Genomic DNA, 57,671 nt, shown 5'->3' with positions numbered 1-57,671 from the left:
TTAAAAATAATGAATAAAATAAAATATTAACTTGAAATTTTATGTAGGAATCCAAATTAAAACTTTAAGTTATTCATGTTTAAGTTGAGAATCTAATTAATTTAATTGAAAATTGAAACTGAATGTAAAAATTGGATTTCCAATTTTAAAGAATGATTTTCTATTAGATTTACAAAGCAAATTATTTAAACACAATATAAAACGTAGTTTTTATGTATTTCTATTTTAAATATTAGGAATGAAATGAGTAATATTAACCATAACTGTCAATTGTCAATTTTCAATTGTCAACTGGTTCCAAATATAAATATAGAAATAAATCGTAAGATTAGTAGTATCATTTGAGGAAGCTATTATTTTAAATTTTAGCTTGGAACCCTATAATATTGGGGGAAAAGTTAAAATAATTTATAATTTGGGATTTATAGGATATACTATATACTTAAGGTTACATATTATACAATAAATTCAAATAAGTTATTAACTATAAAATGCAATTAAAAAAAATCTATGAAGTTATTATTTTAGATAGATATTAAACGGATATGGGAATAGAGGTGTTATTATGGAAAGCAATATGAGGATAAAAGGTCTTACCACTGAAGAAGTAAAAATTAGAGTGTGTAAGGGTAATGTAAATACAATACCTAAGCCACCTTCTCGTACATTAGGACAAATTCTTAGAGCCAATATATTTACTAGTTATAATATGATTAATTTAAGTCTTGCAGTAGTAGTGCTTTTAGCAGGATCATTTAAAAATGCTTTTTTTGCAATAATAGTAATTGCAAATATAATAGTTGGAGCATTTCAAGAGTTAAAAGCAAAAAAAATACTTGAAAAATTATCAGTTATAAGTGAAAAAAGGGTTGAAGCATTAAGAAATGATAGTTTAAATGATATAAATGTACAAGAGATAGTTTTAGATGATATTTTAAGATTACGAGCAGGGGAACAAATATTAGTAGACTGTGAAATGGTTAAAGATAATGAAATAGAAGTAGATGAATCTATGATTACTGGTGAAACAGATCCAATACTGAAAACAAAAGGTGACAAATTGTTATCAGGAAGTTTTGTAACATCAGGAATGACATATGCAAAAGTTATAGCAATTGGTCAAAACACATATGCAGCAAAACTTGCTAATGAAGCTAAAAAGTTTAAAGTTATAAATTCAAAGTTACAAAAAGATATAAATAAGATATTTAAAACTATTATGTGGATTGTGTTTCCAATTGCAATATTACTAATTGGAAGTCAGTTATTAAATGGAAGAGGAAGTTTAGAAGATTCTATAATGGGTGCGGTTTCAGGTGTAATTGGTATGATTCCAGAAGGACTTGTACTATTAACAAGCACAACATTTATGCTTGCAGTTATGAGACTTGCAAAGTGGAAAACTTTAGTTCAAGAATTGCCAGCAACAGAGGTATTAGCAAGGGTAGATGTTTTATGTTTAGATAAAACAGGAACTATAACTAAAGGTGATTTAAAGGTAAGTGAAATTTTAACTATAGGAAAAGAAAAAAAAGAAAAAATAGAAGAGATAATTGCAGCAATTTCACATAGTTTTAATACATCTAATCAAACAGATAAAGCAATTTTAGAGAGATTTAATGATAATCCTCATCTTAAGATAAAAAACAAGATAGCATTTTCATCTAAAAGAAAGTGGAAAGCAATAGAAGTTGAAAATGATGGTGTATGGGTTTTAGGTGCACCTGAAATGATACTTAAAGATAGGTATAGTGAGATAGCAGAAAGTGTTGAAAATGAAGCTAAAAAAGGTAATAGAGTAATTCTTTTAGCTAAGGTTAATGGGGTACTAAGTGATAACTTAGAAGGAGAAGTAACAAAAGAAGCATTAATAGTTATTGAGGATATAATAAGGGAAAATGCAGAGGAAGCTATAAAATATTTCAAGAAACAAGATGTTGGAATAAAGATAATATCAGGAGATAATCCAGTAACAGTATCAGCTATAGCTAAAAAGGTTGGAATTGAAAATGCTGAAAGTTATGTAGATGCAAAAGACTTGCCAGAAGACGAAGAAGAATTTAATAAGATGGTGGAGAAAACTTGTGTTTTTGGAAGAGTAACACCACATCAGAAGAAAAGAATAGTTCTTGGATTAAAGGCTAATAAACACACTGTTGCAATGACAGGTGATGGTGTTAATGATGTTTTAGCATTAAAAGAATCAGATTGTGGAATTGCTATGGCTGAGGGGGCAGATGCAACTAAGTCAGTAGCACAACTTGTTCTTATGAATTCAGATTTTACAGCGCTTCCACATGTAGTTTCAGAAGGAAGACAACTTATAAATAATTTAGAAAAAGTATCAGAATTGTTCTTAACTAAGACAGTATATTTTATAATATTAGCAGTGGTATTTGCTCTTATTAGATTGCCATACCCAATGATACCTATACAAATGACACTTTTAGGTAGTTTAACTATTGGTATACCATCATTCTTTTTATCAATGTCACCAAATAAAGATATGATAAAAGAAGGGTTCTTAAAAAGGGTAATGAAAGTTGCAATTCCAAATGGAGCATTAATAGGAATAAGTACAATAATTATGTTTATTATAGGACATTATACTGGAGCATCACTAGAAGAATGTAGAACACTTGCAGTAGCAACATTTGGTACATTAAGTATGGTTGTTTTATTAAAAGTAGCTACACCACTAAATTTATATAGATTAATTATAGTTGCTTCAATGAGTATATTATTTGCTATATCTTTTATGATACCTTTTGTAAGAAAGTTTTTTGTAATAGATACAATTCAAAGCCGTTATATGTTAATCATTTTTGGAATAGCATCAATCACAACAATAGTAATGATATTAATATCAAAATTTGCAAAAACTACAGTAAGGGAAAAGACAATTTCAAATTGCATAAAAAATAAAAAAGAATTAACAAGAGAAATGTAAGATAGAATAAAGCACATAATTATTTGATGTGCTTTATTTTTTATGTAAAATCCACAAGATTTCAACAACACCTTCTGTGGTAGGGATTTCAACAATACCTTTTGTAGGCGAGGTTTCAACCTTGTAAAACATTATTGTAATTTTAAAATTTTAAAATTATTATATAATTGTAGATAAGTGAGGTGTTTTATGTGGATAAAAAAATTTTAATTGTTGATGATAATGAAGATATTTGCATAACAGTAAAGGAATATTTAGAGCTATATGGTTACTCAGTAGAAACTGCTGAAAGTGCTGTAAAAGCATTAAGTATTATAAACAATCCCTTTGATTTAATTATATTAGATATAATGATGGAAGGGATGGATGGATTAGAACTTTGTAATATAATAAGAGAAAAAATAGCATGTCCAATTATATTTGTTAGTGCAAAAACATTAGAAGAAGATAAAATAGAAGCACTTTCAGTTGGGGGAGATGATTATATTACAAAACCATTTAGCTTAAAAGAATTAAAGGCTAGAGTTGAGTGTCATATAAGAAGAGAAGAACGAATAAGAAATAAGGAAACTTATATATTAAGTTCTGGCAATGTAGTTATAGATATAAATGCGAAGGAAGTTTTATGTAATAGTGAAAAACTACAATTAACCAAAAATGAATATAAAATAGTAAAACTTTTAATTACTAATAAAAATTTAGTATTTTCAAAGGAAAAGATATTTGAAAATGTTTGGGGATTAGACTCAGAGAGTTATCTAGACACTGTTACAGAAAGCATAAAAAATATAAGAAAAAAGATAAAAGCTATAGATAAAGATATGTCATACATTACAACTGTTTATGGCTTAGGTTATAAATGGGAGATAAAAAATGAGAAAAAATAAAACACTAAAAAGGCAATTTTATATTCTAGTACTTAAAGTATGTATGTTTACAGCTGTAGCATCTATTGCAACATATATAGCATTATTTTCATGGATAGCTATTGATAGTAAAGGTAAATATGCAGATTATTATGTAAGCATTTTAGATGATATAGAAGGCAGTATAAAGAATAATGAAAGTGCTATATTAGATGGTAATATAATAGATTTAAATAAATACAATAAAGATATAAGTGGAGAAGTTGTTGATATAAATGGAAAACATTTATACGGAGAAAATAAAGTTTTAAGAAGTGATACCATAGTTATTAATAATATAAATCAAGAAGAAGTAGTTGATAATTATGTTTATAGATATGTACCAATTAGAAGCAACAATTCAATAAAAGGTGTATATGTATTAAAAGCTCCTTTTGGATATGTAATTAATAATTTTAGTGATAGACCAGTAACAACAATTGTATATATGGTTATGTTATTTACTCCATTAATTTATTTTGCACTATTTTTAGTGCTATTTACATCAAAATTGTACAAATATATGGCTAACAATATAAATGTTTTATTAAATGGAGCAGAAAGTGTTTCAAATGGAAACTTCAATTTTGAAATGAGTGGAATAAAAGGCTTTGAATTCAGTAAAATTCAAGATGCTTTTAATGTGATGATAAATACCATAAAAGAAAATATAGATAATTTAACAAAACTTGATAATGAGAGAAGAATGATGGTTTCATCTATAGCACATGATATAAGAACTCCAATAACAGTTATAAAAACACAGCTTGAACTTGTGGATGATTTAAAAGATAGAAAAGATTTTAACATGGATAAGCATAGTAAAATTATAAATAAAAATTGTGATAGGATGACTATGTTAACTGATAATCTTTCATTATTATATAAAGTTGAAAATACAGATTTTTTATTGAAAAATGAAAATATAGATTTGAAAAAATTACTTTATGAAAAAATAACAGAAGTAAAATATGAAGCTAATAAAAATAATATAGAAGTCAATTTAGAAACAAATCTTGAAAAGGACAATTATATGTTAGATGAATCTATGATAATTAGAGTACTTAATAATATTATTTATAATAGTTTAAGATTTACAAAACAAGGAGAAATAAATATTTCTGTATATAGTGAAGATGATAAAATAAATTTTAAATGCAGCGATACAGGAAGTGGATTTAAACAAAAAGATACTGAAAAATTATTTACTGCATTTTATCAAGATGAGGATTATAAAAATCATTTTGGATTAGGCCTTTATATAGCAAAAAAGATTGTTAATAACTATAATGGAGAAATAAAGGCATATAATAATTTGAATGGTGGAGCAACCGTTGAATTTTATATAAAAGAATTAAATAACATTAAGGTTTAATAGAGGAGAAATTTTTCTTCTCTATTTTTTTTATGAATCTAAAGATATCCTTATAAAATCCTTAGATTTGTTTGTTAGTCTAGATATAGAAAGAAACGAAGGGGAGAATTACAATGAATGAATATTTTTTAGAAACTAAAAATTTAAAAAAACAATTTAAAAAGCAGGTAGCTGTTGATGATATTAATTTAAAAATAAAGGAAGGTACAATTTATGGTTTTTTAGGACCGAATGGTGCAGGAAAATCAACTACACTAAAAATGCTTACAGGACTTTTGTATCCTACATCTGGAGAAATAATTTTTGATGGACATCCATGGAATAGAAAAGATCTTAGAGATATTGGAGCACTTATAGAATCTCCAGCATTTTATGGAAATTTAACAGCAAGAGAAAATTTAAGAGTTCATACAAAACTTTTAAAACTTCCAGAAAGCAGAATAGATGAGGTTTTAGAAATTGTTGATTTAAAAGATACAGGAAAGAAAAAATCATCAGAGTTTTCATTAGGTATGAAACAAAGGCTAGGAATTGCAATAGCACTTTTAAATAATCCAAAACTTCTTATATTAGATGAACCAACTAATGGACTAGATCCTTTAGGTATACAGGATTTAAGAACTCTAATTAAGTCGTTAAAGGAAAGTGGAATAACAATTATATTATCTAGTCACATCTTATCAGAAGTAGAGCAAATAGCAGAATATATAGGAATTATATATAAAGGTAAATTAAAGTACCAAAATAAAATAAATAGAGATGAAGACTTAGAAAAATTATTTATGGAAGTTATATCTGAGTAATATTCATTGAAAGTTGAAAATTAATGTGGATTTTAAAACCTAGATTTGGAGGAGAAATATGATAAGAATGATAGAAGCGGAGTTTTTAAAGTATAAAAATACATTTGCAAAAAAACTTGTATTTATAGCACCTATGTATGTTTTAATTTATTCAATATGGATGAATATGTATTTTTATCAGAATGTTATAAATTGGTGGAGCCTTGCTATAATGCCATTTACAATAGCAATTTTATGTGCACTTTCAGTAATTAGAGAAAAGAAAGCAGGTCAGTATAGAACATTAAAGTCTAAAGATATAAATATTAAAAATATGTGGATTTCCAAAGTAATAGCAATTGGAAGCTATACATTTTTATCTTCGTTAATGTTTATAGCAAATATATTAATAGTGAGATTAATATTTTCGGGATTAAAGTTAGATATGATAAGTGTAATTTCAGGCGTTTTAGTTATATGGATTACAACACTTTTATTAATACCAATATGTTTATTTGTGGCAGAAAAGTTCGGAACATTTTTTGCTATTGCAATAAGTGGATTAGGCGTAATTGTAGAGGTAATTGTCACAATAGGTGATAAGTGGTTTTTATGGCCATGGAGTTTAAGTATGAGGCTTATGTGTCCAATAGTTAAAATACATCCTAATGGTTGTTTATTGGAAAATGGTGATAAACTTTTAAATCCATCAGTAATACCAGTAGGGATTATAGTAGGACTTTTAGGATTTTTAGTTTTAACAATATTAACTTCAATTTGGTTTGCGAAAAAGGAGGAAAAATAAAATGCTTCAAGCAGAATGGATGAAGACTAAAAGAACAGTATTTAGATATATAGTTCTTATAACACCAATAATTTTTCCAATATTTATTTTAATGTATATATCAAGTTATAAAATGGATTACTCATGGCAAATAAGAATATATGATATATATTTTCAAACATTAGGGGTGGCACTTCCAATGATGGCATCAATATTAACAGGACTCAATATCATGGTAGAAGAAAGTGCAGGCAACTTTAGAGGTTTAATAACAGAGCCTATGGCAAGACATAAAATATATCTTAGTAAACTAACTATGCTTGTTATTATAACTATAGTGGACATGTTTATATCCACAGGTATATTACTTTTAGGAATGAAGTTTATATATAATGGAACAAATATTAGTTATGGAATTTTTTTATATGGAACATTATTTACCATTATAGGTACATTATTTTTGTATGGTTTCTACTTAATAGTAAGCATTGCATTTGGAATAGGACCAACCATTGCAATTGGTGTAGGGGGTGGTGTTTGGGGTACATTACTTCAAACAGGACTTGGTGATAGAATATGGCAATTTATACCTTGGGCATGGTCTGGAAGATTTGAGTCCATTCCTTATGTGAAATTTGAAGACTTTATAAAGTTTAAAGGACTAGAAAACACAGAAAATATAAAAATTAGTATGAGTAAATTAGCTACAATTGAATTTAATAAAGGAATGCCTATAGCATTAATAAGCTTTGTAATAATAACAATACTTGGTGTTTTATGGTTTGAAAAGTGGGAAGGCAGAAAAACTCATGATTAGTGCTAAGTTAGAATGTATGCAAATAAATAATTTTAATAATATAGGGAAACAAGTTTTATGTGCTGCTATTTTTAGATATTAGGAACAAAGAGAGTAATAACTACCATAGCTTTTCACTTTTCACTCTTACTTTTTACTTGGTTCCTAACATGATAATAGAATAAACAAATAAGATTAGTAGTATCATTTGATAAAAAGATTACTTTGAATTTGAACTTGGAACCCTATATAAGGAGTGTTTAGAAGTTGAAAAAAATAGTTGGAATTATATTAGTTATGATAATTAGCATGTCATTTATTGGATGTGGCATTGTTGATAAATATATAGATTATAGTAAAAAAGGAAAAGTTATTTGTACAATAAATAATGAAGATGGAACACAATTTATTTATAATGGAACAAAGTATACAGTGCTTAATGAAATTATAGATAATGAAAATATAGGTGAATGGGTGGGCTATATTCAAAAATATGTTGTTATGGACTCAAATTATAAAGTCTTAAAAGAAAAAGAGATAACATCAAAAGTCATTAAAGATTTAAAAGAAATAGCTGAGGGTGTAGAAAATGAAGCAAAATACATTGTACCATATAACAATGTGTACACTATAAAGGGAAATCAGAATTATAATGAGTTAATTGTAATTGCAAATGGAAAGCTTCACAAGGCTATACCAAGTGGAAATGTGACAGACAATAGTTTAATTATTAAATTTGAAACAATAGATAATGAAGGAAGTAATGCTAATGATAATTTTACTATAAATCTTAATAATTGCACTCAAATTTTAAGTGGGGAAAAAACTTATCAAATAACTAACAAAACAATTGATAGTGGGAAATTAGGAGAATACTTAGGAATCATACCTAAAAGTATTACATTTGATAATAATACAAAAAAAGAAATACCTAAAAGTGAATTAATGAAAGTTGAGTTAGAGCCTAAAGAGTTATCAAAACAGCAAAGAATAACTTGGAATTATGGAAAAATATACAGCATTAAAGAAAATAACAATACAATTGCAGTAGAAATAAATAATAAATATTATTTAGCACAAATAAGTTAAAGTAAAAAATCCAGTAGATATTCTGGATTTTTTATTGTATATAAGATTTAGCAATAGCTAAAACAGTATCTAAATAATTACGATATTTAAGTATATGATTTACTAAATACTCAGAACTAAGTTCTTTGTATATGTGAAAAATAGAGTCTTTAATAAACAAATTTTATGTATAGGATATAGGTGAACTTATAACAAATTTAGAAAAAGTTATAGAATAGGTCTAAAACATTTAAATTTGAATATACTATTAAAGTATAAATTAATATTTTCCATAGAGATAATTTCAAGTGTTAGAAAGTATTACAATGGTGATATGTGTTGACAATACCTAATTAAAAGATTAAAATAGTAATACAATTGAATATGCAATTTGCGTTTAGACCTAATTACAACATGGGGGCGTTTTGGCTTCGACGGGGGTAAGATGGGTCTGGGAAGCGAGTCGAGGGAAGCATGTGGCCTCGTTAATAAAATATGCACTAAATGTAAACGCAGAAGATAATTTTGCATTAGCAGCTTAGTAGCTGCTCGTTCTACCTAGGAGTCCCACGACTTAGGATAGGGCGTCGATTAGTGGGGAACCGAACTTAGCAAAGCTTTGAGCTATGGACGGAATTAATGAAGCTACTGAAAAGTAAAGCCTGTCTGTAGGCGTTACTTGGAGGGAATGTTAAATTGCAGACTGCACTCGGAGATGCCCAGATTGGTCTGCTTTCGGACAGGGGTTCGATTCGTGAAAGAGTCGCCTTTGAAAGTGATTTCAAAGTGATAACTTGGCTTTATCGGTGAAGCCTTAGCACGTGACGGTGAAGGTAATACCGAGAGGTATGTGAGGAAACTCAACAGCCTTGTATCGACTTATAGGTTCCTAAAGTAATAAAATTACTAAGGAATACTAGGATAGAGGATATAAACTATACTAAGCCTCTATAATACGCCAAGAAACTTAACTAACGACAAGTTTAAGATATAGTCAGGGCACATAGAAATATGTGAATAACCGACCCCTCGCCTCCACCATAGAAGATTAAACACATCAGAAATTTACTGATGTGTTTTTTTATTTTGTATTAATAAACTTATTATAAAATTCAATTTTATTTTTCAGCATTTCTTCAGTATATCTGCCATTTCTAGGGGTTAATTTTTTATAATTATCAATTATAAGTTTTGCACGTTTTCTTTTTGTATTTATTATAAGATATGGGTAAATTTCGTTTAGAAGGTTTATGGCGTCATTATATCTTAAAATATATGTATAACAATTCTTATGAACATCTATTTTATAGTTCTTCTTAGATTTTATTGAGCCTTTACCTAATACCGTTTTTACATATTCAAGTAATTCTAGGGTAGATGAAGTTATTGAAATACAAGGAGAGGGTATTTAGTAAGAATAAAAGTAGGTGTGATTACTAAAACTCAATATATTAGTTAATTTATTAACTTTCAATAAACATTAGATTTGATAAAATATAAAGATTAAAATGTAATATTAAGAGTAAGGAGTATTTAATATGCGATTATTGATTATAGAAGATAATATAGAATTAGCTAGTTCAATGAAAAAAGGGTTAGAAAATATGAATTTTAAGATAGATATATCCAATACAGGAATTGAAGGAGAAGAAAAAGCGAGTGTAAACGAATATGATGTAATACTTTTAGATTTAAATCTTCCGGATATTGATGGAATAAAAGTATTGAAATATTTACGTGAAAAATTAGTGAATACACCAATAATAATAATAACAGCAAGAGATGAAGTTTCAGATCTTGCTATAGGCCTAGATAATGGTGCGGATGATTATATTACAAAGCCATTTAAGCTGTTAGAAGTTAGAGCAAGAATTCATGCAGTAATAAGAAGGTTTCATGGACGTACAAATCCAGTTATAAGTATTGGAAAACTACAACTTAATCCAATTAATAGAACTGTGTATATAAATGAAAATGAATTAACTCTTGCAATTAAAGAGTTTGATATTTTAGAGTATATATGCTATAAATACCCAGCTATTGTATCAAGCGAGGAAATTGTTGAACATATATATGATGAAAATTTTGATCCATTTTCATCGGTATTAAGAGTGCATATATCTAGATTGAAAAACAAAGTAAATAGTGCTTATGGGAAAGAGGTTTTAATTAATGTTAGAGGGAAAGGATACTTGTTATGCGTAGAGTAAATTTTAAAAGTGGAATTGTTATAATAGTATACTCATTAATATTATCATTAGTTATAGGCATTGGAATGTATAGTATAAAACACTCATTTAAAAATATAGAAAACAAAGCATCATCAAATAATATTAGAGCCATTATAATTGAGGATAATGTTAAAAATCAACGTGAAGTTGTTAATGAATATTTAAATCAACAAAATTATTTTGAAAATAAGATTATTAAAAATGAAGTACTAGAAACTAAATTAATAGCTATAGATGATATTGGAAAGATTTATCTAAGAAGTGGATTTGAAGATATTGTAATAATGGTAATTATATTTTTTTGTATTCTTATAATTGCATCTTTTTTGTTATGGATGTTCTTAAATAAAATTCACAACAAAGAACTTGAAAATATTGTTAATAAATTAAATACATTTGATGATGAATTTGATCCATATTTAGTAAGTAAATCTTTTGGAATCGCCTATTATAATATGGAGGAAAAGTTTAAACAAAATTTATATGAATATAAAAAATTAAATTCCTATATATCTCATGAACAGAAAAATGCAATAGCAGTATTAAGAACTAAATTAGAAATAGATGAACATAAAAAATATATTAAGTTTTTAGACAATATTACTGACAGTATAGATGATATATTAACTTTAAGCTATTTAAAATCTGACGAAGAGATGAACATAATAGATGTTGCATTAGTTTGTGCAAATGTTTGTGATACATATAGAAAAACTTATAAAGATATAAAATTTGATTTTGAATGCAATAACACAAATATTTTAGCTAAAGAAAAGTGGATATATCGTGCGGTAAGCAATTTAGTTGATAATGCAATAAAATATGGTGAAAATAAACCTATAAAAGTGACAGTAAAAAATAAGTATAAAAGTGTAATTATTAAAGTTGAGGATAATGGTATTGGTATGGATAAAAATTTAATAGAAAAAATATTCAACAATAAGTATAGAATTAATGATTTAAATAAAGATGGATATGGCATTGGCTTAAGTTTGGTGTCTCATGTATGTGATTTATGCAATGGAGTAATATTAGTTGATAGTGAAATAGACAAAGGCGCTTGTTTCTATTTATCCTTTTCAGAATATATAAATTAATAAAATTTAGTATTATGGTTAACATTGAGTTAACACTTAATTTATTATAATTCACTTGTAATAAATTTTAGAAAGGATGAGTTATATATGTATATATTCAAAAATGCATTAAAAAACTTAGCAAGAAACAAGGGAAGAAATAGTTTGCTTGGAATTATAATGATAGCAATACTTTCATGCACAGCTATATCAATTATAATTAATACTACAGCTAAGGGAATAATAGAGGATTATAAAAATAAATTTGGTTCAGAAGTATTTATTCAAGCAAACCAAGAAAAACAAAATGAGAAAATAGCAAATGGTACTTATAATCCAAAAGATTTTAATATATCAAATCAGGTATATGAAGAATTATCAAAATCAGAATATGTTAAAGAAGCAATAATGAGTTCAAGTTATAGGGGTTATAGCGATAACATTAAATCTTTAGATCAAAAGGAAATACAAGAACCTAATATGGGAAATGTATCTGTAATTGGACCTAATGGAGGAAATATATCTTCAAACATGAAAATCCCTAATTTAAATATTTTAGGTGGACTTAATCCAATGGGAACTAAAGAATTTGAAAGTGGTGCAAGAAAAATTATAGATGGTAAGTCTCCCAAAAATGATGGTGAAGCAATAATAAGTGAAGATTTCGCTAAATTAAATAACTTAAAAGTTGGAAGTGTTCTTAAAGCTCAAAATCCAAAAGACCAAAGTGATTCAAAAACTTTAGTACTAACTATTTCAGGAATATACTTTGACGGGGTAAAGGGAGAAGATTTGGGAATTAAACATCCTATGATTAATAGAAAAAATGAGATTATTACAACTTATAATACTTTAAAAGAATATGATAAAAAAGTACAAGATGATTCAGTTGCTATTGAAGCAAAGTATTATTTGAAATCTCCAGATTTATTGAATAAATTTAATGAAGAAGCTCATGATAAGGGATTAAGTGAATTGTATGATGTATCTATAGATGCTGCAAGTTATAATAACATTGTTAAACCAGTAGAAGGACTAAAAAAGATTTCAAATATATTTATGATTTTAGTTTTAGGATTTGGTAGTAGCGTATTAATCTTAATTTCAATTTTAAGCATTCGTGAAAGAAAATATGAAATTGGTGTATTAAGAGCTATGGGAATGAAAAAGGGAAAGGTTGCTTTAGGTTTCATATTTGAAACATTATCAATGATGACTCTTTCATTAGTTGTAGGGTTAAGTATTGGTAGTTTTTCATCACAACCAGTTTCAAATATGTTATTAAAAAGTCAATTAGAAGCTAAAAATGATATCTCATCGTCATTTACATTTACTGTTGGAAGTCAACAACAAGTACCAAAATTAGAAAGTTTAAATACACATTTAAATGGAGAGGCCATTTTAATAATTAGTTTAATAGCATTATTACTTGGTGTTATATCTGTTAGTATTGGAATTATATATATAAATAGATATGAGCCAAGAAAGATATTAACAGAAAGGAATTAAGAAAATGAGTTTATTGAGTTTAAAAGACATAAGCTATAGATATGAAGGTGCAAAAAAAGAAGTTTTTAATAATGTAAACATAGATTTTGAACAAGGAAAAGTATATGGTGTTATAGGAAAATCAGGGGCAGGAAAAAGTACGTTATTGTCTCTTATTTCAGGACTTGATATATGTGAAAGTGGAGAGATTCTATACAAGGATAAAAATTTGAGAGAAATTGATAGAGATAACTATAGAGCAAAGAATATTGGGGTTATATTCCAGGGGTATAATCTGTTATTAAATGCAACAGCAAGGGAAAATATTTCATTGTCTATGAATATAAGCAATGTTAAAGAACAGAATGAATCAGAGTTTGTGTATAGCTTGTTAAAAGATGTTGGCATTGATAGTGATAAGGCGAACAGAAAAATTTTAGAACTATCAGGAGGAGAACAACAACGTGTAGGAATAGCTAGAGCTCTTGCACACAACCCAGACATTATAATTGCAGATGAGCCAACAGGTAATTTGGATAGTGAAACTGAAGAAAAGATAATGAATATCTTATTATCGTTAGCTCATAAATCTAATAAATGTGTTATTATTGTAACACATTCAAAAAAGGTGTGTACTTACCTTGATGAAATATGGGGATTAAAAGATGGTAAATTATTATTTATAAAAAGTGAAAATGAGTAAAATAAATTAAGGAGAAAATATAATGAAACCAAAAAAAGAAAAAAATTTTATAATTATAAATATATTAAAGATATGTGCAATAATTATGATAATATTTGCAGTATTTAGTGCCTATTCTTCATATAAACATATTACAAATTTGATTTTAAATGGACTTGAAGTTAAAAAACAATTAATAGAGGTAATTAATTATTATATTACATCAATATCTCCATATGTTTTTTATGGATTATCTTTATGGTCATTGTCACATATTATAAAACAAAATAATAATAAGATACAGTGTAATGAAGAGGTAGTTCTAACTGTGCCAACAATAAGTGAAAATAAATATGATGATATAGTTGATGATTTAATAAGAGAATTAGAGTGATTTTAAATAATAAAAAGTATAATATATAATGAGAAAAATAATACATTTATATCGTGTTTTATATGAAGATTAAACACATCAGAAATTTACTGATGTGTTTTTTTATTTTGTATTAATAAACTTATTATAAAATTCAATTTTATTTTTCAGTATTTCTTCAGTATATCTGCCATTTCTAGGGGTTAATTTTTTATAATTATCAATTATAAGTTTTGCACGTTTTCTTTTTGTATTTATTATAAGATATGGGTAAATTTCGTTTAGAAGGTTTATGGCGTCATTATATCTTATAATATATGTATAACAATTCTTATGAACATCTATTTTATAGTTCTTCTTAGATTTTATTGAGCCTTTACCTAATACCGTTTTTACATATTCAAGTAATTCTAGGGTAGATGAAGTTATTAAAATCTTTCAAGCATGATACTACCTTCACCATCAATAATTCCAGCAATGTATGCTTTTTCAGTTTCAGTCATGATAAAACCTCCTTTGTTTATTAGTATGGGATGTTAGATAAATTAAATTCAAGTAAATAAGAAAATTTAATGAAAAGGTAAATTTGTAAGGTTATAATATGAGTATGATTTGAATTTCTCTTAAATATTACGAAGTTGATACTAATTAAGAGTAGTTTGTAATATATTTAGATAATTTTATGGGAGGATGCATTTAATGAAAAATTGTAATAAGAAAGAATTAGAGTTTACAGTATTTATTATAAATAAACTTTCAGATTATTTAAAAAAACCAGTTTCAGAAGTTTATAATATTTTAAAAGATACAAACATATTAGATGAGTATATAATAGGATGTTATGATGTACTTCATACTTTAGGAAGTGAATATCTTATGGAAGATATCATAGAAGTACTTGAGAAGAGAGGTATAAAATTATGATAGTTTATCATGGTGGCACAGAAGTGATTAAAAATCCAGATGTTAAGTTTTCTAAAAAATATTTGGATTTTGGGAAAGGATTTTATATAACTACCTATAAAGAACAAGCTGAGAAGTGGGCTAAAAGGCGTTCGATGAGAAATAGAGAAAGAGCTATAGTAAATGTATATGAATTAAAAGATGATTTAAATAAATATAATGTTATAAATTTTAAAGATGATGAAGTATGGCTTAATTTTGTTTGTGATTGTAGAAGAGGGATGGATATATATAAGAAATATGATATCGCAATTGGAAGTGTTGCAGATGATGATGTTTTTAAAAGTATAGATATGTATTTTAAAGGACTTTGGGATGAAGAAAAAACTTTAAATGAAATTAGATATTACAAAATGAATAATCAAATTTGTTTAATAAACCAAGAATTAATAAATAATGAGTTAAGATATATACAAAGTTATGAGGTGAAATAAATGAGGACTAATCAACAAGCATTAGAGAAATTTTATATTCAATCACTGGATAGTGACATTATAGAATATTTAGCAGAAAATAAAAAAATAGATATACGTGTAGCTATGGACATATATTATAAAAGCGTATTGTGCAAACAAATTCATAATGGAGAAAATGGAATTCAATATTTAGATTATAAATATTTAGCAGAAGATTTAATTGAAAATGAGAAAGAACTATTTAATTTAAATTAGTGATTTAGATGGTATATTAGGGTTAGAATAAATAATTAATTATAAATATAATAAAGAAAGTTTATAAAAAGCACATTGCAACTCATTGTAATGTGCTTTTTATAAATCTAAATAATATTAATGTAATTTGTTGTTATAAAATTTTAATTTATCTTTAATATAAATAATTCCACGAATACATTAAGAAATTTTCAAATGAATGAATAAATACATATTTAGTTAATAAATATGTAACAAAAAATTAAGTTATTATATAACATAATTTGTTAATTTTTACATTAAAAATATGATACTATAATTAAGAATATGGAAATTAAAATAATAATTAAGAGGAATTTATAATGAAGCAAATAATCGTAAAAAATATAAATAAATCATATAAAGTACATTTAAAATCAGAAGGTGTGAGTGGAAGTATAAAAAGTATTTTAAAACGTAGATTTATAACAACTGAGGCTGTGAAGGATATATCATTTGAAGTTAATTCTAGTGAAGTACTAGGACTAATAGGATTAAACGGAGCGGGAAAAACTACAATTATTAAAATGATATCAGGAGTTATAAAACCTGATAATGGATATATTGAAGTACTTGGAAGCAATCCATTTTTAAAGTCAAATAATTATAGGAAAAGTGTTGCATTAGTTATGGGAAATAAGGGCCAATTAGATTATGATGTGTCAATTTTAGATAATGTGTTATTATATGCATCAATATATGGAATATCAAAGAAAATTGCATTAGATAGAGTTAATGATATGGCAAATGAATTAGAGTTGTCCAATCATGATTTAAAAAAGCAAGTTAGAAGCCTTTCTTTAGGGCAAAGAATGAAGGGGGAGTTAATACTATCTTTTTTACATTTACCTAAAATTATTTTTTTAGATGAACCTACATTAGGCTTGGATTTTATATCTCAAAGAAAAATTAGAAATTATATTAAAAGTTATAAAGAAAAGCATGATGCTTCTATAATTTTAACAAGTCATTATATTGAAGATATTGAAGACTTATGTGAACGTATTTTAATCATTAATAAAGGACAAGAACTTTATTATGGGAGTATTGAGAAGTTAAAAGAAGAGATGCCAAATTATAAAAAGCTAAAGTTTATAACTACACCTGAAATTGTTGAAATATTAAGAAAAAGGTTTGAAAATGTAGAGTTTGCATATTACAACAATAATGTAGAGGTTAGGACAGAAGGAAAGTTAATAATGCAAATAATTCAGCTTATAACAACTTTAGATGATTATAGAGATATAACAATTGAAGAAGATAATTTAGATATTATTATTGAACAGTTATATAAAGAGAGAGGGATGTAATGAATAAAAAAGTTTATTTATTAAAAGGCTTTTTAATATTTACAATAAAAAAACTTTTAGTATATAGAGTTAGGTTAGTTAGTGATATTTTGGGGATGGTTATTATTCCAATAATTCTTAGTTATTTTTTATGGAAATCGTTAATAACAAATAATAATTTAGAAATGACTCTTGATTATATTATGATTTATATTATTATCTCTAATGTAATATTATTATTTACTCAAGTTCACTTGGAAAATGAATTTTCTAAAGATATAAAGGGTCCAAGCTTAGGACAAAAAATGCTAAGACCTATAAACTATGTAGCAAGTTTATCTTTAAAACAAATTTTATCTAGTTTATTAACTTTTACTTTTTGTTATTTACCTATCATTGTAGTAATAATATGCATAAATGGTGTTAGTATAAGTTTTACAAAAATAATGTATTCAATTCTTTTTATTATTATAGGATATATACTTAACTCAACATTTTCTATTTTAATTGGGGCTTTATCATTCTGGCTAACAGAAATTTGGGGAATTTCTGCAATTCGTAATCTTTTAACAGGATTACTTGCTGGTGCATATTTTCCGTTAGATATATTATCAGAGTCGGTAAAAAATATTATGTTAAAACTGCCATTTCCATATATGTCATATTTCCCTACGAAAATTTTAATAGAAAAACATATTAATGTTAATGAAATCTATAGTGGAGTAATAATTTCTATTATATGGATTATTGTTTTAAACATAATAACTTCTATTTTGGTCAGATTTGGATTTAAAAAATATTCATTGAATGGAGCTTAGATGTTATGAAAGTAGTATTAGAGTGTTTTAAATTTTCAATAAAGAAAAGTACTCAATATAGAGCAAATTTAATTAGTTGGGTTTTAGCAGATATATCATTATATTCTTCAGTTTTTGTAGGATATTATTTACTGTCTTTAAATATTGTAAATTTTGGAGATTATACAAAATATGAAATTCTTTTATATATATCATGTTCATTCTTAATAAATAATATTTATGCAATTTTTTTTACAGAAGGATTGGGAAGTTTTTGTGAAAATATAATAAATGGGAGATTCGATTTTGTAATAATAAAGCCAATTTCTATGATAAAATTTTATATTTTTAAATTTATAAATATTCCAGCATTGGCAAGCACACCACTTTTAATATTTCTAAATATATATTGTATGCGGTTATGTAACGGAAAGATAAGTATAATATATGTTTTTTCCATATTATTAGGTTCATTTACTATGGGAATGATGTTCTTTATATTGTTTAGTCTAACATTATTTGGAATAAGGTCAGAGGAATTATCATCAATATTACTACAATTAATATCAGTAAGTGAAAAACCAGATACAGTTTTTCCAGAAATCATAAGGAGCTTTTTTATTTATATAATTCCAGTTTTTTTGTTTAGTGCAATTCCAGCAAGAATTGCTTTAAACAAGGTAAATACTGTAGAAATTTTGTGTGTATTTATTATACCGACAATTTATTATTTTATATTAAAGATTTTACTCAAATTTGGAATGAGGAAATATCAATCAGGAGTAGAATGATAAGTAGTTTATTATAGAAACATATAAAGATAAGTTCAAGCTTGTAAAAGCACATTTCAATTTATTGAAATGTGCTTTTACAGTATAGGGTTCCAATTTTCCATTTTCAATTAAATTAATTAGAATTCCCAGATGAAACAAAATAATGTACTTTTCAACTTGTTTCCCTATATTATTTTAAATTAAAATAAATGAAAAATTTAATGTATTATGATATCTTAAAAGTAGAATGGTATTTATAAAATGATTCCAAGCTAGTCTCACTCTTGATGGTGTCCAAGTTTGGGAACTAATAATTATGAAGATGAACTTGGAACCCTATAATATGATAATAAATAGTAAATGGAGAATTAGATATATGTTTAAAATAATGATAGTAGAGGATAATGAGTTAATAAGAAATGAAATTTACAATCTATTAAATTTTAATGGATATAAGCCAATAAAAGTAATGGAGTTTAATGATGTAGCAAAGCAAGTGAAAGAGCATAATCCAGATTTAATATTATTGGATATAAATTTACCTGATGATGATGGATTTAAAATATGCACAGAGATAAGGGGATTTTCAAAAGTACCAATAATAATTGTAACGAGTAGAAGCACAAATATTGATGAGTTAATGGGAATAACGCTAGGAGCAGATGATTTTATAACCAAGCCATACAATACCCAAATACTTTTAGCTAGAATAGCAGCCATATTAAAAAGAGCATATCCAAGTGAAAAAATAGCAGAGAGTTTGGAACATAATGGTATGACGCTCAATATGTTGAAAAGTACAATAGAACATGATAATAAATCAGTGGAGCTTACTAAGAATGAATTGAAAATTTTACATTATTTATTAATAAATAAGGGGAAGATAGTATCAAGAGTAGATATATTAGAATGTTTGTGGGACAGTGCTTTGTTTGTAAATGATAATACACTTACTGTTAATATAACAAGAATAAGGAGTAAAATAGAAGAAATAGGAATAAAGGATTATATTAAAACTAAAAGAGGACAAGGGTATATGGTATGAAGATAAATGAATATATTAACAATAGAATAGGTGTAATTTCATTAAATGTTATATCTATGATAACTTTATCTATTTTTTTATTTAGTGTTGGTAATGCCTTTAATGTTATAAAAGTAATAGTAATTGTATGGGGGATAGGGTTAGCGTTATATCTTATGCTTGAATATAGAGAGATGAATAAGATTTTTAAGAAGGTTAATAAGTACATTGAAAATATAGATAAAAAGTATTTGTTAAGTGAAGTTATAGATAGTCCAAAGTACATAGAGGCAGTACCATATTATGAAATGTTAAAAATGTCTAGCAAGTCTATGAGAGAAGAAATAAATATAATAAAAGAACAGAGAAAAGATTATAAAGATTATATAGAAAAGTGGATTCATGAAGTAAAAACACCTATTTCTGCTATTAAATTATTAGAAGAAAACAATAAGACAGCTACATCAAGATTAGTGCTTCAACAGTTAGAAGAGATTGATAGTTATGTAGAACAAGCATTATTTTACGCTAGAAGTGAAGATGTGGAAAAAGATTACTTGGTAAAGGAAATATCACTAGAAAAGTGTATTAATAGAGTTATTACTAGAAATAAGCAAGTACTTATAATTAATAACATAGATATTGACATAAGAGATGTGGAGAAAAATGTGTATAGTGATAGCAAGTGGTTAGAATTTATACTAAATCAAATTATAGGAAATGCAATAAAGTATAGAAACAGTAAAAAGGCTATTATAGAAATATATGCTAATAAAAGAGAAAATGGAGTGGAGTTAAATATAAAGGATAATGGAATTGGAATCCCAGATAGTGAAATAAATAGGGTGTTTGATAAAGGATTTACAGGAAATAAAGGTCGAACAAATAATAAATCTACAGGTATAGGATTATATTTGTGTAAAAATTTATGCGATAAATTAGGGATATTAATAAGAATAACATCAGAAAAAGATAAATACACAAAGGTTAATATTATTTTTCCTAAAGGACGATTTTGTAAATTTTAATTAAGGAAAAAATAATGTTACAACATCGTAACATTAATGAAAGGTTAAATGAAATCAAAGCAAGGGAAAATGATATAGAATAACCTTGAGGTGATAAATATGAATGAAATATTAAAAATTGATAAGATAGAGAAATATTATGGAAATAAAGGAAATGTAATAAAGGCAATAGATGATATAAGTTTTACTGTACAAGAAGGAGAGTTTGTAGGGGTAATGGGGCCATCAGGTTCTGGAAAAACCACTTTATTAAATACTATAGCAACTATTGATGAAGTGAGTTCAGGACATATTTATTTAAGCGGTAAAGATTTAACTGAAATAAGTAGAAAAAATATAGCAAAGTTTAGAAGAGAAAATTTAGGGTTCATTTTTCAGGATTTTAATCTTTTAGACACTTTAACTATACATGAAAACATAGCTTTAGCACTTACAATAAATAAAACTAATAAGAGTGAAATTGATGGTAAAGTTAAGACAGTAGCAAAAGAACTTGGAATAGAAGAACTACTTAAAAAATATCCTTACGAGGTATCAGGCGGACAAAAGCAAAGAACTGCTTGTGCAAGAGCATTGATAACAAACCCAAAACTAATCTTAGCAGATGAACCAACAGGAGCATTGGATTCTAGATCAGCACAAATGTTAATAGAAATGATATCAAATTTAAATAAAGAATTTAATGCCACAATATTAATGGTAACGCATGATTCTTTTACAGCTAGTTACTGTGATAGAATTTTATTTATAAAAGATGGAAAAATATTTACTGAATTAGTGAAGGGAAATAACACAAGAAAACAATTTTTTAATCAAGTATTGGATGTAGTTGCATTGTTAGGTGGTGATGTAAGGGATGTACATTAAGTTATCGCTAAATAATGCAAAAAAATCTATTAAGGATTACCTAATATATTTTATAACTATAACAATGTGTGTAAGTTTGTTTTATGCTTTTACATCTTTATCAAGTTCAAATTACAACTTAATAACAGAGGACTCGTATAATTTTGAATTTTTAAAAACTGTACTAAAGTATTCAACTTATATAATTACAGGTATATTATCATTATTAGTTGCCTATGTTAGCAAGTATATGATTAGAAGAAGACAAAAGGAGTTTGCTACATATATATTATTAGGTGTTGAACAAAGAAATATAGCATTTATGTTTTTTGTGGAAATGCTTTTAGTTGGAATATTAGCTATAGTGTGTGGCATATTTATTGGAATACTATTTTCACAGGTAGTTACAGCTATGGTTTATATGAGTGTTAATCAAAAAGTTGTATTCTCTTTTAATTTTTATTTTGATACAGTGATTAAAACATTTATTTTCTTTATAGGTATGTTTTTCATAGTTGGAATTTATAATATAAGAGTTTTAAACAAATTAAAACTTATAGATATGATAAATAACAGTAAAATAAGTGAATTTAAATTTAAAAGAAGTAAAATGGTGTATTCAATAGTATTTATGTTATCAATAATAGCATATGGCATTTTTGGATATTCAACTAAATATATATTAGATATTAAGAAGTTAGCAAATGAGAGTAACTATACAGCAAGTGCTATAAAAATGATGATGGCAGAAGGAGTTTCTGTAATATCATTTGTAATAGCTACCTATGCTTTGTTTTACTCAATATCATATATTCTTATAAGAATAAAAGAAAAATCTATAAACTTTAAATATGAAGGTACTAATCTTTTCTTACTAGGTACAATATTATCTAAAATAAGGACAACCCCAATGCTTATGGCAACTGTATCTATAGCGTTTTTAGGATCATCAATAAGCATTATACTTACACTATTAATGTCACAGTGGTCTTTAGGATATTTAGATTATAGAATTCCTTTTGATATAGAATTGAGAAGTGGTAGTTATTCATATAGAATAGATGAAAATAGTAATACAAATAAAATAGGAGATATGGCTAATTTTAATTACTCAGAGCTTATAAATCACTTGAAAGATTTAGGTGTAGAGTTAAATGAGTATGAAGAAGTAGAAAAATACTTTGCAAAAGAAGAAGATTTTTATAAAAAAGATATAAAATCTACAGCTCCATTTATTATAAGTTTAAGTGATTTTAATAAGTTAAGAAGTATGCAAGGATATGATAAAGTTAGCTTGAAAAATAATGAGTACACAGTTCAATGGGATAAAATGACTGATAAAGGTCAAATTGATAAATATGTAAATGAAAATAAAACTATAAATATAAAAGGAAATGACTTAAGAATAAGTGAAAAACCATATTATTTAGAAGTATTAGGAGAAGGCATTTATAATTATCCTGCAACCAATATTATAATAATTCCAGATAAATTATGTGAAAAACTTAAAGTTGCAGAAGTAGATTTATTTATTACAACTAATAATGAAATGAGTTATGATGATGCATATGAATTTGAAGCTAAGTATATACCTACATGGTTTTCAAATAACAATCCAGAGCTTATGAAAAAATATGATTCTCCAGAGAAGTTTATTAAAGGAAGAATTAAATCAGCAGAAACTAGTGAAATATTAAATGCTAGTTTAGCAATGAGAATATTAGGATTATATTTAGGGGCTGTTTTATTAATGATTAGTTTAACTGTACTTGCACTTCAACAACTTATGGATTCTATAGAGCATAAGGATAGATTCAATGTTTTACGTAAACTTGGAATAGAGGAACATCAGATTAATAAAATAATTCTAAAACAAATAGGTATATATTTTACAATCCCTATAGTAATAGGAACTATAGCATTTGTAGTGTTTATATACAATTATTATATAATGTATGAAGAACTTATTAAGGTTTTTATAGGAAGCAATATGTTTGTAGTAAATATGAGTATAGGTATATTTCTTATGATTATGCTTTATGTAAGTTATTTTGTTGGAACCTATTATACATTTAAAAGAAACATAAGAGCAGATAATAGAGCTTAATAGAAAAAACACATCAATAAGAAATTTGATGTGTTTTTTTAGTTTGTATAAATTTTAAATAGTTCTTTTAGAATACTTCAATATTGTAATACCATTTTCAATTGAATAATATTCAAGATGTAAATCTATTTTTGGATTATTTTCTAAGAATAATGGAATTCCATTTCCTAAAATTGTAGGGATTACTCCAATTATATATTCATCTATAATATTAGCTTTAATGAAGTTATCAATAAGAATACCACCACCAAATAAAAAGATGTTCATATTTTTATTTTTTAAATCAATTATAGTTTTACATATATTATTATTAATAAAATGAATATTATCATAGTCTGTCATGGGTTCAGATGTTGCTATATATACTTCTTTTTCTTTAAAATCATTATGAAATTTTTGATTAAAACAATTTTTACCCATTACTACAACATCAATATTTTTTAGAAATTCAGAGTAATCCCATTTAGTTTTAGTATCTAGGTTATTATATCCATCACCGACAATCCATTCAAAACCACCATTTTCGTCAGCAATATATCCATCTAAACTTATTGCTAAATTTAAAATTATTTTTCCACTCAATGTAAATACACCTTCTTTCATTAATAATAGTATTAACTTTTTGTAAAGTAAAAATATATATAAATTTGAAATATTAAATTGTTATTAAACTGTAAGATTTCTATAAGTAAACTGTAATTTTATAAAGATATAATAAAACATGTAGCAAGCAGAAAGAAAATAAATTAATACAAATTCATGATGATAAGAAGATAAAAAACGGATATCATATAACAAATAAGAAAGAGAATAAATGGAATATATAGCTTATAAATGAGTAAAAAATAAATAGAAAAAGAGGTTAAGTATATGAAAGCAGTTTTAGAGTTGAAAAATGTAAGTAAATTTATGAACAATAAAGCATTGGTTGATGATATAACTTTTACTGTTAATGAAGGAGAAATTTTTGGATTTCTAGGGCCTAATGGTGCAGGAAAAACAACAACAATAAAAATGATTACAGGTCTATATAGAATAAGTAAAGGTGAAATATATATTGATGGAAAAAGTGTGAAAAGTCAATTTGAAAAGGCACTTAAAGGAGTGGGTGGAATTATAGAGAATCCAGAGATGTATGGATACTTAAGTGGTAGAGATAATTTAAAACTCTATGGAAGAATGCATGGTGGAATAAATAAAGAAAGAATTGAAGAAGTTGTCAACTTAGTTAAGCTTGGAAATAGAATAGATGATAAAGTGAGTAAGTATTCACTTGGTATGAGACAAAGGTTAGGAGTTGCACAAGCATTATTACATAAACCAAAATTATTAATTCTAGATGAGCCTACAAATGGACTAGATCCAATGGGAATAAAGGAATTAAGAGAAATGTTAAGAAACTTAGCAGAAAAAGAAAAGTTATCAGTAATGGTTTCAAGCCATTTGTTAAGTGAAATGGAGTTAATGTGTGATAGATTTGGGATTATTGATGGTGGAAAAATGATTGATATTAAGACTATTAGTGATATAAAGAAAAGTGAATTTGAAACCCATAAATCTTATTACATTGAGGTAGATAATAAGAAAGATGCAATTAGAATTATTAATGATAAATATCCAGAATTTGGTATAGATGAATTTGAAAATGGAATTAAATTGACTTGTGAAAAAGAAGAATTAGCAAAAGTAAATAAAGAGTTAATTTTAAATGATATTTCAATATATATAGTTACGATTATAACAAAAACGTTGGAAGAAGAATTTATGAATGTTACTAAAGGGTCTAAAGAACAAATAAGATAAAAGGAGAAGTATTTATGAAATTATTCAGTTTGACATACAATGAATTAGTAAAGCAATTTAAAAAACCAAGTATAAAATTACTAAGCATATTAATATTAGTTGCAGCAATAATATTTCCAGTTGCAATTAAGAATATTCCAGAGAATAGATACTATAAAAATTTAATGGAAAATAATAAATTTTTATTACAAGATGCACAATCTTATTTAGAAAGTTTAAAAGATGATAAAACACAAAAAGGAAAAATAAAATTTGAGTATGCCAGAATAAATGTAGAAACAAGGAAGCTTTATGTTGATAATGAAGTTGGTTATAGAGATTGGCGTGAAAAAGAGAGTGAAAATTACAGAAATGTTTCAAGCAATTTAGCAGCAATTGAATTTGTTTTGGAGGGGTATGAAAAAGATATAGTGCTAGAGAATTTGCAAGATAATGATTCAAATGAAGTAGAAAAATATTTTAATATGACTTTAGCAAAGAAAAAAGAAATAGAGGCAAATTTTATAGCTGAAAAAGAAAAAATTAAAAATATAATTTTAAATAATGATTATATAGCTCATACACAAGAAGAAATTAATAGAACTAATAGTCAAATTGCACAATTAAATAGTTGTATATCTGAATATGAAAAATTAATGAAAAAAAATCCTACAGATGAAGCTGGAAAATCAAAATTATTAGAACTTGAAAAAAAATCTAAAAATGCAAAGATTAAAATTCCACAATTACAACAAGATATGGAAGTTATGAAATTTAGATTTAATAATAAAATAGATTATGACTTAAATAATTGGAAAAACAATTCAATACAACAAATAGAAAATGAATTAATTGAATTAAGATATCCTATGTTAGATGAAAAGCAATACAGTTCTCAAGCGGTATTTGAAGGTATTGAAATGACATATGATGAATATGTGAAAAATTTTAATAAAAAAAGGGAAGTAACAATAAATGAAATAAAAGAACTTTGGTATGGATTAGAAAATAATATACCAGGGTTAAATCAAATAAAAGATGCTAGAAGTGTTTTAGATGGAGGCTATGAAATATTTGTAGTTTTAGCTGTTATAATAGTGATTATAATAGGTGGGGGAATTGTGGCAACTGAATATTCAAAAGGCACGATAAGATTATTACTAATAAGACCAGTATCAAGATGGAAAATATTGTTGTCAAAGCTATTAGCTGTACTTATAGTTGGAATAGGTGTTGTTTTCATTGGAATAGCAACTCTCTATATATCAACAGGAGTTGTATTTGGTTTTGAAACTTATAAAACACCATTATTAGATACAATAAGTGGATCGATAGTACATTTAAGTTATATTAAATTTTTACTTTCAAAAATTATGATATCATGTTCTAGCTTAGTATTTATTGCCACTTTAGTATTTTTAATATCAACAGTAGCTAAAAATACAGCGTTAGCAGTTGCTATTAGTATGATGCTTTATTTGGGTGCTGTACCAGCTACAGATATGTTAATATCGCTTAAGCAAACATGGATAATTAGTACATTTATTCCATATATAAATGTATCATATCTTAGACTGATACCATCAACACAACAAATGTTATCACAATCTTTTGGGATGCAATTAGAATACACTCAAGGAGCTATACAATTAATTCTTATATCAATTGTAATGTTACTAATTACATTTATAACTTTTATAAGAAGAGATGTTAAAAACTAAAATGAAAGGGGTAGGATTAACCTACCTCTTTTATTTTATAAAAATTTTAAATGGTTAATATATAAAAGTAGATTATTTAGTCTATGAAAAATTAAAGATATGACTTGAATATATGGATTAAACAATGAAGTTTGAGTTATTATATATAATAAAACATTTTAAAGTTAAGGAGAAATTAATGAGTATTATAAATGTAGTTAATGTAGGTAAAGTTTATGGAAAGGGCCCTAATAGTGTAAGGGCATTAAAAAACATTAACTTAAAAATAGATAAGGGTGAATTTATAGCAATTGTAGGAGCTTCAGGATCAGGAAAATCTACATTATTAAATATTTTAGGTGGAGTTGATAGAGCTACAGAAGGAGATGTTTATATAGATAAAATTAATTTGGGTGAATTATCAGAAAATGATATATCACTATTAAGGTTAAGAAAATTGGGATTTGTTTTTCAATTGTACAATTTAATTCCAGTATTGACAGTAGAGGAAAATATAGAAATGCCAGTTCTTTTGGATGATGGAACTATGGAAGAGAATTATAAAGAAGAACTTATAAAAATGTTAGGGTTAGATGATAGAAAAAATCATTTACCATCAGAATTGTCTGGTGGACAGCAGCAGAGAGTGGCAATAGGGCGAGCTTTAGCAAATAAGCCAGATATAATATTAGCTGATGAACCAACGGGAAACTTAGATTCAAATACTGCTATGGATGTTATGGATTTGCTTAAATATATAACAAGTAAATATAATCAAACATTAGTACTTATAACTCATGATGAAAAAATTGCAGCAATGGCAGATAGAGTTATAACAATAAAAGATGGAGAAATTTTAAATGATTAGGGAGTGAGCTTCATAAGGAATTATAGATTAATAGTTAATAAACAGTTTAAGATAAATAAGAAAAGAAACTTTTGCATTATTATAGGCATAATAATGAGTATAATTTTATTTTCAACAATCGGATATATACAGGCTTATGTAAATGAAAGTAATATATCAAGAGTTGAGGAAAGAACAGGTAAGTTTGAAGCAATATTTAAAAATTTAACACTTAATGAAGCTGAAGTAATTAAAAATAATGTTTTAGTAAATGATGCAGGAATATATAAAGAAGTGGTTAGTATAACTAGAGAAGTACCTAAAGATAAGAATATTAGTAATTTTTATCTTTATGCAGCAGATGAAATATTCTTTAAAAATTTATTTAATGAAGTGATTAAAATAGAAAATGGAAGATTACCAATAAGTAGTGATGAAATAATTATTAGCGAAGTAGGTAGTATAGAATTAAAAAAGAAAATAGGTGATTATGTTAATATAAAGGATAAAAGTTATAAAATCGTTGGGATATTTATAAATGAAAATTTTGATGTTATTGAAAGTTCGGGTGGAATAACATTACTTGATGAAAACATAGATGAGTCTATAATTAATATAGCTATAAATACAAAATCAAAAAGAAATAAATATAAAAATATTGTTAGGATAGCTAATTCTATAGAAAAACAAATTGATAAGTATAATGATAGTGATGATGTAGTTTTAAATAATCAGTTACTGTATAGATATGATGTAAATAAGTATGGTTTAAGTAATAAGGCTACTTTACAAGATATGATTATAAATTTTGCAATAGTAATATTAAGCACAGTTTTTATTTATGGATTTATAAATATTTCAATAAAGGAAAGGGTTGAGCAATTTTCAATACTAAGGTGTATTGGTGCAACTCCAGGAAAGATAAGAATGTTATTAATAAAGGAAAGTACTTTATTGGTGCTATTATCAATTATTCCAGGAATTATTTTATCTATAATAGTAAGTTTTGTGGTTTATTATACTTTTTTTGCGGGGATGTTTAATATATCTACAAAAATGATTGAATTTAAAATATATCCAGAGGTAATTATACAGGTAATTTTATTTACAGTTATAAGCATATTTACATCAACAATAATACCAATAATAAAAGTTGGACATATAGATCCTATTTATGGAATGAAAAATAATTATGGAATTAGAAAAATAATTAAAGTTAAAAGATCAAAAATTATAATGAAATTATTTGGATATAATGGAGAATTGGCATATAAGAATGTTAGGGGAGACAATAAATATTTCTTAATTAACACAATAACAACTACTTTTTTATTAAGTATATTTATTATTTTTGTAGGATTTAATACAAGTTCGTTACAAGATTATAAAAGAGAATTAAAACAAAGCATGGATTTAACAATTGATATAAATTCTATAGAGAATAGTTCTAGTGTAATAGCAGAAGTAAATAAATATAAAAATGAAATTGAGAGTATTGGAAATAGCAATAATATATATAGCAAAATAATTTATAGGATTCAAGGTGTATTTTCAGATGTAAAATTGAATAGTAACGTTAAACAGATAAGTGAAAAAAATGTATATGGTGAAGAAAGTTTGAAAATTGATGATAAAGAATATGTTTATAGTAATAATATAGCACTAATAATTTTAGAAGATGAATATATTAAAAGTTTATTAAATAAACAGGATAATAATGAATTACATAAGAATGGGGTTTTTGTTTTAAATACAGATATAAATAGTAAAAAGTATTACAAATCTAAAGAGAGTTTATTTAATATAAAAAAAGGTGAGAAATTTAAACTTACACCTAGTAAATATCAAGTTGTTGATGGTAAGTATAAGTTAGATGAAAATGAAATAAAGAATCTTGTGCAAGCTAATAATTCAATGGAATTAATATATTTAGGTGAAATAGAATTAAATGATATCATAAATGGCAAAAGGTACGGTGTAGAAAACAATACAACATTAATAGTTTCACAATCATTTTATTTAAATAACAAAAAAGTATTTAATTCTGCTCAGTTGGAGTTAAATAATATTGATTTAGCTATAAAACTAAAGAATAGTACTAACAGGGAATCAGAAGTTAGAACAATTAAAAATTACGCAAATTTAATTGGTGGATATTGTACGGATAATAAAGAAATGAATAATTACTATAGTATAAATCTACGTATTATAGCGCTAGTTGTATATTTGATATTAGGCTTATCAATGGTCATTGGGGCAATTAATATAATAAATAACAAAAGTGTTTATATAAAACTAAGGGGAAAAGAAATTGGAACGTTATTAGCTATAGGCATTAATAAAAGAAGATTAAAGAAGATTTTATTTTTAGAGGATTTGATTCAATGGATTATATCTTCTGTTTTTAGTTTTACAGTATCTTTTATAAGTTTACATATTATATACAATATACTTACTTATACTAATAATATAGATATTAAATATATTCCTCTTAAAGAAGCAATTATAGGAAGTATAATTTTGTTATTTATAAATATATTAGGAAGTTATCTATCTGTAAGAAAAATAGATTTTACAAAAACTACAGAATTAATAAGAAATAATGAGTAGTTAGGAGGAATTTAATTTGAAGAAAATTTTACTAGTTGAAGATGATAGAGCAGTTGCATTAGCAGTTATATATAGTTTAAAAAAAGAAGGATTTGTAGTTGAGCATGCATTAAATTTAAAGAGTGCCAGGGGAAAGTTAAATGATGGTGATGATTTGATTTTATTAGACTTAATGTTACCAGATGGAGATGGATATGAATTTTGTAGTGAGGTAAGGGAAGCGGGAAATGAGATACCTATAATATTTATGACTGCATGTGATGAGGAGTCAAATGTAGTAACAGGATTAGATTTAGGAGCGGATGACTATGTAACAAAACCTGTTAAGATAAAGGAATTAGTATCGCGCATCAATGCAGTTTTAAGGAGAAAAAGAAATTTTATAAAAGTTATAGATAGTCGAAAAATAATAAAGAGCAATGGAATAGAATTAGATAAAGGGGCACATTCTGTTAGAAAAAATGGTGAAGATATATCTTTAACGGTAAATGAATTTAAATTATTGTTATTGCTTATGGAAAATGCACCTAATGTATTGACTAGAAATTTTATTTTAGAAAAATTATGGGATATAGATGGAAATTATATAGATGCAAATGCATTAAGTGTCTATATAAAAAGGCTAAGAGAAAAAATAGAATACGATGGTAAAAATCCTACTTTGATAGCAACAGTAAGAGGTGTGGGCTATAAGTGGAGTGTTGAGGTGGTGAAATAAGTGATACCATTTCAGAATAAAGATGAGAGATTAAAAATTATAAGATATATAATTTTAATTTTAGTTATGCAATCTATACTAAGTATTATAATATTTTCAATGTTTGTAAATAATATTAATAATAATATTATACAAAAAAGTTATGAGATAGTTGGGCAGGTGTATGAAAAAGATAAAGAATTAGGAATTGAAATAATTCCAATATTTACAGATAAAATGAAAGGAAACGAAATCTTAGGAAAAAATATTTTATCCCAATATTCTTATGACGATAGTTTAAGTTATAGGGAAAATCCAACAATAGCAAATGCTTTTGATGGATATAAAATATTATTTCTATCAATAACTGTTGGTAGTATTATATTTTTAATTATTGGGGTAATTTATTTTTTTAATCCCTTATATAAAGAAGTTAAGTATTTAACTTATAGAGCAGAAAATGTTATTGAAAGCAGAAATTGTGATAAGTTTAAAGAACATAAATATGAAGGAAGTCTAGATAAGTTTATATTAAAATTTTCAATTATGGAAGAGCGTATATATAATAGTATTTCAATGCTATATGATGAAAAACTAAATTTGAAAAATATAATAAATGATATATCACATCAACTTAAAACACCATTAATGGCATTGTCTATGTATAATGAAATTTTATTAGATCATGTAGATATGGATAATAAAGATATAGAAAAATTTATTTTACTTAGTAAAGAACAATTAGAAAGAATGGAATGGCTAGTTAAGACATTATTAAAATATGCACGATTAGAAAGTAATGTTGTAGAATATCATAAGGAAAAATTTTCAATGAAAAATACAATTGAAGAGAGTATAAATCCATTAATAATAAAAGCTAATGAAAAAAATCAAAGAATCGAATTTAAATATGATAAAGATATAGTCTTGTATCATGATAGAAAGTGGATAGCTGAAGCTTTGAGTAATATTATAAAAAATGCAATAGAGCATACTAAAAATGGAGGACATATTTTCATTGAACTATATGAAACACCTATATCTGTGCGGATTTCTATAAAGGACAATGGTGAAGGAATAGAAAAAAGTGAAATAAATAAAATTTTCAATAGATTTTATAAAGGTGAAAATTCTATTAATCCAACTAGTATTGGAATTGGATTATGTTTAAGCAAAGCAATTATAAAAGCACACAATGGAGATATATCAGTTGAAAGTGAAGTAGGGGTAGGAAGTACTTTTTATATAAATTTTTTAAAAACAATAAATAATTAATTTTGAGTTTATTTAGAAAAATATTAAATTGGAATTAAATTAGAGAGTATAAAAAAAGATGAATTGTAATTAATTAAAATTATAATTCATCTTTTATTTTAGAATTTAGTAGAAAACATAAATATATTATCGAATTATGGCAAATAATAAAAAGGACGTATTCAATGTAAAGATATGAATGAACAAAAGAAAGGAGATTAAAATATGAAAGACAAATTACCCAAAGAAGCTTATGGGGGTGTTCATGGAAAAGATTATGTTCCTTATATAACAGATAAATCTAAAAAAGGAGCCAATGCCGCTTCAATTATAATAGGTATAGTATTAGCAACTGTATTTGCAGCATCAACGGCTTATTCAGGTATGAAATCAGGATTAACTGTTGCAGCAGGTATTCCAGGTGCTATAATAGGTTCAATGCTTATTAAAGTATTTGCTCGTAATACAGGAATTCTTGGGAAAAATATAACTCAAGGTATGGCAAGTGGTGGAGAATCTATAGCAAGTGGTATGATTTATGTATTACCTGCAATTATATTAATAGGAAAAGATATCACTTTTTTAGAAGGAATAGGTGTAGGTGTAGGTGGAACACTATTTGGTATAGGAGTTTTAGCATTAGTTTATAACTATTTAATAGTTGAAGAACATGGAAAACTTATGTATCCAGAATCAATGGCAATATCTGAAACACTTGTTGCTTCAGAAGCAGGTGGAGATGCTATAAAGTATATGGGAATTGGAGTTGGAATAAGTGGTGTTATTAATGTTCTAACTAGCTCATTTTTAAACATGATAAATAATACTTTTACTTTTTTAGGAAGTGCATTTTATAAATGGAAATATTCAACAGAAGTAAATCCACTTTTATTAGGTATAGGATTTATAGTTGGATTAGAGGTATCCTTAACTATGTTTGCAGGCTCAATACTTGCTAACTTTGGTATTGCTCCGTTAATAGGTTATTTTACTGATTTAGCAGAACGTAATACACAAACATGGAATGATGCAAGTATGCTTTTACATCAAATGGATGTAAATGCTATATCAGGAAGTTATGTTAAGTATATAGGAGCAGGAATGATGCTTTGTGGTGGTATAATAGGGGCTGTTAAACTTATACCAACTATAGTGCTTTCTATAAAAGAAACATTAAGAGCTAAATCAAATAAAGATGCTGATGGGGAAAAAGGTTCAGGAGAAATGCTATTGCTTTTAGGTGGTATTGTAGTAGCTTTTGTAGCAGCATTCTTTATTTCTCAAAGTGCAACAATGGCTATAGTAGCAGCAATTGTATCATTAATATTATCAATGCTATTTGTAATAGTTTCTGGTCGTTTAACAGGTACAATAGGAACATCAAACCTTCCAGTATCAGGTATGACAATTGCTTCATTGGTTATATTAACATTAGTATTTGTTATAATGGGGTGGACTGGTCAGGCTGATAATAAAACATTACTTCTATTTGCAGCATTTATGGTTGTTGCAATATCAGTAGCTGGCGGATATAGCCAATCCCAAAAAGTAACTTATATAATTGGTGGAAGTAAAAGAGAAATGCAAAATTCTTTTGTATTAGCTAGTATAGTTGGTGTTGTTGTTGTTACAGGAACAATAATGGTACTTTCAAGTCAATTAAAAATTACTGGAGCAGATGCACCATTTGCATTACCACAAGCAAACTTAATGGCTACATTAACTTCAGGTATAATGTCAGGAAACTTACCTTGGCCAATGATTATAGTTGGTGTTATTATGGCACTATTCTTATTCTTATTAGACTTACCTATAATGACTGTTGCTATAGGATTTTATTTACCTATATCAACAACATCTATAATATTAATCGGAGCATTAATACGTGTATTTGTTGAAAAAATGAGTAAGAGTGATAAAGAAAAAGAAGTTAGGGTTTCCAATGGAATTAGTTTGTCATCAGGACTTGTAGCTGGTGGATCTATAATAGGATTAATAGGAATAATATTACAAGTATCAGGTATAATAACACCTGGAACTCCAGCTGGATTTGCAGCAAGTAATACTATGGCTATAATTTTATTAGTAATTTTAGTTGTAGCGACTACAATACCTATTATGGCATCGAAGGTAAAACATGATGAAGACTAATGAAGAAATTTTAAATACAAAATTTAAAATTTGTGATTATGTTGAATACGAAGTAAATAAAAATAAAATAGTCACTGTTCTTGAAAAACAAGATTATAAAATACAAAGGTTTTTTAGAAAATTAAGATTTAAAATTCCTATGTATAAAAAAATTGAATTTGATGAATATTGTAGTGCAGTATTCATACAACTTGATGGAAATAGAACAGTTAAAGAAGTCGGGGAAAATTTACAACATAAGTTTGGTGATAAAGTAAATCCACTTTATGAAAGACTATTAGTTTTTTTAAATCATATATATGATAATTGTAAGTACATTGAAAAAATAAATTAAAAAGTTAGATATAAAAAACACATTAGTAATTTTTACTGATGTGTTTTTGCTTTTGCTATTTTATATTTCAGAAAATATTAGTTTAGTCTATAATATAAATATTATTATAAAATTATGAGGAGATATCAAATGAAATATTATTTAGCACCAATGGAAGGAATTACAGGATACATATATAGAAATGCATATGAGAAGTTTTTTCATAATATAGATAAATACTTTACGCCATTTATAGTTCCTAACACTAGTAAAAGTCTTAAAACTAAAGAGTTAAGAGATATTTTGCCGGAAAATAACAATAAAATGAATATAGTGCCACAAATACTTACTAATGATTCAGAAGGATTTATTGTTACTTGTAAGAAATTAAGGGAACTTGGGTATGAGGAAGTCAATTTAAATTTAGGTTGTCCAGCAGGAACTGTTGTTTCAAAGAATAGAGGTTCGGGATTTTTAGCAAAAAGGGATGAGCTTGATAGATTTTTAGATGAAATCTTTAAAATAAATGACGTAAGAATTTCTGTAAAGACTAGAATAGGAAAAGACAGTCCAGAAGAGTTTTATGAACTTATAAAAATTTATAATAAATATGAAATGGAAGAATTAATTATTCATCCTAGAACAAGAGAAGATTTTTATGGAAATACACCTAATTTAGAAGTGTTTAAAGATGCGTTAGAACTAAGTAAAAATACAATTTGTTATAATGGTGATATTTTTACAACAGATAGTTATAATAAAATAATACAAGAATTTCCGAATTTAAATAAAGTTATGATTGGAAGAGGACTACTTGCCAATCCAGGATTAATAAATGAAATAGAAAATAAGAATACTATAGATAAAAAAGTAATAAGAGATTTTCATGATGAGGTTCTAAATAATTATTTAGAATTATATAAAGATGAAAAAAATACTATGTTTAAAATGAAAGAATTATGGGGTTATATGATTTACATATTTTCTGACAATAAGAAATATGCTAAGAAAATAAAAAAATCACAAAAAATAAATGATTATAAAGCTGCTGTATCTAGCTTGTTTTTAGAACAAGAAATCATAAAAGGTGCAGGGTTATTTAGTGAAAATTTTTAAATATAAAGTAAAGAACAAAAAAATATTTATGAATATTTATAAAAAAAGGGAACAAGATATGAGTATCATAGTATTCTAGTCAAAATATTAGGAGAAAAATTAATGAGTAAACTTAGAACATTTATACAAAATAGAAAAGTGTTATCTTGTGGTTTTATATTTGCAATATTATCATTTGTAGGAAATGCTTTATCTATACTTATAATGAATAATGCACACATATACGATATAATACATGCAATTCCAACAGTTATAATATATGAGCCAATTGTAAATAAGATGGGAGGATATGTATCTTCAGAGTTTTTATTTGTTCCATTGGCAGTATTTATAGATTTTATAATAGGAATAGTATTAGGTTTTATATTAAAGAAAACTACAAAAACGGAAAAAAGCTACTTAGTATCAGCAACAATTTTATTTTTAGTTTATTGGATAGTAATAACTTATCAATGGTTACCAATAATATAAGTTTTCATTAAGAAAACCACGATTAAAAAATCGTGGTTTTTTATTTTTAAATATTAATTTTTAGCAACAATAAGGTGATGGAGTACATAACATTTCTTCCCACCATCCAAAAGCAACTATAGTACTGTTTAATTGAATTGGTAATAAACCGCCTAAATAAATTAAGATTGATTGTCCAGGAGGAAGAATTATTTGACTTCCATCAACAACTAATGTTGAATAAGGTGGAACTATTCTACTAAATATAGATACGCCAAATTTAGGTTTTGAAACACCTAAACCTAGATATCTAATTTCACCTTCTGGATTTGTAGTAGAATAATCTAAATTAGCTGCACTAACTGAATCACTAATCATACTTCTTTTTAAATTTGTTTTAACATAAAATTCAGCAGAGATATTAAGAGCTGAAATATTTGTTATAGTCATAGCATTAACATAAATAGTTACATTTGAATCTATTGGATTTACTAAGCCTGCTAATGCATGTCCATTTCTACCGATTAATATTGGTGTTTCACCAATAAAATAATTTCCTTGTTTTGATTGATACAATGGATATGGTATGGATACTTCCTTATGAATATTTTTATCATTACATGACATTACAATCACCTACATAAAAAATTTAAGGAAAATAATTATCCCTATACAACATTATATTTAAATCATATATGATGTGGTACAAGTATTGCAAAAATATGAAAACTAAAATTATCAATTAAAATATTAATAAATTGAAATTTAAGTTTACATGAAAAAATATGTTATTTATCTTTCTTCTGTAAAAAAGGTATTCTAATTTGGAATTGAAATATGTATTTAAATGTTTTATTTTCCATGTGTAATATATTGAGTAAATATAAAACAATGAAGTGGATAAGCTGAAAAATAAGAATATATTAGTATAATTACATGAGGATTTATAAATAAAATACATTAGTGATAACAATTTGGAATACATACAATATAAGGATAATACACATTTTAATCTATAATATGCTATATTATTTGTGAAACTACAAATTAAAAGAAAGTTGTAAATAATTATTTTTATTAATATTAAATTTATTATAACAAATAATAATTTGCAAATACTATTATTAGAGACACTTCCCAATTAAGAAGTGTTTTTATTATGATATTATATTTAATTAAGAGTTTGAATATCATAAAGGAGAATGAATGAGGATAAGATTATGGATATAAAACAATTACAATATTTTGTAGTTAGTGTTGATATGGGCAGTTTTCATGCAGCAGCAGAAACACTAATTACTACACAACCAAATGTTAGTAAAGTAATAAAGTCTTTAGAAGAAGAATTAAATATGAAATTACTCAATCGTAATCGAACGGGAGTAACTATAACTAAAGAGGGCGAAAAAATATATAGATATGCACTTGAAGTATTAAAAAATATGAAGTTAATTAAAGGATTAAAGAAAGAAAAATATGTAGAAAAATTATCTATTGGAAGTGTACCAAGCAATAAATTATCTACTTTTTTAGCTGAATTTTATAATAATAATTTAGATAAAAACATTGAAATGGATTTTTGTGAATGCAGTGTTGAAGAAATTATAAAAAAAGTTCATAGAAGAGATGTAGAATTAGGTGTTGTACATATATCTAAACGTAACATGTCAGCCTTTATGCATAATATAAAATCAAAGGGAATGGAATATACTGAGTTACGAAAAGTATCATTATGTCTATTTTTAGGCAAGAATAGTATTATATCTAAAAATGAAATAATAAGTCAGCAGTCAATAAAAGATACTAAATTAATTCAACATTATGAAGATAAATATTCTTTATTCGATCATTTGGGACATTTAAAAGAAGATGCATTTTATATTGGAGAAAACACATCCATATCATATACAAATAGTGATAGCTTTTTAATACAATTACTAAAAAATACAGATTTTTGTTCAATAGGTACAAGTTTAGCAAAAGACAAATATGAATATTGTGGAATACAAGTGATACCTATAACAGAATGTGAGGAAAAAGTTTCATTTGGCTATATTAAGCGTTCTAGAGATGAATTATCAGATATAGGTAATAAATTTATAATATATTTGAAAACTAAAGTGTTAGAAAAATGAAATTATTAATACTGATATATAAGATTATACTTATAAGCCTTGTAGGAAATACATTTCTTACAAGGCTTTATAATATTTTAAAATAATAATGCAGATTTTAAATTCTTGTTTGAAAGAAGAATATTGATATTTTAAATTAAAAATTTTAAATAATATATTAAAATATTAGTATTTAATATATTATTTAAGTTATTTTACTTGATTAAATTGCAAGTATATTGAAAATAAAACCAATTAAGTTATAGTAGTATAAGGGGGATGATGACAATTATGAGATATAAGGAAATTATGAAGAAAGTTATGGTATTTATTTTAATTTTTGTTTTATTCAATATATGTATTTATAATAGTTCAAAATTAAAAAGGTATAGAGAACATTCAAAAAGGATCGTGAGTGCAGAGTTAAGTTCCTTTGCAATGCATTGTATTGATGCAAAAGATGAGAGAGATTATTGTAGATTATCAAATAATATATCAAATGCTATGATGGAACTTAATAGGCTTCAAGAGGGAAAGCACATTTCTGATTGTGAATATAAAAATAATTTATATTATTTATTAAGAGCAATAAATGATAAGTTTACATATGATATAAATCAGTGCGAAGGAGTATTTAATAATGAGGAAATGTCAAATTTGATGAGAAGACTTTCAAATGATTTTGAAGATAGTGAAGCAATAAAAGAAGTTTGGAAAGCAATAAGTATTTAGAAAAATTAATTTATTATGCAAACTATAATATTGTATTATGAAAATAATGTTGATATAATTAAATGAATAAACTTATTTTAAAAGTTTATTTGATTGTTATAATTGTGGTGAATTTTTATACTTCGGGTTAAGAATAACTAATTTCATTCGTATCTAAAATGTTTTCAAGATAGGAGAAGATAGATATGAAAGAATTTAATATTGCCACAAGTGTTTATTTCGGAGAAGGGTCTTTAAATAGACTAAGTGAAATTAAAAATAAAAGAGTATTAATTGTATGTGATAAATTTATGGAAACTTCAGGAGCAGCTGCAAAGATACAAGATAAACTTGTTAATTGTGAAGTTGCTATATATAGTGATATTGTTCCTGATCCTTCTGTAGAAGTTGTTGCAGCTGGTATTCAAGTTTTAAAAAAATGTAATGCAGAAGTTATGATAGCACTTGGTGGTGGATCATCAATTGATGGAGCTAAAGCTATAAGAGAATATGCAAAAAGAGTTAATGGTGGTATTTCAACGATAGAGGAATTTTATGCAATACCAACTACTAGTGGTACAGGCTCAGAAGTTACAGAGTATGCAGTAGTTACTAATAAGCAAGAAGGATTAAAGTATGCATTAACAGATAAATCACTTCTACCAGACTATGCAATATTAGATCCTGAACTTGTAAAAACTGTACCTAAAGCAATAACAGCAGATACAGGAATGGATGTAATTACACATGCATTAGAAGCATTTGTTTCTACAGGTGCTACAGATTTTTCAGATGCACTTGCAGAAAAAGCTTTAACTTTAGCTTTTAGATTTTTACCACAGGCATATGCAGATGGAAGTGATGTAGTAGCAAGAGAAAAGTTACATAATGCATCATGTCTTGCAGGAATGGCATTTAATGCTGCTGGACTTGGAATTACACATAGTTTAGCTCATGCAGTAGGTGGAAAGTTACATATTCCACACGGAAGAAGTAATGCAATAATACTTCCACATGTAATTGAATATAATGCAAATTTAAGTAAGGATTCTTTTAATGGAGAATATAGTTTAGCTGCAAAAAAATATCAAAGAGTTGCAAAATTATTAAATTTACATTCACCAAATGTACATATTGGGGTTAATAATTTAATTAAAAGTGTAGTATCGCTTCAAGAAGAACTTATGATTCCAAAAACATTAAAGGAACAAGGTAGTGATATTGAACTTGCTAAAGCATCTAGAGAAGAGATTATTAATGCTGCATTAAAAGATGTTTGTACAACAGTAAATCCAAGAGAATCAACAAGGGAAGATTTAGTAGAAATTTTTAATAAAATTTTAGAGTAGTTATAAATTTTCTACATTAATTATAAACTTTTTTATGAATAATAATACTGATTTTAGGTTTAAATATATAAATAATATTATAATGAAGACTTCACATCGCATAATTATGCAATGTGAAGTCTTTTGTTTTATATATTATAAATTTTAAATTTGCTAAAAAATTAATAAAATTTATAAAAATATCACAAAAGTGCATCAAAATAATTTAAAATATAAATTAAGTATAAATTTAAAATTTATAAAAAAGGGGGAATTAGGATGAGAGATGAATTCTATTCAATAGGAAAAGTTGGAGAAATTTGCAAAATAACAACGAAAGCATTGAGGTATTATGACAAAATGGGAATATTATCGCCAGATAAAATAGCTCATGAAAGTGGTTACAGATATTATAGTAAGGAAAATTTATTAACTGTACCAATGATAAAGTATTATAAGCAAAGTGGATTTAAACTTGAAGAGATGAAGGAGTTCCTAAATGGTACAACCTATGACTTTTTTGATAAAAGATTTAGAAATAAGATAGATGAACTAAGTGAAATGGAGAAAGAAATAAATTTAAAGAAAAGATCACTTAAAGATTGGCATAATTTAATAGCAGAAGCACAAATGATACTTGAGAATAATGCTTGTGATGTGTCGGTAAAATATGTTGAGAATAAGATATTAACCTTTTTAGAACAAGATTTTAATTATGATTATATGGATTCTATAATTAACTTAGAATTTAGTAATTATATAGATAATATGAAAAATGCAGTTACAGGACCTGTAATGATATGTTTTCCATCGGTAGAGGAAAAAATAGCAGGAAGGTGTAAAAAAGTTAGGATAATGCAAGAAACTATTTTAAAATCTAGTGAAGAGGTTAGTATGGAATTTGGTGGATGGATGGCAGTTTCATGCTACCATATAGGCTCACATGAAACAATTGATGAAACTTATAATAAGATTAAAGAATGGGCAAATAGCCATAATTATATATGTTCAGATGAATGTTATGAAAGATATGTAACTGATTATTGGACAACAAAAAATAAAGAGAGATTTGTAACAGAAATTTTAATTAAAATAAAAAGAAAAAAATAAAAGGTTATTAAAAAAAGATTACCCTAAGGGGAAAAGTACAGAATGTTAATAGAGAATATTGTGAGAAAATTGAATAATATTTGAATGAAAAATGGATATATATGTTATTCAATAAAAAAAATAAGCATATGTTTAGAAAAACTCCAAGGAAAAGTTGAATTTTTGAAAAAGGTTGATATAACTTGCATTAAGAATAGTCGGAAATTAAAAAAAATATATGAATTTTAATTATTTAAAATTTTTATTTAATATTTTTTTTCAAGATATATTGACCTTCCCCCAAAGGGCAAGGAATATAATTTAAGTAAAGAATAAAAGGTTTACAGATATGAAGTGAAAAGTTATTCGAAAGTTTAAAAATAAAATGCCCGAAATTATAACAATCCTAAACGATATTTAAAAAAATATAATATTTGAAAAGGTTTATATTTTATTAAACATATAATTTTATCGTATTGAAAGGAGTTTTTATTTTATGTGTGAAGTTTCAAGAGCAGTAAATTCAGAAGCAGTTGCTGCAAAAAAGAAATTAACTAGTAGTTTTTTCAAAAAAGGTATATCTCTAGCATTATTTTCAGGACTTGCTTATGGATTATACACAGCTTTTCTAACAATGGGTATGACAAAAGGTGTTTGGGGTGATTGGTATGGTGCCAACACAGCAGGTTTATCAGCATTTGTTGTAGCATATTTACTTGCAGCGTTAGGAAATGCAATAAACGATACTTGTAGTGCTATTTGGGCACTTGGATATGCAGGTGTAAAAGGAAAGTTTAAAGATTTCCTAAGATGTGTTAATACAAAACCAGGACACATTATGATAGTAGCAGCACTTATTGGAGGACCAATAGCTGGAACTGCATATGTTATAGCACTTCAAATGGCTGGATCAATAGTTGTTCCAATATCAGCACTTTGTCCTGCAATAGCAGCAATATTAGGTAAGATTTTATACAAACAAGAAGTAAATAAGCGTATGACAGTAGGTATTATAATATGTGTATTTGCAAGTTTTTTAATTGGTAGTACAGGATTTGCTGGTGGAGTATCAAAAAACACAGTAATCGGTATTTTAATAGCTATAGTAGCAGCACTTGGATGGGGATTTGAAGGTTGCGTAGCTGGATATGGTTCAGCAATGATCGACCCAGAAATCGGTATTTGTATACGTCAAGTGACATCAGGAATAGCAAATTTATTTATATTAGTTCCAATTATCGGAGTTATGGCTGGTGGAGTAAATATTTCAGTTGATTTAGCTGTACAAGCATTTACTAGTGCACCTGCAATGATTTGGTTTGCTTTAAGTGGTTTATTATCATTCATGACATTTATGACATGGTATGCTGGAAACAGTATGTGTGGAGCAAGTCTTGGAACTGCATGTAATGGAACATATTCTTTCTTTGGACCATTATTCTGCTTATTAGTATTAGGAGTATATGGTGGAATGGATGGATGGTCATTACCTTCAGTTGCTTGGATTGGAGCAGTAATAATGATGTTTGGTATTCTTACAATATCTATGAATCCACTTGATTTATTTAGAAAGAAAGAGGAGGTTTAAATAGATGAAACCACTGAATTATGCAATTTTAAAGCACTTTACTAAAGTTAAAGAATCATGTGCAGATGATGTTATAGAAGCATTAAAAGGAGAATATGGTAATTTTAAGGCTTTAAATAAAAAAGCAGTTATTAATGCATTAATGACAGCAGAAGCAAATGGTCTTATTGAAGAAACAAAATTTGATTTAGATAGTAATAAAGAATTAAGAGTTTATTACCATGCTAATCAAGATGGAATAGATACAATAAATAAATATATTAGAGATTAAAATAGATATTTATATAAAAAGATAAATTAACAATGGGGTTAAAAAGATTTCTATATGAATATATAATACGTATACAATATTTGTAAAATTATGAATTATCGCAATAAATTTAAATTTACAATAAAAATAATTAAAAATATCATAAAATCACAATAACAACATAAATCACTTACTTTTTAAAAGTATTATGAATAAAACTAAAATGGAGGAGTCATTTATGAGATATTACGGAAATGAGGCATTAGGGCTTGTAGAGACAATAGGATTAGTTCCAGCACTTCATGCGGCAGATCAAATGCTAAAAGCTGCAAATGTTGAGCTAATTTCATATGAAAATGTAGGATCTACACTTGTAACAGTTATGGTAAAAGGGGATGTTGGGGCAGTTAAATCAGCAGTTGAAGCTGGTGCTAGAGCAGCAGCTGAAGTTGGAACATTAACAGCACATAATGTTATGCCACGTCCTATTAGACCAGTTGGAGATATCGTTTCAGTACACGATATTGACCTATAAAAAGTAGAAAGGATTTGATTTACATATGGCGAGATATGAAGCTTTAGGATTAGTTGAAACTTTTGGTTTAGTTTTTGCTCTAGAGGCAGCTGATGCTATGTGCAAGGCATCTAATGTAGAACTTGAAGGATATGCAAATGTTGCATCAGGATATATAACAGTTTTAGTTCGTGGAGATGTTGGAGCATGCAAAGCAGCTGTAGATGCTGGAGTTGCAGCTGTTGAAGGAATGGAAGGTGCAAACCTTTATAGTTCAATGGTTATTCCAAGACCACATCAAGACATAGAGAAGATAATAAAACGTTATGAGATAACAACTCTTATACCAGAATAGAAAATATAGAATTTTTCAAGGGGAAGGAGGGTGAGAAAAATGAACATTATTGACAATGACTTACTTTCCATGCAAGAAGCGAGGATTCTTGTTGAAAATGCCAGAGAGGCACAAAAAAAATTGGCAACATTTCCACAGGAAAAGCTTGATGAAATAGTTGAGCGTATGGCTGAAGAAATTGAAAAATATTTAAAAGAACTTGCAAAAATGTCTAGTGATGAGACAGAGTATGGAAATTGTGAAGACAAATATGTAAAGAATCATTTTGTATGTAAGTATCTAAAAAATAGACTTAAGGGTCAAAAATATGTAGGAATTATCAATGAAGATGAAGATAGTAAGACTAAAGATGTTGGGGTTCCAATGGGTGTTATAATAGCCTTTTGTCCAGCAACAAGTCCTGTATCAACTACAATATATAAAGCCCTAATAGCAATTAAATCAGGAAATGCAGTTATATTTTCACCTCATCCAAGAGCTAAAAACACTATATCAAGAACACTTGATATTTTAATTAGAGCAGCAGAAGGGGTTGGACTTCCAGAAGGAGCAATAGCTTATTTACATACAGTAATGACTAGTGGTGCATTAGAACTTATGAATCACAAAGATACAGCTTTAATAATGAATACTGGAGTTCCAGAAATGTTAGAGTCAGCTTATAAATCTAAGAAACCAGTGATTTATGGTGGAAATGGAAATGGACCAGCATTTATAGAACGTACAGCTAATATAGAAGAAGCTGTTAAGTCAATAATCGATAGCAAAAGCTTTGATTATGGTGTTGTATCTGCAGCAGAACAATCTATTGTTGTTGATAGTTTGATTGTATCAGAAGTAAAAGAAGAAATTCAAAGAAATGGTGGATACTTTATGACAAATGAAGAGTCTGAAAAGCTTGGAAACATATTTTTTTACAGAGATGGCAGTCCAGATGCTGAATTAATTGGTAAACCTCCAGTGTTTTTAGCTAATAAAGCTGGATTTAATGTTCCAAAAGACACAAAGGTACTTATTTCAGAACAAAAATTTGTATATAAGGAAAATCCTTATTCAAGAGAAAAACTTTGTCCAGTATTAGCATTTTATATAGAAAATGACTGGATGCATGCTTGTGAAAAATGTATAGAGTTATTACTAAGTGAAAGAAATGGTCATACACTAATTATACATTCACAAGATGAAGAGGTTATTAGACAATTTGCTCTGAAAAAACCAGTAGGAAGAGTACTTGTTAATACTTCGGGAACTTTTGGAAGCATGGGAGCTACTACTAATTTATTTCCGTCAATGACTTTGGGAAGTGGTTCTGCAGGTCAGGGTATGACTTCAGATAATGTATCACCAATGAATTTAATATATGTACGTAAAATTGGATATGGAGTTAGAAATGTTGATGAATTAAAAAAAGAAATCAACAGAAATGATAACAATCCATACCCAGTATTAAATAAACCCAAAACAAATGAAACAAGTAATACAAAATTATTAGAAGAAATATTAAAGAAGATTATATCTGAATTAGAATAAAAAACATATTTTATCTACAAAAAAATAAATTAAAGAATGTGAGGTAATGACAGTGGATATTCGTGAATTCTCAAATAAGTTTATGGAAGCTACTAAAAACATGTCTGATGAGGAACGTGCAAATTTAATGGAGATGTTTAAAAAAGTTTCTAAAGATATAGTTAAGGAAGAACCAGCAACTGCAAATGTTGTATGTGAAAATAATGGTGAAATACCAGATGGAATAACAGAGCGTTTAGTTAAATTAAAAGAGACTTATTTAAAGCAGGTACCATCAATAACAATTCACCGTGCAAGAGCTATAACTAAAATGGTAAAAGAAAATCCTGGAATGCCTAAGGCAATTTTACGTGGTAAATGTTTTAAATATTGTTGTGAAACAGCACCATTAGTAATTCAAGATAACGAACTTATCGTTGGTGCACCAAACGGAAAACCTCGTGCAGGAGCATTTTCTCCTGAGATATCTTGGAGATGGCTAGAAGAAGAAATCGATACAATAGGAACAAGACCACAAGACCCATTCTATTTAGCTGAAGAAGATAAGCAAATATTACGTGAAGAAATATTCCCATATTGGCAAGGAAAATCAGTTGATGAGTATTGTGAAAGCCAATATCGTGAAGCAGGAGTATGGGAACTTTCAGGAGAATCTTTTGTTTCAGATTGTTCATATCACGCATTAAATGGTGGAGGAGACTCTAACCCAGGATATGACGTTATATTAATGAAAAAAGGAATGCTTGACATAATAAAAGAAGCAGAAGAAAAATTAGCAAATCTTAGTTATGAAAAACCAGAAGATATAGAGAAAATCTACTTCTATAAATCATTAATAGATACTGCAGAAGGTGTTATGATATATGCTAAACGTATGTCAGACTATGCTGCTGAATTAGCTGCAAAAGAAACTAACCCTAAGCGTAAAGCTGAACTTTTAAAAATATCTGAAGTAAATGCTAAAGTTCCAGCTCATAGACCAACTACTTTCTGGGAAGCAATCCAAGCAGTTTGGACTATAGAATCATTACTTGTAGTTGAAGAAAACCAAACAGGTATGTCTATAGGACGTGTTGACCAATATATGTATGAATTCTACAAAAATGATATTGAATCAGGTCGTATGAATGATTTTGAGGCATTTGAATTAGCAGGTTGTATGCTTATAAAAATGTCTGAAATGATGTGGTTAACAAGCGAAGCTGCATCTAAATTCTTTGCAGGTTACCAACCATTCGTTAACATGTGCTTAGGTGGTGTTACTAGAGAAGGTCGTGACGCTACAAACGAATTAACATATCTTTTAATGGATGCAGTTCGTCACGTTAAAGTATATCAACCAACTTTAGCATGTCGTATACACAAAGCATCACCACAAAAGTATCTTAAAAAGATAGTTGAAGTTATCCGTGCAGGTATGGGATTCCCAGCATGTCACTTTGATGATGTTCATATAAAAATGATGTTAGCAAAAGGTGTTTCAATAGAAGATGCAAGAGATTATTGCTTAATGGGATGTGTTGAGCCACAAAAATCAGGTAGATTATATCAATGGACTTCTACAGGATATACTCAATGGCCAATATGTATAGAACTTGTTTTAAACAATGGTGTGCCACTATGGTATGGTAAGCAAGTATGCCCTAATATGGGAGATTTAGATCAATTTAAAACATACGAGCAATTTGAAGCTGCTGTTAAAGAGCAAATCAAATTTATAACAAAATGGACAAGTGTTGCTACTGTAATTTCTCAACGTGTTCACAGAGATCTTGCACCAAAACCACTTATGTCTATGATGTATGAAGGTTGTATGGAAAATGGTAAAGGTGTAGAAGCTGGTGGAGCTATGTACAACTTCGGACCAGGAGTAGTATGGAGCGGACTTGCTACTTACACAGATTCTATGGCAGCTATAAAGAAATTAGTATTTGAAGAGAAAAAATATACTTTACAAGAAATGAATGAAGCATTAAAAGCTGACTTTGTTGGATATGAAAAATTAAGAAAAGATTGCTTAGAAGCACCTAAGTACGGTAATGATGATGACTATGCAGATTATATTGCTGCTGACTTAATCAACTTTACAGAAAAAGAACACCGTAAGTATAAAACATTATACTCAGTTCTTAGTCATGGTACTCTATCAATTTCAAACAACACTCCATTCGGACAAATGACTGGAGCAACAGCAAATGGACGTAGAGCATGGATGCCATTATCAGATGGTATAAGTCCATCACAAGGAGCAGACTATAAAGGACCAACATCTATAATAAAATCTGTTTCTAAAATGTCTTGTGAAGATATGAACATAGGTATGGTTCACAACTTTAAATTAATATCTGGACTTCTTGATACAAAAGAAGGAGAGCAAGGAATCATTACTTTATTACGTAGTGCATGTGCTCTTCAATTAGGAGAAGTACAATTTAACTACTTAGATAACCAAACATTAATAGAAGCACAAAAACACCCAGATCAATATCGTGACTTAATTGTACGTGTTGCAGGATATAGTGCATTCTTCGTTGAGTTATGTAAAGATGTTCAAGATGAAATTATAAGTAGAACTATGCTTACACACTTTTAATTAAAGTTAAACCTTAAATTTATATAAATTAAATTTTATGAAGTCTGTAATCTATAGAATGCTATAGATTACAGGGTTCATTAGAGGATATTAATTAAAGATCACGATAAATGGAACTGGAGAATGAATAAAATGAGTAATACAAATTTAGGTGTAATTGAGAGAAAAGCTACAATTTTTAATATACAAAAATACAATATGTATGATGGAGATGGAATAAGAACTTTGATATTCTTCCAAGGATGCCCACTTCGTTGTAAATGGTGTGCAAACCCTGAAGGAATGATGAAAAAACATAGAGTTATGTTTAAAAGCAACTTATGTGTTAACTGTGGAGCATGTGTTTCAGCTTGCCCAGTAGGAATACACACTATCTCTAATGAAACTCTAAAACATGAAGTTAATCGTGATATTGATTGTATCGGATGTGGTAAGTGTAAGGATGCTTGTCTTAAATCTGCTATATCAATAATTGGAGAAGTAAAAACTATATCTGAACTTTTAGAAATTGTAGAAGAAGATAGAACTTTTTATGATATGTCTGGTGGTGGAGTTACATTAGGTGGTGGAGAAGTTTTAATGCAGCCAGAAGCTGCATGTAGTTTATTAATGGCATGCCAGCAAGAAGGTATAAACACTGCGATTGAAACTTGTGGTTATACAAAGCTTGAAACAATACTTAAGGTTGCTGAGTTCACAGATTTATTCTTATTTGATATTAAGCATATTGACTCTGAAAAGCATTTTGAATTAACTGGTGTTAGAAATGAACAAATTTTAGAAAATTTACAAGAGCTTCTTCGTCTTAAATATAATGTTAAGATTCGTATGCCATTATTAAAGGGTGTAAATGATCGTAAGGAAGACATAGAAAAAGTCATGGAGCTTTTAACACCATATAAAGATTATAAGAATTTTAAGGGTGTAAATTTATTACCTTATCATAAAATGGGTGTAAATAAATACAACCAATTAGGAATGGAATACCCAGTTAAAGATGATCCAAGTTTAAAAGATGAGGATTTAGATAAAATCGAAGGATGGATAAAAAACTACGATTTACCAGTAGAAGTAATTCGTCATTAAAATAAATTGAAAATGGAAGGTAAGGATTTATGGAAGATTTGCTTGATAGAAAAATTGAACGTATTATACAGGAATCAGTTCCAGGAAAGCAGATTACCATAGCTCATGTTATTGCATCACCTATGCCTGATATATATGAACGTCTTGGAATAGATGAAAAAGGAGCAATAGGAATTTTAACCCTTTCTCCATTTGAAACAGCCATTATTGCAGCAGATATTGCTACAAAGGTTGCAGATGTAGAAATTGGATTTCTTGATCGTTTTACAGGTTCTGTTGTAATAAATGGAGATGTTCAAAGTGTTGAAACAGCACTAAACACAGTAAATGATACTTTAAGGGATATGCTAGGATTTACGCCAGCTATTATAACAAGAACATGAAGAAAAAGCGCATAATGGTAATTGGTCCTTCAAAATGTGGAAAAACTACATTAGTAAATATATTAAATGATTATGAGGGTCCAGTTAGGATAACACAAGAAATTAAATATGGTAAAAATACTATTGATGTTCCAGGAGCTTATATAGATAATGCATGGATGTATGAACACATAATTGCATTAGCACAAGATGCATCTCATGTGCTTATATTGGTTGATCAGTCTAACTCAACGGAAATATATTCCTATGGATTTGCAAAGTGTTTTAGATGTCCAGTGATTGGAGTTATAACAAAATGTGACTTAGCATCTCAAAACAAAGAAAATTGTATTAGGATGCTAAAAGATATAGGTGTAGAAGAACCATATTTTCATATTAGTTGTGAAATGGGAATAGGGATTGATGCTTTGAAAAAGTATTTATTAGAAAAAGGTGAGGAGTAAATGGCAAAAATAAAATTTATTACCGAAGAATATTTGAGAAATATATATAGAAAAAAGCCTTTTGATACCTACGAATTAGAAGAAGGACAGCGTCTTACACCTGGAGGAGCTCAATATTTATCTGATAAAAGAATAAAAATCACTGGAAATGTTTTAAATGAAAATAAGACAAATTTTAAAGTGAACAAAAATAGTTCAAAGACAGATGAAAACAACTTTGAAGAAAAGAAACCAGAAATAGAAAAAAAAGTTGAGAAGGTAGAATTAGGTTTTAATTTAAATAAGAAACTTTGCTACAAATTAAAATCAATAGAAGCGCTATGTCTTGTTACTAGTAGTGAAGTATTAAAAGAGGATGTTTTTTTAGCACAAAATATTATAGAAATAAGAAAAAAAATATCCAATATCAGAAATGTTGTAAGTGGAAAAGGAATTTTGATGGTACTTAATTGTAGAGAATGTACAGGAATTAATTCTAAAAATTTTACAACAGAAATTGATGATTGTTTTGAAATAACAGAATTTCATATGCAACTTAAAAATAGCAACATAATCTTAAAAATGCACACACTTAGATGTGAGTTACAAGAGTTGCAGTTTGAATTTATAGAGAACTATAAAAATGATGATTTGAAAGATAAGATTTTAGAGAATATGAATGCAATAATTAATTCACTATCTCAATTGATTTGTTCAGCAGTAGGAGGAAAACAATGTCAAAGGAAAGAGTAAACTTCGCACAGTGTGATGAGTTAGTTCAAAAATTTGAAGAAGTTATAAAAAAACCAATAACTAAAAAATCTTCAGTTTATTATACAGGGGTAGATTTAGGAACCGCATGTGTAGTATTAGCAGTTTTAGATGAAAACTATAAACCAGTTGCAGGTGCATATAGATATGCAGATGTAGTTCGTGATGGTATGGTTGTTGATTATATAGGAGCTGTAAATATTGTTAGGGAACTAAAAAAAGAGATTGAAGAAAAGTTAAACACAGAACTTCTTTATGCAGCTGCTGCAATTCCACCAGGAACAGACGCCTTAGATTCTGGTGCTATAAAAAATGTAGTTCAAGCAGCTGGATTTGAACTTACATGTCTATTAGATGAACCTACTGCTGCAAATGCTGTACTAAACATTGAAAATGGTGCAGTTGTAGATATAGGAGGAGGAACAACAGGAATATCAATTTTAAAAGATGGAAAAGTTGTTCATGTTGTTGATGAACCAACAGGCGGTACTCATTTTTCTTTAGTTCTTTCAGGTGCATATAAAATAAGTTTTAAAGAGGCAGATGAATTTAAAAGAGATAATAAAAACCATAATGAAATTTTACCATTACTAAGACCGGTAGTTGAAAAAGTAGCATCAATAATTAATAGCAATATTAATGGATATGATGTTAAAGAAATTTCTTTAGTAGGTGGTACCTGTTGTTTGAAAGGAATTGAAGAAATTATTGAAAAGAAAACGGGAGTATATACACATAAGCCTAAGAATCCTATGTTTGTTACACCACTTGGAATAGCACTAAGTTGTACACAAGATATTATTGAATAATTAAGGATGGTGTTTAAAAGTGGATTTTAGAATTATAAAATCACCTTCAAATGGAGCAAAAGACATTCTTAAAAAAAGAATAGGTGTAAATTGCAAAGTAGATTTAGATAGTATTGATGCAATAGGACTTGTTCAAGGAAAGCTTATTGATATGATTTATGCTATAGATATTGCTGAAAAAGCTGCAGGAGTCACTGTTGAAGATATTAAGGGGACATGTCCTCAGCATATGGTTTTACTTGGCATTTTTGGTGACACATCATCAGTTGAATCTGCAATAAAAGAAATCAAGCAAAGAATGAAAGAGGGAAAATAAGATGATAATGGCAAGGCTTATTGACAATGTATGGGCTACGAGAAAAGCAGAGTCACTTAATGGACTAAAATTTATGCTTGCTGAAGAAATTAGTGGAACGGGTAAAGGACGTAGAATTATTGTTGCTGACATTATGAGTGCAGGTATTGGGGATAGAGTTATAGTAAGTACGGGTTCGGCAGGACGTAAGATGTTAGGAAGTTCAGATATTCCAGTAGACGCAGTTGTAGTTGGAATAATTGATAATGATTGCAGTTTAGAATAATGAAACGAATTAGTGTAAATTTATATTTTAAAATTTCATAACTCTCCAATGATTAAATAAAATTTAAATTTACCATAATTGAAATTACCATAATTAATTTGATGGGATGTGAAAACGTGAAGAAATTAATTTGTGCAAAAGATATTGAAACATTAATAGTAAATGGGAAAAAGGCATTTCTTATAGATGGTAGTGAAATAATTACACCAGCAGCAAAAGAGCTTGCAGTAAATAATCAAATAGTGTTTACTACAGAAGATTTAAAAGAAGAAGTGCAAAGCACAGAAAAAAAAGAAACATCAAACCTAGAAAATATAGATAGCGAAATGTTAATGAAGTTATTTAAGGCTATGATGGAAAAAGGTATTTTACAAGAACTTATAGAATGCTTAAAACCTAAAAATGCTTTATTTGATGCTGAATGTGATGAAAATGGACTTAAGGTTGTCAGAGGAAACACTGTTAAAATGGATGTGTTTGATACTGGAAATAAAGATGCAAGAGTATATTTTCAAGAGTTAGTAAGCAAAGAAGAATCAAAGATGAGTGCTGGATTCTTAATCATTGAAGATTCAAAATTTGAATGGGAATTAACTTATGAAGAAATTGATTATGTCATTGAAGGAACTCTAACTGTTGAAATAAATGGAAAAACATATACAGCACATAAGGGTGATGTATTATTTGTACCATCAGGATCTAAAGTAGTTTGGGGTTCACCGGATAAAGCAAGATTATTCTATGCTACATATCCAGCAAATTGGGCTGATCTTTTATAAAAGGCTAGGAGGATAAATCTATGCAAGCAATTGGGCTAATAGAAACAAGAGGACTAGTTACAGCTATAGAAGCTGCTGATGCAATGACAAAGTCTGCAGATGTAAAAATTATTGAAAAAACTTATGTAGGTGGTGGACTTGTTACTATTGTAATTACAGGGGATGTAGGTGCAGTAAAAGCAGCTATAGAAGCAGGAAGTGCTTCCGTAAAACAAATAAATGAAGAATTCTTGATTTCAGAACATGTAATTCCAAGACCACATGAAGAACTAGAATGTATAGTTGGAAATACAACTAAAAATGAAGTTGAAGAAAATGAAGTAACAATTGAAGAAGAAAATGAAGATAATAATACAAGTATTTTAGAAGATGAAAAAGAATCTGAGGAAGAATTAGATAATGAAGAAATTCTAGAAGAAAATGAAGAGAACTTCAATGATGATTTAAATAAACTACCTAAAAACAATTCACAAGGAATGCATAAACAAGATGTAGATAACTTAGTGAATATGGAAGGGTTAGAAAAAGCTATTTCAACTTTATCTAAATTGAAGGTTGTTAAACTTAGAAATTTAGCTCGTGAATATGAAGATTTTGTAATTAAAGGTAGAACTGTTTCAAAAGCAGATAAAAAACTGCTTATTGCAAAATTTAAAGCATATTATGAGAAAAATTAATAGTTTAAAGTTAAGAAAGGAATGAAATACTATGGAAAACTTTGATAAGGATCTATATTCAATACAAGAAGCAAGAAATATTGCAAAGCTTGGTAAAGCAGCAGCTAATAAAATTGCTACTTACACTGAAGAACAAATCGATAAAATATTAAAAAATATGGTTAGAGTTGCAGAAGAGCATGCTCATTGTTTAGCAGAAATGGCAGTTGAGGAAACTGGATTTGGTAAAGTTGAAGATAAAACTTTCAAAAATCATTTAGCAGCTACTATTTTATATGATTCAATGAAAGACATGAAAACTATAGGAATAATTGGAGAAGATAAAGCTAATGGAATTATAGAAATTGCTGAACCAGTTGGTTTAGTTATGGGAATAGTACCTTCAACAAACCCAACATCTACAGCTATTTATAAAGCTATGATAGCTATAAAATCTCGTAATGCTATAGTGTTTTCACCACACCCATCTGCTGCAAAATGTACAATTAAAGCAGCTGAATTAATGCTTAATGCAGCTGTAGAAGCAGGTGCTCCAGAAAACATTATTGGATGTGTTAAAACTCCAACAATAGGAGCTACAAATGAATTAATGAAATGTAGTGAAGTTGCAATAATAATTGCTACTGGTGGTCCAGGTATGGTTAAAGCTGCTTATAGTGCAGGAAAACCAGCAATAGGTGTTGGAGCAGGAAACTCACCAGCATATATTGAAAAAACTGCTAATGTAGAAAAAGCTGTTAGAAATATCATGGCAAGTAAGACATTTGATAATGGTACAATTTGTGCTTCAGAGCAATCAATAGTATGTGAAGAATGTAATCATGATATGGTTGTTGCAGAATTTAAAAAACAAGGTGGATACTTCATGAGTGAAGAGGAAACTAATAAAGTATGTCAATTATTATTCAAAAATGGACATGCTATGAATGCTAAGTTTGTTGGAAGAAGCCCTCAAGTTATAGCATCAGCAGCAGGAATTACAATTCCAGTTGGAACAAAAGTACTTATAGGTAAACAAAATGGAGTTGGAGAAGGAAATCCACTATCATTTGAAAAACTTACTACAGTTCTTGGATTCTATACAGTAAAAGATTGTAATGAAGCATATGAATTAAGTTATAAATTACTTCAAAATGGAATTGGTCATACAATGAGCATACATACTGAAGATAGAAATATAGTTATGGAATTCTCTAAATTACCAGCTTCTCGTATTCTTATCAATACTGGTGGAACACAAGGAGGAACTGGTGGAAGCACAGGTCTTAAACCAGCATTTACTTTAGGTTGTGGAACTTGGGGTGGAAGTTCAGTATCAGAAAATGTTACTCCAGAACACCTTATAAACAAAAAAAGAGTTGCATATGGTTTAAAAGATTGTGCAACATTAGCATCAAATGATTCAACTTTTAACACTATAAAAACTGCAGAAAACTGTCATGGTGTTCAAAATCAATTTATGAATATGAGCCCAGCTCAAATTGCGGCAGCAGCAGAAATGTTAAACAAAGTTACTGGTTCAGTTGATAATTCAAATAATTGCACAGGATGCTGTGATAAAACTGAAAAAAATGAAGAACTTGTAGATTTAGTTAATCAAATAATAGGAGCTATGAAAGGAAATAACTAATGGATAATTGTGAAGTACTATTAAAGCTTTTATTAGAAGCTGTTAAAGATAAAGAAAACAAAAGTGCAATACAAGAGGATGCCAGTGGTATTCCAGTAGGTATTTCAAATAGACATGTTCACCTTTCACAAAAAGACATGGATGTTCTTTTTGGAAAAGATTATAGCCTTACAAAACTTAAGGATTTATCTCAACCAGGACAATATGCATGCAAGGAAACTGTAACAATTTGTGGACCTAAAGGTGCAATTGAAAAAATTAGAATTCTTGGACCAACAAGAAGTAAAACTCAAGTTGAAGTATTAATGGGAGATTGCATCAAACTTGGAGCAGTTCAACATGTAAGATTATCTGGTGACTTAAGTAATACATCTGGAGTTACAATAGTTGGACCAAAAGGTTCAGTACAAATAGAAGAAGGTTTAGTAGTAGCACAAAGACACATACATATGACATCAGAAGATGCTAAAAATTTAGGTGTTTGTGATGGTGACATAGTTTCAATAAAATGTGATGATTTAAGAGGTGGAGTGTATAGCAATGTAGCTATTAGAGCAAATGATACTTCAAAACTTGAATGTCATCTAGATATTGAAGAAGCTAATGCAATGGGCATTAATTCAAGATCAAAAATAGTTATAGTAAAATAATAGAAACAAATAGTGAGTAATTAAAAATAATATAAAAAAAACATAATTTTAGGAGGATTTTAAAATGAAATACGATGCATTAGGAATGATAGAAACAAAAGGATTAGTAGGATCAATAGAGGCAGCAGATGCTATGGTTAAAGCTGCAAATGTATATTTAATAGGAAAAGAATATGTTGGAGGCGGACTTGTAACTGTTATGGTTAGAGGAGATGTTGGAGCTGTTAAAGCTGCTACAGATGCTGGAGCTGCTGCTGCACAACGTGTTGGAGAATTAGTATCAGTTCACGTAATACCAAGACCACACTCAGAGGTTGAAGTAATACTTCCAGCAGCTAAAGAAGCTACAAAATAATATAAAAAATATAGTGTAAGATAAAAAATTAGAACGTCGCTAAGATTAAATTAGCGACGTTTTTTAGTATGTTCAGCATGGTTGTGATCTTAAGTGTGAAAATTCATAATTAGACTTAGTAGATAGTTATTGTTGTACTCTTATAAAAATAATAATACTAGATTAAAAAAATATAGGTACAACCATAAAATGAATTGTATCGAAAATAATGATATTAGTAAATTTATATGTTAAAATATTAGATGTAAAATATATCAAATTATAATAATAAAATACATAAAAGGAGTGAGTTAACATAACATAATAAATTAGTAAAAAAAAATTTAAATTTTAAATAGGGGGACTAAAATGAAATTTCACAAAAAAATAATTGCAAGTATAATGATAATAAATTTTGCTATTTTTAATAGTTATCCAGTTGTGGTATTAGCTAAAAGCGAAGATATAATTGATAATGAAACTTCAAGGGTAAGCAATACAGATTTAAAACAAGAAGTAAAAGAAATTATG

General features: G+C 27.3%; 56 protein-coding genes and 1 other RNA gene. 55 read left to right on the top strand and 2 right to left on the bottom strand.

Annotated elements, in window-relative coordinates; all coding sequences use genetic code 11:
* Positions 1–565: 565 nt before the first annotated feature.
* From BN346_RS12750 to BN346_RS12645, 23 genes are all read left to right on the top strand, one after another.
* Positions 566–2,950 carry a cation-translocating P-type ATPase gene (locus BN346_RS12750; RefSeq protein WP_051540388.1) on the top strand — a complete coding sequence of 795 codons (2,385 nt, stop codon included), beginning with the start codon at positions 566–568 and terminating at the stop codon, positions 2,948–2,950.
* A 191-nt stretch (positions 2,951–3,141) separates the two neighbouring features.
* On the top strand, positions 3,142–3,837 hold the full coding sequence (locus BN346_RS12745) for a response regulator transcription factor (protein WP_040329102.1): 696 nt from the start codon (positions 3,142–3,144) through the stop codon (positions 3,835–3,837).
* Complete coding sequence (locus tag BN346_RS12740; RefSeq protein ID WP_040329101.1) at positions 3,824–5,230, top strand: HAMP domain-containing sensor histidine kinase; 1,407 nt, start codon at positions 3,824–3,826, stop codon at positions 5,228–5,230. The genes BN346_RS12745 and BN346_RS12740 overlap by 14 nt, the downstream gene beginning before the upstream one ends.
* A gap of 113 nt (positions 5,231–5,343) precedes the next feature.
* A complete protein-coding gene (locus BN346_RS12735) occupies positions 5,344–6,033 on the top strand; it encodes a lantibiotic protection ABC transporter ATP-binding protein (RefSeq protein WP_040329100.1) in 690 nt (229 codons plus the stop codon).
* A 58-nt stretch (positions 6,034–6,091) separates the two neighbouring features.
* Positions 6,092–6,817, top strand: a complete 726-nt coding sequence (locus BN346_RS12730) for a lantibiotic immunity ABC transporter MutE/EpiE family permease subunit (RefSeq protein WP_040329099.1) — start codon at positions 6,092–6,094, stop codon at positions 6,815–6,817.
* Position 6,818: 1 nt separating this feature from the next.
* Positions 6,819–7,613 carry a lantibiotic immunity ABC transporter MutG family permease subunit gene (locus BN346_RS12725; RefSeq protein ID WP_040329098.1) on the top strand — a complete coding sequence of 265 codons (795 nt, stop codon included), beginning with the start codon at positions 6,819–6,821 and terminating at the stop codon, positions 7,611–7,613.
* 246 nt (positions 7,614–7,859) lie between these two features.
* Positions 7,860–8,681, top strand: coding sequence for a NisI/SpaI family lantibiotic immunity lipoprotein (locus tag BN346_RS12720; protein ID WP_051540386.1), 822 nt, complete (start codon positions 7,860–7,862; stop codon positions 8,679–8,681).
* A 403-nt stretch (positions 8,682–9,084) separates the two neighbouring features.
* Positions 9,085–9,415: a transfer-messenger RNA gene (gene ssrA, locus BN346_RS20985) on the top strand.
* A 783-nt stretch (positions 9,416–10,198) separates the two neighbouring features.
* The gene (locus BN346_RS12715) at positions 10,199–10,870 is read left to right on the top strand and encodes a response regulator transcription factor (RefSeq protein WP_040329097.1); all 672 of its coding nucleotides are present in this window, start codon (positions 10,199–10,201) and stop codon (positions 10,868–10,870) included.
* On the top strand, positions 10,858–11,988 hold the full coding sequence (locus BN346_RS12710) for a sensor histidine kinase (protein WP_040329095.1): 1,131 nt from the start codon (positions 10,858–10,860) through the stop codon (positions 11,986–11,988). Before BN346_RS12715 ends, BN346_RS12710 begins: the two co-directional genes overlap by 13 nt.
* 87 nt (positions 11,989–12,075) lie before the next feature.
* The gene (locus BN346_RS12705; RefSeq protein ID WP_040329093.1) at positions 12,076–13,476 is read left to right on the top strand and encodes an ABC transporter permease; all 1,401 of its coding nucleotides are present in this window, start codon (positions 12,076–12,078) and stop codon (positions 13,474–13,476) included.
* Positions 13,477–13,480: 4 nt separating this feature from the next.
* Positions 13,481–14,158 (top strand): ABC transporter ATP-binding protein, encoded by a 678-nt coding sequence (locus BN346_RS12700; RefSeq protein WP_040329091.1) that lies wholly within the window; start codon positions 13,481–13,483, stop codon positions 14,156–14,158.
* A gap of 22 nt (positions 14,159–14,180) precedes the next feature.
* Positions 14,181–14,531 (top strand): hypothetical protein, encoded by a 351-nt coding sequence (locus BN346_RS12695; protein ID WP_040329089.1) that lies wholly within the window; start codon positions 14,181–14,183, stop codon positions 14,529–14,531.
* Between the two features lie 678 nt (positions 14,532–15,209).
* Positions 15,210–15,434, top strand: a complete 225-nt coding sequence (locus tag BN346_RS12690) for a DUF3791 domain-containing protein (RefSeq protein WP_040329088.1) — start codon at positions 15,210–15,212, stop codon at positions 15,432–15,434.
* Positions 15,431–15,907, top strand: a complete 477-nt coding sequence (locus tag BN346_RS12685; RefSeq protein ID WP_040329087.1) for a DUF3990 domain-containing protein — start codon at positions 15,431–15,433, stop codon at positions 15,905–15,907. Before BN346_RS12690 ends, BN346_RS12685 begins: the two co-directional genes overlap by 4 nt.
* Positions 15,908–16,144 (top strand): hypothetical protein, encoded by a 237-nt coding sequence (locus BN346_RS12680; protein WP_040329085.1) that lies wholly within the window; start codon positions 15,908–15,910, stop codon positions 16,142–16,144.
* A gap of 341 nt (positions 16,145–16,485) precedes the next feature.
* Positions 16,486–17,472, top strand: a complete 987-nt coding sequence (locus tag BN346_RS12675) for an ABC transporter ATP-binding protein (RefSeq protein WP_040329083.1) — start codon at positions 16,486–16,488, stop codon at positions 17,470–17,472.
* A complete protein-coding gene (locus BN346_RS12670) occupies positions 17,472–18,269 on the top strand; it encodes an ABC transporter permease (RefSeq protein ID WP_040329082.1) in 798 nt (265 codons plus the stop codon). Before BN346_RS12675 ends, BN346_RS12670 begins: the two co-directional genes overlap by 1 nt.
* Before the next feature lie 5 nt (positions 18,270–18,274).
* Positions 18,275–19,039: an ABC-2 family transporter protein gene (locus BN346_RS12665; protein ID WP_040329080.1), complete on the top strand. Its 765-nt coding sequence runs from the start codon at positions 18,275–18,277 to the stop codon at positions 19,037–19,039.
* 358 nt (positions 19,040–19,397) lie between these two features.
* Positions 19,398–20,066, top strand: coding sequence for a response regulator transcription factor (locus BN346_RS12660; RefSeq protein WP_040329079.1), 669 nt, complete (start codon positions 19,398–19,400; stop codon positions 20,064–20,066).
* Positions 20,063–21,073 carry a sensor histidine kinase gene (locus BN346_RS12655; protein ID WP_040329078.1) on the top strand — a complete coding sequence of 337 codons (1,011 nt, stop codon included), beginning with the start codon at positions 20,063–20,065 and terminating at the stop codon, positions 21,071–21,073. The genes BN346_RS12660 and BN346_RS12655 overlap by 4 nt, the downstream gene beginning before the upstream one ends.
* Positions 21,074–21,172: 99 nt before the next feature.
* Positions 21,173–21,940 carry an ABC transporter ATP-binding protein gene (locus BN346_RS12650; RefSeq protein WP_040329076.1) on the top strand — a complete coding sequence of 256 codons (768 nt, stop codon included), beginning with the start codon at positions 21,173–21,175 and terminating at the stop codon, positions 21,938–21,940.
* The gene (locus tag BN346_RS12645; protein WP_040329075.1) at positions 21,930–24,026 is read left to right on the top strand and encodes an FtsX-like permease family protein; all 2,097 of its coding nucleotides are present in this window, start codon (positions 21,930–21,932) and stop codon (positions 24,024–24,026) included. Before BN346_RS12650 ends, BN346_RS12645 begins: the two co-directional genes overlap by 11 nt.
* Positions 24,027–24,080: 54 nt before the next feature.
* On the opposite strand, the gene BN346_RS12640 is transcribed toward BN346_RS12645, so the two are convergent.
* Positions 24,081–24,608 (bottom strand): dihydrofolate reductase family protein, encoded by a 528-nt coding sequence (locus BN346_RS12640; protein WP_040329074.1) that lies wholly within the window; start codon positions 24,606–24,608, stop codon positions 24,081–24,083.
* Positions 24,609–24,896: 288 nt separating this feature from the next.
* Here BN346_RS12640 and BN346_RS12635 point away from each other — a divergent pair, with 288 nt between their 5' ends.
* The 10 genes from BN346_RS12635 to BN346_RS12590 all read left to right on the top strand — a co-directional run bounded on the left by BN346_RS12635 (position 24,897) and on the right by BN346_RS12590 (position 36,967).
* A complete protein-coding gene (locus BN346_RS12635) occupies positions 24,897–25,829 on the top strand; it encodes an ABC transporter ATP-binding protein (RefSeq protein WP_040329072.1) in 933 nt (310 codons plus the stop codon).
* Between the two features lie 14 nt (positions 25,830–25,843).
* On the top strand, positions 25,844–27,529 hold the full coding sequence (locus BN346_RS12630) for an ABC transporter permease subunit (RefSeq protein ID WP_040329070.1): 1,686 nt from the start codon (positions 25,844–25,846) through the stop codon (positions 27,527–27,529).
* A 178-nt stretch (positions 27,530–27,707) separates the two neighbouring features.
* Positions 27,708–28,376 (top strand): ABC transporter ATP-binding protein, encoded by a 669-nt coding sequence (locus tag BN346_RS12625; protein ID WP_040329068.1) that lies wholly within the window; start codon positions 27,708–27,710, stop codon positions 28,374–28,376.
* A gap of 93 nt (positions 28,377–28,469) precedes the next feature.
* Positions 28,470–30,965 (top strand): ABC transporter permease, encoded by a 2,496-nt coding sequence (locus BN346_RS12620; protein WP_148361106.1) that lies wholly within the window; start codon positions 28,470–28,472, stop codon positions 30,963–30,965.
* Positions 30,966–30,981: 16 nt separating this feature from the next.
* Positions 30,982–31,683: a response regulator transcription factor gene (locus BN346_RS12615; RefSeq protein ID WP_040329067.1), complete on the top strand. Its 702-nt coding sequence runs from the start codon at positions 30,982–30,984 to the stop codon at positions 31,681–31,683.
* Positions 31,684–32,937, top strand: coding sequence for a sensor histidine kinase (locus BN346_RS12610; RefSeq protein WP_040329066.1), 1,254 nt, complete (start codon positions 31,684–31,686; stop codon positions 32,935–32,937). It begins immediately after the preceding gene.
* Between the two features lie 204 nt (positions 32,938–33,141).
* Positions 33,142–35,067, top strand: a complete 1,926-nt coding sequence (locus BN346_RS12605) for an OPT family oligopeptide transporter (protein ID WP_040329065.1) — start codon at positions 33,142–33,144, stop codon at positions 35,065–35,067.
* Positions 35,054–35,401 carry a hypothetical protein gene (locus tag BN346_RS12600; RefSeq protein ID WP_040329064.1) on the top strand — a complete coding sequence of 116 codons (348 nt, stop codon included), beginning with the start codon at positions 35,054–35,056 and terminating at the stop codon, positions 35,399–35,401. The genes BN346_RS12605 and BN346_RS12600 overlap by 14 nt, the downstream gene beginning before the upstream one ends.
* Positions 35,402–35,530: 129 nt before the next feature.
* Entirely contained in the window at positions 35,531–36,496 is a 966-nt protein-coding gene (locus BN346_RS12595; RefSeq protein WP_040329063.1) for a tRNA dihydrouridine synthase, read from the top strand.
* A 102-nt stretch (positions 36,497–36,598) separates the two neighbouring features.
* Positions 36,599–36,967 (top strand): hypothetical protein, encoded by a 369-nt coding sequence (locus tag BN346_RS12590; protein WP_040329061.1) that lies wholly within the window; start codon positions 36,599–36,601, stop codon positions 36,965–36,967.
* A gap of 60 nt (positions 36,968–37,027) precedes the next feature.
* On the opposite strand, the gene BN346_RS12585 is transcribed toward BN346_RS12590, so the two are convergent.
* Complete coding sequence (locus BN346_RS12585) at positions 37,028–37,573, bottom strand: DUF6143 family protein (protein ID WP_040329060.1); 546 nt, start codon at positions 37,571–37,573, stop codon at positions 37,028–37,030.
* A gap of 575 nt (positions 37,574–38,148) precedes the next feature.
* On the opposite strand from BN346_RS12585, the gene BN346_RS20620 reads away from it, so the two are divergent.
* The 22 genes from BN346_RS20620 (at position 38,149) to eutM (ending at position 57,161) form a co-directional block, all read left to right on the top strand.
* Positions 38,149–39,081: a LysR family transcriptional regulator gene (locus BN346_RS20620; RefSeq protein ID WP_081771006.1), complete on the top strand. Its 933-nt coding sequence runs from the start codon at positions 38,149–38,151 to the stop codon at positions 39,079–39,081.
* 270 nt (positions 39,082–39,351) lie between these two features.
* Positions 39,352–39,792, top strand: a complete 441-nt coding sequence (locus BN346_RS12575) for a hypothetical protein (RefSeq protein ID WP_040329058.1) — start codon at positions 39,352–39,354, stop codon at positions 39,790–39,792.
* Positions 39,793–39,977: 185 nt separating this feature from the next.
* Positions 39,978–41,120 carry a 1-propanol dehydrogenase PduQ gene (locus BN346_RS12570; protein WP_040329057.1) on the top strand — a complete coding sequence of 381 codons (1,143 nt, stop codon included), beginning with the start codon at positions 39,978–39,980 and terminating at the stop codon, positions 41,118–41,120.
* A gap of 258 nt (positions 41,121–41,378) precedes the next feature.
* On the top strand, positions 41,379–42,209 hold the full coding sequence (locus tag BN346_RS12565) for a MerR family transcriptional regulator (RefSeq protein ID WP_040329056.1): 831 nt from the start codon (positions 41,379–41,381) through the stop codon (positions 42,207–42,209).
* A gap of 475 nt (positions 42,210–42,684) precedes the next feature.
* On the top strand, positions 42,685–43,776 hold the full coding sequence (locus BN346_RS12560; RefSeq protein ID WP_040329055.1) for a membrane protein: 1,092 nt from the start codon (positions 42,685–42,687) through the stop codon (positions 43,774–43,776).
* A 4-nt stretch (positions 43,777–43,780) separates the two neighbouring features.
* Positions 43,781–44,047, top strand: a complete 267-nt coding sequence (locus BN346_RS12555; protein ID WP_040329054.1) for a helix-turn-helix domain-containing protein — start codon at positions 43,781–43,783, stop codon at positions 44,045–44,047.
* Positions 44,048–44,264: 217 nt separating this feature from the next.
* A complete protein-coding gene (locus BN346_RS12550) occupies positions 44,265–44,561 on the top strand; it encodes a BMC domain-containing protein (RefSeq protein ID WP_040329052.1) in 297 nt (98 codons plus the stop codon).
* 25 nt (positions 44,562–44,586) lie between these two features.
* On the top strand, positions 44,587–44,895 hold the full coding sequence (locus tag BN346_RS12545) for a BMC domain-containing protein (RefSeq protein ID WP_040329051.1): 309 nt from the start codon (positions 44,587–44,589) through the stop codon (positions 44,893–44,895).
* Between the two features lie 39 nt (positions 44,896–44,934).
* Positions 44,935–46,425: an aldehyde dehydrogenase family protein gene (locus tag BN346_RS12540; RefSeq protein ID WP_051540381.1), complete on the top strand. Its 1,491-nt coding sequence runs from the start codon at positions 44,935–44,937 to the stop codon at positions 46,423–46,425.
* A gap of 52 nt (positions 46,426–46,477) precedes the next feature.
* On the top strand, positions 46,478–49,018 hold the full coding sequence (gene cutC, locus BN346_RS12535) for a choline trimethylamine-lyase (protein WP_040329050.1): 2,541 nt from the start codon (positions 46,478–46,480) through the stop codon (positions 49,016–49,018).
* 132 nt (positions 49,019–49,150) lie between these two features.
* A complete protein-coding gene (gene cutD, locus BN346_RS12530; RefSeq protein ID WP_040329049.1) occupies positions 49,151–50,104 on the top strand; it encodes a choline TMA-lyase-activating enzyme in 954 nt (317 codons plus the stop codon).
* 29 nt (positions 50,105–50,133) lie between these two features.
* Positions 50,134–50,487 carry a BMC domain-containing protein gene (locus BN346_RS12525; protein ID WP_040329048.1) on the top strand — a complete coding sequence of 118 codons (354 nt, stop codon included), beginning with the start codon at positions 50,134–50,136 and terminating at the stop codon, positions 50,485–50,487.
* On the top strand, positions 50,484–50,930 hold the full coding sequence (locus BN346_RS12520; protein WP_040329047.1) for a EutP/PduV family microcompartment system protein: 447 nt from the start codon (positions 50,484–50,486) through the stop codon (positions 50,928–50,930). The genes BN346_RS12525 and BN346_RS12520 overlap by 4 nt, the downstream gene beginning before the upstream one ends.
* Entirely contained in the window at positions 50,931–51,662 is a 732-nt protein-coding gene (locus BN346_RS12515) for an ATP--cob(I)alamin adenosyltransferase (protein ID WP_040329046.1), read from the top strand.
* Positions 51,644–52,489 carry an ethanolamine utilization protein EutJ gene (gene eutJ, locus BN346_RS12510; protein ID WP_040329045.1) on the top strand — a complete coding sequence of 282 codons (846 nt, stop codon included), beginning with the start codon at positions 51,644–51,646 and terminating at the stop codon, positions 52,487–52,489. The genes BN346_RS12515 and eutJ overlap by 19 nt, the downstream gene beginning before the upstream one ends.
* A gap of 19 nt (positions 52,490–52,508) precedes the next feature.
* Positions 52,509–52,805, top strand: a complete 297-nt coding sequence (locus BN346_RS12505; protein WP_040329043.1) for a BMC domain-containing protein — start codon at positions 52,509–52,511, stop codon at positions 52,803–52,805.
* A 1-nt stretch (position 52,806) separates the two neighbouring features.
* Positions 52,807–53,070: a EutN/CcmL family microcompartment protein gene (locus BN346_RS12500; RefSeq protein WP_040329042.1), complete on the top strand. Its 264-nt coding sequence runs from the start codon at positions 52,807–52,809 to the stop codon at positions 53,068–53,070.
* Between the two features lie 116 nt (positions 53,071–53,186).
* Positions 53,187–53,849, top strand: a complete 663-nt coding sequence (locus tag BN346_RS12495) for a cupin domain-containing protein (RefSeq protein ID WP_040329040.1) — start codon at positions 53,187–53,189, stop codon at positions 53,847–53,849.
* Positions 53,850–53,869: 20 nt separating this feature from the next.
* Positions 53,870–54,526 carry a BMC domain-containing protein gene (locus BN346_RS12490; RefSeq protein WP_040329038.1) on the top strand — a complete coding sequence of 219 codons (657 nt, stop codon included), beginning with the start codon at positions 53,870–53,872 and terminating at the stop codon, positions 54,524–54,526.
* A gap of 31 nt (positions 54,527–54,557) precedes the next feature.
* Positions 54,558–56,156: an acetaldehyde dehydrogenase (acetylating) gene (locus BN346_RS12485; protein ID WP_040329037.1), complete on the top strand. Its 1,599-nt coding sequence runs from the start codon at positions 54,558–54,560 to the stop codon at positions 56,154–56,156.
* A complete protein-coding gene (locus BN346_RS12480; protein WP_040329036.1) occupies positions 56,156–56,806 on the top strand; it encodes a phosphate propanoyltransferase in 651 nt (216 codons plus the stop codon). The genes BN346_RS12485 and BN346_RS12480 overlap by 1 nt, the downstream gene beginning before the upstream one ends.
* A gap of 64 nt (positions 56,807–56,870) precedes the next feature.
* The gene (gene eutM / locus BN346_RS12475) at positions 56,871–57,161 is read left to right on the top strand and encodes an ethanolamine utilization microcompartment protein EutM (protein WP_040329035.1); all 291 of its coding nucleotides are present in this window, start codon (positions 56,871–56,873) and stop codon (positions 57,159–57,161) included.
* Positions 57,162–57,671 lie beyond the last annotated feature (510 nt).

The sequence above is a fragment of the Clostridium ihumii AP5 genome (genome assembly GCF_000612845.1).
GTDB classification, from domain to species: Bacteria; Bacillota; Clostridia; order Clostridiales; family Clostridiaceae; genus Clostridium_J; species Clostridium_J ihumii.
The sequence above is the reverse complement of the archived record's forward strand: the minus strand, read 5'-3'. Positions and strand labels throughout refer to the sequence as shown.

Bases quoted from the DNA above. Each gene is read 5' to 3' on its own strand.
- BN346_RS12750 (WP_051540388.1), top strand. From the start codon at position 566: ATGGAAAGCAATATGAGGATAAAAGGTCTTACCACTGAAGAAGTAAAA.
- BN346_RS12740 (WP_040329101.1), top strand. From the start codon at position 3,824: ATGAGAAAAAATAAAACACTAAAAAGGCAATTTTATATTCTAGTACTT.
- BN346_RS12735 (WP_040329100.1), top strand. From the start codon at position 5,344: ATGAATGAATATTTTTTAGAAACTAAAAATTTAAAAAAACAATTTAAA.
- BN346_RS12730 (WP_040329099.1), top strand. From the start codon at position 6,092: ATGATAAGAATGATAGAAGCGGAGTTTTTAAAGTATAAAAATACATTT.
- BN346_RS12725 (WP_040329098.1), top strand. From the start codon at position 6,819: ATGCTTCAAGCAGAATGGATGAAGACTAAAAGAACAGTATTTAGATAT.
- BN346_RS12715 (WP_040329097.1), top strand. From the start codon at position 10,199: ATGCGATTATTGATTATAGAAGATAATATAGAATTAGCTAGTTCAATG.
- BN346_RS12710 (WP_040329095.1), top strand. From the start codon at position 10,858: ATGCGTAGAGTAAATTTTAAAAGTGGAATTGTTATAATAGTATACTCA.
- BN346_RS12705 (WP_040329093.1), top strand. From the start codon at position 12,076: ATGTATATATTCAAAAATGCATTAAAAAACTTAGCAAGAAACAAGGGA.
- BN346_RS12700 (WP_040329091.1), top strand. From the start codon at position 13,481: ATGAGTTTATTGAGTTTAAAAGACATAAGCTATAGATATGAAGGTGCA.
- BN346_RS12695 (WP_040329089.1), top strand. From the start codon at position 14,181: ATGAAACCAAAAAAAGAAAAAAATTTTATAATTATAAATATATTAAAG.
- BN346_RS12690 (WP_040329088.1), top strand. From the start codon at position 15,210: ATGAAAAATTGTAATAAGAAAGAATTAGAGTTTACAGTATTTATTATA.
- BN346_RS12685 (WP_040329087.1), top strand. From the start codon at position 15,431: ATGATAGTTTATCATGGTGGCACAGAAGTGATTAAAAATCCAGATGTT.
- BN346_RS12680 (WP_040329085.1), top strand. From the start codon at position 15,908: ATGAGGACTAATCAACAAGCATTAGAGAAATTTTATATTCAATCACTG.
- BN346_RS12675 (WP_040329083.1), top strand. From the start codon at position 16,486: ATGAAGCAAATAATCGTAAAAAATATAAATAAATCATATAAAGTACAT.
- BN346_RS12670 (WP_040329082.1), top strand. From the start codon at position 17,472: ATGAATAAAAAAGTTTATTTATTAAAAGGCTTTTTAATATTTACAATA.
- BN346_RS12665 (WP_040329080.1), top strand. From the start codon at position 18,275: ATGAAAGTAGTATTAGAGTGTTTTAAATTTTCAATAAAGAAAAGTACT.
- BN346_RS12660 (WP_040329079.1), top strand. From the start codon at position 19,398: ATGTTTAAAATAATGATAGTAGAGGATAATGAGTTAATAAGAAATGAA.
- BN346_RS12655 (WP_040329078.1), top strand. From the start codon at position 20,063: ATGAAGATAAATGAATATATTAACAATAGAATAGGTGTAATTTCATTA.
- BN346_RS12650 (WP_040329076.1), top strand. From the start codon at position 21,173: ATGAATGAAATATTAAAAATTGATAAGATAGAGAAATATTATGGAAAT.
- BN346_RS12645 (WP_040329075.1), top strand. From the start codon at position 21,930: ATGTACATTAAGTTATCGCTAAATAATGCAAAAAAATCTATTAAGGAT.
- BN346_RS12635 (WP_040329072.1), top strand. From the start codon at position 24,897: ATGAAAGCAGTTTTAGAGTTGAAAAATGTAAGTAAATTTATGAACAAT.
- BN346_RS12630 (WP_040329070.1), top strand. From the start codon at position 25,844: ATGAAATTATTCAGTTTGACATACAATGAATTAGTAAAGCAATTTAAA.
- BN346_RS12625 (WP_040329068.1), top strand. From the start codon at position 27,708: ATGAGTATTATAAATGTAGTTAATGTAGGTAAAGTTTATGGAAAGGGC.
- BN346_RS12620 (WP_148361106.1), top strand. From the start codon at position 28,470: ATGAGTATAATTTTATTTTCAACAATCGGATATATACAGGCTTATGTA.
- BN346_RS12605 (WP_040329065.1), top strand. From the start codon at position 33,142: ATGAAAGACAAATTACCCAAAGAAGCTTATGGGGGTGTTCATGGAAAA.
- BN346_RS12600 (WP_040329064.1), top strand. From the start codon at position 35,054: ATGATGAAGACTAATGAAGAAATTTTAAATACAAAATTTAAAATTTGT.
- BN346_RS12595 (WP_040329063.1), top strand. From the start codon at position 35,531: ATGAAATATTATTTAGCACCAATGGAAGGAATTACAGGATACATATAT.
- BN346_RS12590 (WP_040329061.1), top strand. From the start codon at position 36,599: ATGAGTAAACTTAGAACATTTATACAAAATAGAAAAGTGTTATCTTGT.
- BN346_RS12585 (WP_040329060.1), bottom strand. From the start codon at position 37,573: ATGTCATGTAATGATAAAAATATTCATAAGGAAGTATCCATACCATAT.
- BN346_RS20620 (WP_081771006.1), top strand. From the start codon at position 38,149: ATGAATGAGGATAAGATTATGGATATAAAACAATTACAATATTTTGTA.
- BN346_RS12575 (WP_040329058.1), top strand. From the start codon at position 39,352: ATGAGATATAAGGAAATTATGAAGAAAGTTATGGTATTTATTTTAATT.
- BN346_RS12570 (WP_040329057.1), top strand. From the start codon at position 39,978: ATGAAAGAATTTAATATTGCCACAAGTGTTTATTTCGGAGAAGGGTCT.
- BN346_RS12565 (WP_040329056.1), top strand. From the start codon at position 41,379: ATGAGAGATGAATTCTATTCAATAGGAAAAGTTGGAGAAATTTGCAAA.
- BN346_RS12560 (WP_040329055.1), top strand. From the start codon at position 42,685: ATGTGTGAAGTTTCAAGAGCAGTAAATTCAGAAGCAGTTGCTGCAAAA.
- BN346_RS12555 (WP_040329054.1), top strand. From the start codon at position 43,781: ATGAAACCACTGAATTATGCAATTTTAAAGCACTTTACTAAAGTTAAA.
- BN346_RS12550 (WP_040329052.1), top strand. From the start codon at position 44,265: ATGAGATATTACGGAAATGAGGCATTAGGGCTTGTAGAGACAATAGGA.
- BN346_RS12545 (WP_040329051.1), top strand. From the start codon at position 44,587: ATGGCGAGATATGAAGCTTTAGGATTAGTTGAAACTTTTGGTTTAGTT.
- BN346_RS12540 (WP_051540381.1), top strand. From the start codon at position 44,935: ATGAACATTATTGACAATGACTTACTTTCCATGCAAGAAGCGAGGATT.
- cutD (WP_040329049.1), top strand. From the start codon at position 49,151: ATGAGTAATACAAATTTAGGTGTAATTGAGAGAAAAGCTACAATTTTT.
- BN346_RS12525 (WP_040329048.1), top strand. From the start codon at position 50,134: ATGGAAGATTTGCTTGATAGAAAAATTGAACGTATTATACAGGAATCA.
- BN346_RS12520 (WP_040329047.1), top strand. From the start codon at position 50,484: ATGAAGAAAAAGCGCATAATGGTAATTGGTCCTTCAAAATGTGGAAAA.
- BN346_RS12515 (WP_040329046.1), top strand. From the start codon at position 50,931: ATGGCAAAAATAAAATTTATTACCGAAGAATATTTGAGAAATATATAT.
- eutJ (WP_040329045.1), top strand. From the start codon at position 51,644: ATGTCAAAGGAAAGAGTAAACTTCGCACAGTGTGATGAGTTAGTTCAA.
- BN346_RS12500 (WP_040329042.1), top strand. From the start codon at position 52,807: ATGATAATGGCAAGGCTTATTGACAATGTATGGGCTACGAGAAAAGCA.
- BN346_RS12490 (WP_040329038.1), top strand. From the start codon at position 53,870: ATGCAAGCAATTGGGCTAATAGAAACAAGAGGACTAGTTACAGCTATA.
- BN346_RS12485 (WP_040329037.1), top strand. From the start codon at position 54,558: ATGGAAAACTTTGATAAGGATCTATATTCAATACAAGAAGCAAGAAAT.
- BN346_RS12480 (WP_040329036.1), top strand. From the start codon at position 56,156: ATGGATAATTGTGAAGTACTATTAAAGCTTTTATTAGAAGCTGTTAAA.
- eutM (WP_040329035.1), top strand. From the start codon at position 56,871: ATGAAATACGATGCATTAGGAATGATAGAAACAAAAGGATTAGTAGGA.